The 40860-nt window shown below is 64.0% G+C and carries 35 protein-coding genes and 1 tRNA gene; 19 read left to right on the top strand and 17 right to left on the bottom strand.

The window, feature by feature from the left end; genetic code table 11:
* The coding region (locus GJ695_RS26590) for an MHYT domain-containing protein (RefSeq protein ID WP_154370136.1) at nt 1-3132 on the bottom strand (3132 nt) is incomplete at its 3' end.
* A gap of 49 nt (nt 3133-3181) precedes the next feature.
* The gene (locus tag GJ695_RS26595; protein ID WP_154370137.1) at nt 3182-3877 is read right to left on the bottom strand and encodes a dienelactone hydrolase family protein; all 696 of its coding nucleotides are present in this window, start codon (nt 3875-3877) and stop codon (nt 3182-3184) included.
* Between the two features lie 194 nt (nt 3878-4071).
* Here GJ695_RS26595 and GJ695_RS26600 point away from each other — a divergent pair, with 194 nt between their 5' ends.
* From GJ695_RS26600 to GJ695_RS26610, 3 genes are read left to right on the top strand one after another with little or no spacing between them, the layout of a single operon-like run.
* A complete protein-coding gene (locus tag GJ695_RS26600; RefSeq protein WP_154370138.1) occupies nt 4072-5304 on the top strand; it encodes an efflux RND transporter periplasmic adaptor subunit in 1233 nt (410 codons plus the stop codon).
* Nucleotides 5301-6050, top strand: coding sequence for an ABC transporter ATP-binding protein (locus GJ695_RS26605; RefSeq protein ID WP_371866609.1), 750 nt, complete (start codon nt 5301-5303; stop codon nt 6048-6050). The genes GJ695_RS26600 and GJ695_RS26605 overlap by 4 nt, the downstream gene beginning before the upstream one ends.
* A gap of 53 nt (nt 6051-6103) precedes the next feature.
* Nucleotides 6104-7288: an ABC transporter permease gene (locus GJ695_RS26610; RefSeq protein ID WP_154370139.1), complete on the top strand. Its 1185-nt coding sequence runs from the start codon at nt 6104-6106 to the stop codon at nt 7286-7288.
* Here GJ695_RS26610 and GJ695_RS26615 read toward each other — a convergent pair whose 3' ends face one another.
* A complete protein-coding gene (locus tag GJ695_RS26615) occupies nt 7289-7753 on the bottom strand; it encodes a hypothetical protein (RefSeq protein ID WP_154370140.1) in 465 nt (154 codons plus the stop codon). It lies immediately after the preceding gene.
* 183 nt (nt 7754-7936) lie between these two features.
* Between GJ695_RS26615 and GJ695_RS26620 the strand changes: the two genes are divergently transcribed.
* Nucleotides 7937-9175: a carbohydrate porin gene (locus tag GJ695_RS26620; protein WP_166455132.1), complete on the top strand. Its 1239-nt coding sequence runs from the start codon at nt 7937-7939 to the stop codon at nt 9173-9175.
* Nucleotides 9176-9215: 40 nt separating this feature from the next.
* Nucleotides 9216-10499, top strand: a complete 1284-nt coding sequence (locus tag GJ695_RS26625) for a BNR repeat-containing protein (RefSeq protein WP_154370142.1) — start codon at nt 9216-9218, stop codon at nt 10497-10499.
* A 5-nt stretch (nt 10500-10504) separates the two neighbouring features.
* Here GJ695_RS26625 and GJ695_RS26630 read toward each other — a convergent pair whose 3' ends face one another.
* Complete coding sequence (locus GJ695_RS26630) at nt 10505-10903, bottom strand: hypothetical protein (RefSeq protein ID WP_154370143.1); 399 nt, start codon at nt 10901-10903, stop codon at nt 10505-10507.
* Between the two features lie 335 nt (nt 10904-11238).
* Here GJ695_RS26630 and GJ695_RS26635 point away from each other — a divergent pair, with 335 nt between their 5' ends.
* The 3 genes from GJ695_RS26635 to GJ695_RS26645 all read left to right on the top strand — a co-directional run bounded on the left by GJ695_RS26635 (nt 11239) and on the right by GJ695_RS26645 (nt 17408).
* Nucleotides 11239-14331 (top strand): TonB-dependent receptor, encoded by a 3093-nt coding sequence (locus tag GJ695_RS26635; RefSeq protein WP_154370144.1) that lies wholly within the window; start codon nt 11239-11241, stop codon nt 14329-14331.
* Between the two features lie 71 nt (nt 14332-14402).
* Entirely contained in the window at nt 14403-16028 is a 1626-nt protein-coding gene (locus GJ695_RS26640; protein ID WP_154370145.1) for a GH35 family beta-galactosidase, read from the top strand.
* A 27-nt stretch (nt 16029-16055) separates the two neighbouring features.
* Entirely contained in the window at nt 16056-17408 is a 1353-nt protein-coding gene (locus GJ695_RS26645; RefSeq protein WP_154370146.1) for an enolase C-terminal domain-like protein, read from the top strand.
* Here GJ695_RS26645 and GJ695_RS26650 read toward each other — a convergent pair.
* On the bottom strand, nt 17395-18303 hold the full coding sequence (locus GJ695_RS26650; RefSeq protein WP_154370147.1) for a LysR family transcriptional regulator: 909 nt from the start codon (nt 18301-18303) through the stop codon (nt 17395-17397). The two genes, GJ695_RS26645 and GJ695_RS26650, sit on opposite strands and share 14 nt — an antisense overlap.
* Before the next feature lie 112 nt (nt 18304-18415).
* On the opposite strand from GJ695_RS26650, the gene GJ695_RS26655 reads away from it, so the two are divergent.
* Genes GJ695_RS26655 through GJ695_RS26665 form a run of 3 tightly spaced genes read left to right on the top strand, consistent with a single transcriptional unit; the run spans nt 18416 to nt 20154 of the window.
* A complete protein-coding gene (locus GJ695_RS26655; protein WP_154370148.1) occupies nt 18416-19165 on the top strand; it encodes an SDR family oxidoreductase in 750 nt (249 codons plus the stop codon).
* A gap of 2 nt (nt 19166-19167) precedes the next feature.
* Complete coding sequence (locus GJ695_RS26660) at nt 19168-19587, top strand: nuclear transport factor 2 family protein (protein WP_154360959.1); 420 nt, start codon at nt 19168-19170, stop codon at nt 19585-19587.
* A 12-nt stretch (nt 19588-19599) separates the two neighbouring features.
* Nucleotides 19600-20154: a VOC family protein gene (locus GJ695_RS26665; protein WP_154370149.1), complete on the top strand. Its 555-nt coding sequence runs from the start codon at nt 19600-19602 to the stop codon at nt 20152-20154.
* 32 nt (nt 20155-20186) lie between these two features.
* On the opposite strand, the gene GJ695_RS26670 is transcribed toward GJ695_RS26665, so the two are convergent.
* Nucleotides 20187-20639, bottom strand: coding sequence for a glycine zipper 2TM domain-containing protein (locus GJ695_RS26670; protein ID WP_154370150.1), 453 nt, complete (start codon nt 20637-20639; stop codon nt 20187-20189).
* Between the two features lie 209 nt (nt 20640-20848).
* On the opposite strand from GJ695_RS26670, the gene GJ695_RS26675 reads away from it, so the two are divergent.
* The 4 genes from GJ695_RS26675 (at nt 20849) to GJ695_RS26690 (ending at nt 23353) form a co-directional block, all read left to right on the top strand.
* Nucleotides 20849-21763, top strand: coding sequence for an alpha/beta fold hydrolase (locus GJ695_RS26675; RefSeq protein WP_154370151.1), 915 nt, complete (start codon nt 20849-20851; stop codon nt 21761-21763).
* A gap of 18 nt (nt 21764-21781) precedes the next feature.
* Nucleotides 21782-22195 carry a VOC family protein gene (locus tag GJ695_RS26680; protein ID WP_154370152.1) on the top strand — a complete coding sequence of 138 codons (414 nt, stop codon included), beginning with the start codon at nt 21782-21784 and terminating at the stop codon, nt 22193-22195.
* A gap of 425 nt (nt 22196-22620) precedes the next feature.
* The gene (locus GJ695_RS26685) at nt 22621-22950 is read left to right on the top strand and encodes a hypothetical protein (protein WP_154370153.1); all 330 of its coding nucleotides are present in this window, start codon (nt 22621-22623) and stop codon (nt 22948-22950) included.
* Nucleotides 22951-22963: 13 nt separating this feature from the next.
* Nucleotides 22964-23353, top strand: a complete 390-nt coding sequence (locus tag GJ695_RS26690; protein ID WP_154370154.1) for a hypothetical protein — start codon at nt 22964-22966, stop codon at nt 23351-23353.
* Nucleotides 23354-23709: 356 nt separating this feature from the next.
* On the opposite strand, the gene GJ695_RS26695 is transcribed toward GJ695_RS26690, so the two are convergent.
* The 4 genes from GJ695_RS26695 to GJ695_RS26710 form a co-directional block, all read right to left on the bottom strand.
* Nucleotides 23710-24246, bottom strand: a complete 537-nt coding sequence (locus GJ695_RS26695; RefSeq protein WP_154370155.1) for a hypothetical protein — start codon at nt 24244-24246, stop codon at nt 23710-23712.
* Between the two features lies 1 nt (nt 24247).
* Nucleotides 24248-24634 (bottom strand): hypothetical protein, encoded by a 387-nt coding sequence (locus GJ695_RS26700; protein ID WP_154370156.1) that lies wholly within the window; start codon nt 24632-24634, stop codon nt 24248-24250.
* 339 nt (nt 24635-24973) lie between these two features.
* A tRNA-Leu gene (locus tag GJ695_RS26705) sits at nt 24974-25058 on the bottom strand.
* A gap of 93 nt (nt 25059-25151) precedes the next feature.
* Complete coding sequence (locus GJ695_RS26710; RefSeq protein WP_154370157.1) at nt 25152-27056, bottom strand: AAA family ATPase; 1905 nt, start codon at nt 27054-27056, stop codon at nt 25152-25154.
* A 381-nt stretch (nt 27057-27437) separates the two neighbouring features.
* Between GJ695_RS26710 and GJ695_RS26715 the strand changes: the two genes are divergently transcribed.
* Nucleotides 27438-27827: a gel scht gene (locus GJ695_RS26715; RefSeq protein WP_154370158.1), complete on the top strand. Its 390-nt coding sequence runs from the start codon at nt 27438-27440 to the stop codon at nt 27825-27827.
* A 2-nt stretch (nt 27828-27829) separates the two neighbouring features.
* Here the strand turns inward: GJ695_RS26715 and GJ695_RS26720 are convergent, their stop codons facing one another.
* The 7 genes from GJ695_RS26720 to hutC form a co-directional block, all read right to left on the bottom strand.
* Nucleotides 27830-28561 (bottom strand): substrate-binding periplasmic protein, encoded by a 732-nt coding sequence (locus tag GJ695_RS26720; RefSeq protein WP_154370159.1) that lies wholly within the window; start codon nt 28559-28561, stop codon nt 27830-27832.
* A gap of 86 nt (nt 28562-28647) precedes the next feature.
* Entirely contained in the window at nt 28648-30372 is a 1725-nt protein-coding gene (locus tag GJ695_RS26725) for an ArnT family glycosyltransferase (RefSeq protein ID WP_154370160.1), read from the bottom strand.
* A 92-nt stretch (nt 30373-30464) separates the two neighbouring features.
* Nucleotides 30465-30734, bottom strand: coding sequence for a type B 50S ribosomal protein L31 (locus GJ695_RS26730; protein ID WP_154360970.1), 270 nt, complete (start codon nt 30732-30734; stop codon nt 30465-30467).
* 257 nt (nt 30735-30991) lie between these two features.
* Complete coding sequence (gene rho / locus GJ695_RS26735; RefSeq protein WP_110845290.1) at nt 30992-32254, bottom strand: transcription termination factor Rho; 1263 nt, start codon at nt 32252-32254, stop codon at nt 30992-30994.
* A gap of 120 nt (nt 32255-32374) precedes the next feature.
* Complete coding sequence (gene trxA / locus GJ695_RS26740; RefSeq protein ID WP_154360972.1) at nt 32375-32701, bottom strand: thioredoxin TrxA; 327 nt, start codon at nt 32699-32701, stop codon at nt 32375-32377.
* Nucleotides 32702-32902: 201 nt separating this feature from the next.
* Entirely contained in the window at nt 32903-37165 is a 4263-nt protein-coding gene (locus GJ695_RS26745; protein ID WP_229260429.1) for a PAS domain S-box protein, read from the bottom strand.
* 226 nt (nt 37166-37391) lie between these two features.
* Nucleotides 37392-38114, bottom strand: a complete 723-nt coding sequence (gene hutC / locus GJ695_RS26750) for a histidine utilization transcriptional repressor HutC (RefSeq protein WP_154360974.1) — start codon at nt 38112-38114, stop codon at nt 37392-37394.
* Nucleotides 38115-38241: 127 nt separating this feature from the next.
* On the opposite strand from hutC, the gene ada reads away from it, so the two are divergent.
* From ada to GJ695_RS26765, 3 genes are all read left to right on the top strand, one after another.
* Nucleotides 38242-39297 (top strand): bifunctional DNA-binding transcriptional regulator/O6-methylguanine-DNA methyltransferase Ada, encoded by a 1056-nt coding sequence (gene ada / locus GJ695_RS26755; protein ID WP_154370162.1) that lies wholly within the window; start codon nt 38242-38244, stop codon nt 39295-39297.
* 190 nt (nt 39298-39487) lie between these two features.
* A complete protein-coding gene (locus GJ695_RS26760; protein ID WP_371866610.1) occupies nt 39488-40189 on the top strand; it encodes a 2OG-Fe(II) oxygenase in 702 nt (233 codons plus the stop codon).
* A gap of 13 nt (nt 40190-40202) precedes the next feature.
* Nucleotides 40203-40781 (top strand): TetR/AcrR family transcriptional regulator, encoded by a 579-nt coding sequence (locus GJ695_RS26765; protein WP_166455133.1) that lies wholly within the window; start codon nt 40203-40205, stop codon nt 40779-40781.
* Nucleotides 40782-40860: the final 79 nt, after the last annotated feature.

Here is a 40860-nt window from a genome sequence, read left to right on the forward strand (position 1 = left end):
CAAGCGCGCGCCGCGCGGCGGCGCCAGCGCGTGGATGGCGCTCAATGCCGCATCGAGCTGCGCCGCCAGCGTGCGCTGCGCCTGCGCCAGTTCGGTTTGCAGCGCCACCGACAGTTCGCCGGGCGCGCCGTCATCGCGTTGCGGCGAGCCGCACAGCTTCTCGACCTGCGCCAGGGTGGCGGCGATCTGTTCCAGGCCGATGTTGGCGGCCACGCCGCGCACCTTGTGCGCCCAGGCCTGCGCTTCGGCCAATCCCACTTCGCTGGTGTTGGCCAGCAGCTTGACCAGCGTGGCGGCGGCGCTGGCGTGGTCCGCCACGAAACGGTGCAGCGCCTGGTGATAGGCGGCCTCCTCGCCGCCCCAGCGCGCCAGGCCGGCCTTCTGGTTCAGCGAGCGCAGGCGTGGCGCCTCGGACGGCGGCGGCGCCGACGCCAACGGCGGCAGGTTGAGCACCCGCGCGATTTCGTGCGACAGCGTGTGCCAGTCCACCGGTTTCGACGCAAAGCCGTTCATGCCGGCCTTGGCGGCCGCTTCGCGGTGCGCCGCCAGCACGCTGGCGGTCATGGCGACGATCGGCACCGGCGCGTCGCCGTTGTGCTGTTCGCGCGCGCGGATGGTGCGGGTGGCGGCCAGGCCGTCGAGCATCGGCATCTGCATGTCCATCAGGATCACGTCGTGCAGGCGGTCGGCCGATCGCTGCACCGCCATGTAGCCGTCGGCGGCGGTGTCGAGCGTGTGGCCGCGCTTGGCCAGCAGCAGCGACAGCAGCTCCAGGTTCTGCGGCACGTCGTCGGCCGCCAGGATGTGCAGCGGAGGCAGCGGATAGTCGCTCACTTCGCTGTGCTGGCCCTCGCCGTTGTGCGCCGGCTCCAGCGGCAGCAGCACGTGGAAGGTGGTGCCCTTGCCGGGCGTGCTCTCGGCCCAGATTTTGCCGCCCATCAGGTCCACCAGCTGGCGGCTGATGGTGGTGCCCAGGCCGGTGCCGCCGAAGCGCCGCGTCATCGAGGCGTCGGCCTGGGTGAACGGATCGAAGATGGCGTTGATGCGTTCCGGCGCGATGCCGATGCCGGTGTCCTGCACGGCGATGTGCAGCTGCCCCTGGCGCACACCGGCGCGCAGGCACACCTTGCCCACGGCGGTGAACTTGATGGCGTTGTCGAGCAGGTTGCCGAGAATCTGGCGCATGCGCAGTTCGTCGCCGTGCAGCCAGGCCGGCAGCGTGCCGTCGTAGGCGATGTCGATTTCCAGTCCCTTGCTGCGGGCGTTGCTGCCGAAGGTGGACGCCAGCTCGTCGATCAGGCCGAGCAGGCTGTAATCGTCCGGCTCCAGTTCCACCGCGCCCTTGTCCAGCTTGGCGGTGTCGAGGATTTCGTTCAGCAGCCGCAGCAGCGAGCGGCCTTCCTTGCGCACGGTGTTCAGGTGGCGCTGCTGCTCTTCGCTCAACTCGGTATCGAGCAGCACGTCGGTGAAACCGAGGATGGCGTTCATCGGCGTGCGGATTTCGTGGCTCATGTTGGCGACAAAACTGGCGCGCGCGGCGGCCGCCTGTTCCGCCGTCTCCTTGGCCTTGCGCAGTTCCAGTTCCATCTCGCGGCGTTCGCTGATGTCGAGGATCACGCCGTCGATCCAGCGGATCTCCGGATTGCTCTCGTCCTGCGTCACCGCGCCGTGCTCCCACATGAAGCGCCGGCTGCCGTCGGCGTGGATCAGGCACCACTCGACCTGGTAGGCCGCCAGCGCGGCGATGCTGCGCGAAATTTCGGCGGCCACGCGCTCGCGGTCCTCCTCGCAGATCAGCGAGCCGAAGGTGCGGATGCGCCGGGCGCCGACGAAGTCGCTGGCCGGATAGCCGGCCAGGCGTTCGATGCCGTCGCTGACGAACACCGGCGGCGCGTCGAAGGCCATGCTGCTGCGGAAGGAGATGCCGGGGATGTTGCCGATCAGCGAACGGAATTGCTGCTCGTTGTCGCGCAGCGCCTGCATGATGGCGCGGCGCTCGCTGATGTCGGTAATGAACAGCACGAACAGGTCGCGCTGCGCCAGGCGCGCGTGGCCCAGCGCGCGGCGGATCGGCACCTGGCTGCCGTCCTTGCGCACGGCGATCACTTCGCTGCCCTTGCCGGGCACGGTGCCATCCTCGGTGCGCAGGTAGTTCAGCAGGCCGTCCTGCTCCGAGCGCTCGGCATCGGCCATCAGCAGGCGCACGTTGCGGCCGATGATCTCGCCGCGCGCCCAGCCGAAGATGCGCTCGGCCGAGGCGTTGAATTCCTGGATCACGCCGTCGCGGTCGACGGTGATGACGCCGTCGACGGTGGTGGTCAGCAGCGCGCGCATCCAGGCCTCGCTCTCGGTCTGGAGGCGATACAGTTCGCGGTAGCGCAGCATGCCGTTGGCGGCCATGGCGAACACCGTCACCGCCACGGTGATCAGCGACAGCGCCAGCGCCAGGAAGGTGGAGTTCTGTTGCGGCGAGGCGTCGAGCGGCAGCACGCCGGTGAAGCGCGCCGCCGCCATGCCGGTGTAGTGCATGCCGGCGATGGCGCAGCCCATGACGGCGGCGCTGAACGCCGCCACCAGCGCCGGCGGCAGGCGCAGCGTGCGCAGGCCGAAGCGTATCCACAGGGCCAGCGTGGCCAGCACCACCGCCACCACGATCGACAGGCCGAACATGAAGGGATCGTAGCGCAGCTGCAGCGCGGTCTGCATCGCCGCCATGCCGGTGTAGTGCATGGCGCCGATGCCGGCGCCGACCAGCACGCCGCCGCTGATGAGCGAGATGGCGCTCAGGCGCTGCATGCTGATGATGTACAGCGCCACCGCCGAGGCCGCCAGGCTGGGCAGCACCGAGATCAGCGTCAGCGCGTGGTCGTAGTCGACGTCGGTGCACAGGTTGAACGCCAGCATGCCGATGAAGTGCATCGACCACACGCCGCAGCCCAGCGCCAGGCTGCCGGTGGCCAGCATGGCGGCGCGCAGCGGACGCGTGCCGGCCAGGCGCGCCTGCGCGGCGACTTGCAATCCCATCCACGATGAGAATATGGCAACCAGGATCGAGAGTAAAACCAGCCACGGCGAATAAGTGCCGTAGTGGAGCAGGGACGGATTGTCCGGCGATATGAAGAGTTCCATCATGATGATGGGACCATATCACAGAAGAAACCGCCCGCAGGCGGTTTTTTGACTACAGGTTGTGCTTGAAGAAGGCGTCGGTGCGGGCGTTGGCCAGCGTCGCGGCGGCGCTGTCGTAGTGGTTGCCGCCGGGGCGCGCGAACGCGTGGTTGCAGCCGGGGTAGTCGTGCAGCTCGATGTGCGGGTTGGCGGCGAAGGCGGCGTGGATGGCGGCCTGCGCTTCCTTGCCGATGTATTCGTCCTCTTCGGCCAGGTGGTACAGCAGCGGCCTGGCGACGTTGCCGGCTTCGCCGATGTACTTCTCGGTGCTGCCGCCGTAGTAGGCGACAAAGGCGTCGGCCTCGGCGCGGGCGGCGGTCAGGTAGGTCAGCAGGCCGCCCAGGCAGTAGCCGGTGACGCCGACCTTGCCCGAGGCGCCGGGCAGCGTGCGCGCGGCCGCCACCACGGCGGCGATGTCATCGACGCCGCCGTCGAGGTTGTAGGCGCTGTACAGCGCGAAGCCGCGCGCCCAGTCGCCGGGACTGTCTTCCGACATGTCGAGGCCGGGTTCGGCGCGCCAGAACAGGTCCGGCGCCACGGCGATGTAGCCCTTGGCGGCGTAGGCGTCGGCGATGCTGCGGATGCCGGCGTTGACGCCGAAGATCTCCTGCAGCACGACGATGACGGGGGCGCTGGCGGCTTGGGCTGGACGCGCCACGTAGCAGGTGAAGCTGCCGTCGGCGACGGCGATGGTGAGCGTTTCTGGCATGGGATTCTCCGGTGGTTGAGAGCTCAATCTTAGGCAGGAAAACCGCGCTTGAGAACCGGCATTCGTGCAAAACCGCCGTGCAGGATTGCAAACGCCGTCCATCACTGAATTGTTGCTTTTAAGATAAATCTGTTTGATACTTGCTCGGCTGATCCGCATGTCGCCGGATCTCACTATGGGACACACTGAAAACAATGGCTTTCCTGACCAAGAAAAAGATTGTGCTGGCCGTCGCCCTGCTGCTCATCGGCGGTGGCGCCACCGCCTACTATTCCAAAAGCAAGACCCCTGTGGTGGAGCCGCCACGTTTCCGCACGGCAGCCGTCGACAGCGGCAACATCACGCAGACGGTGACCGCCACCGGCACCATCAATCCGGTGGCGCTGATCAATATCGGCTCGCAGGTGTCGGGCACAGTCAGCGAGCTCAAAGCCGACTTCAACGACCACGTGAGCAAGGGCCAGGTGCTGCTGAAACTCGATCCGACCATCTTCAACGCGCAGATCCGCCAGGCCGACGCGCAGCTGGCGTCGGCGCGCGCCTCGCTCAAGCTGGCGCAGGCCACGCACCAGCGCAATCAGTCGCTGCTGTCGCAGAACTACATCTCGCCGCTGGCGCTGGACCAGTCCAAGCGCGAGGTCGACGTGGCGCAGGCGAATATCCAGCTGGCCTCGGCGCAGCTGGCGCGCGCGCAGGCGGACTTCGACAACAGCGTGATCCGCTCGCCGATCGACGGCGTCATCATCAAGCGCACCGTCGACCTGGGCCAGACGGTGGCGGCGTCGTTCACCACGCCGCAGCTGTTCCAGATCGCGCGCGACCTGACCAAGATGCAGATCGACACCAGCGTCTCGGAAGCCGACGTCGGTTCGCTGAAGGAAGGGCAGGAAGCCCGCTTCGTGGTGGACGCCTATCCGGACAAGGAATTCAATGCGCGCATGCGCCAGTTCCGCCTGGCCGCCAACGTGGTGAACAGCGTGGTGACGTATAACGTGGTGCTGGACGTCGACAACCAGGACGAGCTGCTCAAGCCGGGCATGACGGCGCAGGTGCGGCTGCTGGTGGGCAACCGCCAGAACGTGCTGCGCGTGCCGACCGCCGCGCTGCGCTTCCGTCTCAGCGACGAGGAAATCGAGAAGCAGAAGAAGCTGGCCGACGCGGCCAGACCGGCCTCCGCCTCGGCCAGCGCCTCTGCGGTCGCCGCCGCCGACGCGCCGCAGGACGACGACGCTTCGTTCCGCACCAAGGCCGACCTGGCGCGCTCGTTCCGCATCTACACGCTGGACGCGAAGAACCAGCCTAAGGCCACCGACGTGAAAATCGGCCTGTCCAACTTCCGCTACACCGAAGTGGTGGGCGGCGAATTGAAGAAGGGCGACAAGGTCATCACGCGCGCGATCGGCAACGAGAATGCGGGTGGCATGTGAGTGGGCCGGTCAATGAACTGCTGATTGATATCCGCCGGGTCACCAAGAGCTACTTCTCCGGCAGCATCGAAACGCAGGTGCTGCACGGGATCGACCTGGCCGTGCCGCGCGGCGACTTCCTGGCGGTGATGGGGCAGTCCGGTTCCGGCAAGTCGACGCTGATGAACATCTTCGGCTGCCTGGACCAGGCCACCGGCGGCAGCTACTTTCTCAACGGCGTCGACACCTTGACGCTGTCGCGCAATGAGCTGGCGACCATCCGCAACCGCACCATCGGCTTCGTGTTCCAGAGCTTCAACCTGATCAAGCGCATGAGCGTGGCGGAGAACGTGGCGTTGCCGCTGATCTACGCCGGCGTGTCGCGCGCCAGGGCGCATGCCAAGGCCCTGCTGGAACTGGAGCGCGTCGGGCTGAAGGAGATGGCCAGGCGCACGCCGAACCAGCTGTCGGGCGGCCAGCAGCAGCGGGTGGCGATCGCCCGCGCGCTGGTGGGCGACCCGCCGCTGATCCTGGCCGATGAGCCGACCGGCAACCTCGATACCCAGACCAGCGTCGAGATCATGCGCTCGTTCCAGCAGTTGAACGAGGAGCGCGGCATCACCATCCTGCTAGTGACGCACGAGCCGGACATCGCCGCCTACAGCAAGCGCCTGATGCGCCTCAAGGACGGCCACGTGCTGTACGACGGCCCCTCGGCCGAAGGCCTGCGCCAGATGCTGCTGAGTCACGAAAACTTAACCGTATAAACCGTATAAACCATATGAACCTTTTGCAGATCGTGGTAGAGGCGTTTCGCTCGATGCTGGCGAACCGCCTGCGCACGCTGTTGACCATGCTGGGCATCATCATCGGCATCACGTCCGTGGTGCTGCTGCTGGCGGTGGGCGACAGCATGAAGCGCTTCATCGCCAAGGAGCTGGAACAGCTGGGCACCAATATGCTGTTCATCTCCCCCGGCGGCGACCGCGCGCAACAGCAGCGCATGCGCAGCGGCGCACAGCCGGCGATGACCATCGCCGACGCGGCCTCGCTGAACGAACTGCCGTCGCTGGCCGGCGCCGCGCCGGTGCTGCAGGGCGGCTTCAATCTCGCGGTCGGCAACGAAAACGCCTCCAAGACCGTGCACGGCGTCACGCCGGCCATGTTCAAGATCCGCGGCTGGAAGGTCGACAAGGGCAGCGCCTTCAGCGACGCCGACGTGCGCGCCGCCTCGCGCATGGTGGTCATCGGCCGCAAGATCGCCGACCAGTTCTTCTACAAGCAGGACCCGCTGGGCAAATACATCCGCATCGAGAACGTCTCGTTCCAGGTGGTGGGCGTGCTGTACGGCGAGGGCAAGCAGGTGGACGGCGGCGACCTGAGCGAATACGTCATCGTGCCGATCACGGCGGCCGCCGCCAACCTGGTGAAGATGCCGTTCCCCGGCAATGTGCACTACGTGGTGGCGCAGGGTAAATCCGGCGGCAACCTGCAGGATGCGATCCAGGACATCGGCGAGACGCTGCGCGACCGTCACCACATCAAGATCGACCAGCCGGACGACTTCCGCATCGATAACCTGGCATCGTTCGCCGAGACCGCGCAGAAGATCAGCGCCGGCCTGGCCGCGCTGCTGGGGCTGATCGGCGCGATCTCGCTGATCGTCGGCGGCATCGGCATCATGAACATCATGCTGGTGTCGGTGACCGAGCGCACGCGCGAAATCGGCATCCGCATGGCGATCGGCGCCAAGCCGCGCGACGTGCTGCTGCAGTTCCTGACGGAGGCGGTGGTGATCTGCCTGGTGGGCGGCATCTTCGGCATCGTGCTGGCCACCGGCGCGGCGGCCGGCATCACCGCCACCGGCAAGTTCGACGTCTTCATCACCTTGCAGGCGGTGGTCGTGGCGTGCGGCTTTTCCAGCCTGGTGGGCGTGTTCTTCGGCTTCTATCCGGCGCGGCGCGCCTCCAAGCTGCTGCCGGTGGACTGCCTGCGCTACGAGTGATCAGTAGTCGAACTTCTTGCTGCCGCCGCTGGACGCCTTGAAGTAGATCGAGTTTTCCTCGCGCTCCTTGCGGACCACTTCGCGGCGTTCGCGGTTGGCCTGGCGGCGCTCCTCGACGCGTGCGTTGTGCGCGTCGATGCGGCGCTGCGTCTGCAGGCCCTTCTTGCTGTTCTCCAGCAGGCCGAACTTGTGCCGCATGGCGAACGCCCACAGCAGGAATACCACCAGCAGCGACAGCAGGTAGGCGCTTTGCCACAGGCCGTAGTTCTGGCTGATGAAGGGGAAGATGGGCGCGGCTTTTTCCAGCCAGCCCTGGCCCAGCACGCCGAGGCCGGCCGCCAGCACGCCCAGACAGAAAGTCTTGGCGATCATCCAGCGGCTGGCCCTGATCCGCGATTCCCAGAAGGTTTGCGGATCGTCGGTCAGTTGGTCGAGATAGGGAGTGTGGTCGTGTTGCGTAGTCATAGCGACAATTTTTTAGGGCGCCAATATTGCGTTGGGGATTATCGCACATTTTCCGTGTGGAAATATCAGCTGTGTTGATCTGGATCTAATTCCGGAAGGAGGCTGTGGGGCTGTCTAAAGGGGAGTGTTGCCGGCGGACGCGCTGCCGCATACTGGATGGACCGATTTCACCGCAGGTGCACCATGCGCAACCGCGTCGCAGGATTCAGCTGTCTCGCTCTGATCGCCGCCGGCGCCGCCGCGCAGGACGACGTCGCCCCCGTCAGCAGCAGCGTGATCTATGACGCCAATGTGCTGGCCAACGTGCGCGGCGGCGCGCGTCGCGGCAGCGGCTATCAGGGCATGCTGCGCTGGCAGACCAGCGTCGATGGCGAACGCGCCTTCGGCTGGCCGGACAGCAGCGGCTTTGTCAACGTGATGGCCGCCCACCATGCCGGGCCGGCCATCCTGACGGGCGACGCCCAGGGCGTCAGCAATATGACGGCGCCGCCCGGCGTGCGTTTGGAGGAAGCCTGGATGCAGCAGAATTTCCTCAATGACCGGCTGTCGGTGCTGGCCGGTCGCTACGATCTGAACAGCGAGTTTTACCATCTCAACGCCGCGACGCTGTTTTTCAACAGCTCGTTTGGGATCGGCGCCGAGTTCGGCCAGAGCGGGCCGGGCGGGCCGTCGATTTTTCCGGCCACCGCCATCGGCGTGCGCATCGCCGTTAAGCCGGCGCCGGACGTGGTGTTGCGCGCCGCCGTGCTCGACGGCGTGCCGGTGGACCGCGCCGGCGGCCGCCGCGCGGCCTTCCGTGGCGGCGATGGATTGTTGCTGGTGTATGAAATGGCATGGCTGCACCGGCCGGAAAGCGCCGATGCGCCGCCGGATCACCATCTGCGCATCGGCCGCAATGCCGGCCTGGCTACGGACCAGGGCAAGCTGGCCGTCGGTGGCTGGTATTACACCGCGCGCTTTGCCGACCTTGGCGCGCTCGACGCCGCCGGGCAGCCGCGCCAGCAACGCGGTTCCGGCGGCGCCTACCTGGTGGCCGAACGCGCCCTGTATCAGTCCGGCGCCGGGACGCAACAGGCCGTCACGGGATTTGTGCAGTCCGGCGTGGCGGACAGCCGCGTCAACCGCTTCAACGCCTACCTCGGGGCGGGCGTGACGGCGACCGGCTTCGTGCCGGGGCGCGCCGCCGACACACTGGGGCTGGCGCTGGCCATCGCCCGCAACGGCGATGCCTACCTGCGCGGCCAGGACGCGGCCGGCCTGGTCAACCGGCGCGCCGAGTCCACCGTCGAGCTGACCTATCTCCGCCAGGTCAACCCGCACCTGTCCCTGCAATCCAGCGTGCAGTACGTGATCCATCCGAACACGCTGGCAGGGACTGCCAACGCACTGACGCTGCAACTGCGCGCCGAGGTGGCGTTTTAGACCGCTGGACGCGGTGGCCGCCTTTGCGTAGCATGGGGGCATGATCAAACGTTTACTCTCGGCGGCCTTGCTGGCTGCATCCTTGCAGGCGGCGGCTGCGCCGCTGCTGTCGGTGGTGGGCGACGGCTGGGCCAACAACTCGGTCAATGCCGTGGTGTTCCGCAAGAATTCGCTGGTGACGCAGGGCGACACGCAGTACGTGGCGTACTACGATGCGCAGCGCTACCTGGTGCTGGGCAAGCGCAAGCTGGGCGGCACGCGCTGGACGGTGCGGCGCAGCGCCTGGCAGGGCAATGCGGCCGATGCGCACAACGCCATCAGCATCATGGTCGATGGCGCCGGCTACCTGCACGTGTCGTGGGACCATCACAACAATCCGCTGCGCTATGCGCGCGGCGTGGCGCCGGGATCGCTGGAACTGGGACCCAAGCTGGCCATGGTCGGCGCCGAGGAAGAGGAGGTGTCCTATCCCGAGTTTCACCGGCTGCCGGACGGGAACCTGCTGTTCTTCTACCGGCTGGGCGGCTCGGGGCGCGGCGATCTGATCATCAACCGCTACGACGTCGCCACGCAGCGCTGGACCCGGCTGCATACCAACCTGATCACCGGCGAGGGCAAGCGCAACGCCTACTGGCAGGCCTTCCTCGATCAGCGCGGCACGCTGCATCTGTCGTGGGTGTGGCGCGAGTCGCCGGACGTGGCCAGCAACCATGACATGGCGTATGCGCGTTCGCGCGACGGCGGCGTGACGTGGGAGCGCTCGGACGGCACGCCGTACACGCTGCCGATCAGCGCCGCCAGCGCCGACTATGCGCTGCGCATTCCCCAGAACAGCGAGCTGATCAACCAGACCTCGATGGCGGCCGACCAGCAGGGCCGTCCCTACATCGCCAGCTACTGGCGCGACGCCGGCTCGGCGGCGCCGCAGTATCACGTGATCTTCCACGACGGCGCGGCGTGGCAGGTGCGGTCGCTGGACTTCCGCAAGACGCCGTTCTCGCTGGGCGGGCAGGGCACCAAGCGCATTCCGATCGCGCGGCCGCAGATCATGGTCAACGCGGCCGGCGCGCTGCTGGTGTTCCGCGACGAGGAGCGCGGCAGCAAGGTGTCGGTGGCCAGCGCCGCCGATGTCCTGCACGGCCCATGGCAGGTGCGGGATCTGACCTCGTTCGCCGTCGGCGCCTGGGAGCCCAGCTACGACACCGAACTGTGGCGCCGCAACGGCACCCTGAGCCTGTTCGTGCAGAACGTCCAGCAGGTCGACGGCGAAGGCCAGGCCAGCGTGCCGCCGCAGCCGGTGCAAGTTCTGGACTGGCAGCCGTAGTGGTGTTATCCCGGAATCATCTTGAGCAGCAGGGCTGAAAGCAGCGACGATTGCAGTATGCCGACGCCGACCACCCAGCGTATCAACTCGGCTCTGCTCTCCGCAATTTTTGTTTCCAGTCGTGCTTCGACCTGATCGATTCGGCCATTCAGCCGTATGTCGACCCGGTCGATTTTTGCATCCAGTTTGAATTCCACCTGATCGATTTTCGCGTCGAGCGTGAACTCGACCTGATCAAATTTAGTGTTGGTGTCCGTGGCGTACTTATCGAGCTTGGTGTTGAGAGCATCAAGCGCATTCATGAGTTCGCCAGTTGTCTCGGCCTGAATGTCGGCGAGCGCTGGCGGCATGCCTGCTTCCTGCAGCCGCTTGGCATATTGGTGATTGTCGAAAAGAATGGTCATGGCGGTCTCCGGGTCTGGGTGAGCACCTATCTTAAAAATACGGCCTGAACGGCGTTTGATATATCGCAAATGTCTACCGTCGCTTTGCATGGCCGGCCGCCGTGTCTATCTCGCCACAGTGCCATTTTATGCCGGTTTTGCCCGCGCCCCTCTGTACATGCCATGCCAGTGATTGCTTTTTGGTATTAAATGGTAGCGTATAACATTTCAAACATTATTTTTGTTGACAATAACTTTTCAACGCTTTTACACTCAAATGATCGCGCAACCATTTAAGCTGTAAGTTGTTCGGTTTATAACAATAACCACGGTGATCTACCGAAGGAGACTGTAAAATGCTAGTGAATCACAAAAAATCCCGGCCAGCTGGCCGGCAGATGGCGTTCGGCCTGACTGTCATGGCTGGATTGATTGCGCAATCATACGCGCAGGAAGCCCCAACGCCGGCAGCCCCGGCCACGCCGGCGGCAGCCCAGGCCGATGCGGCGCCGATGACGGTGGTGCAGGTCAACGGCTACCGCAACTCGCTGCTGTCGTCCGCCAAGGACAAGAAGGAAGCCGTCGGCTTCCAGGACTCGATCAACGCCGAAGACTTCGGCAAATTCCCGGACAAGAACATCGCCGAATCGCTGAGCCGCATTCCCGGCGTCGGCGTCTCGCGCGACATCACCGGCGAAGGCTCCACCATCCAGATCCGCGGCCTCGGTTCGAGCTTCACCAAGATCCTGCTGAACGGCGCGCCGATCGCGGTGGCCTCGTCCGGCCCGATCGACGGCGCCAACACCAACCGCGAGGTCGACCTCGACCTGCTGCCCACCGACCTGTTCACCAAGCTGACCGTCAGCAAGAGCCCGACCGCCGAGATGATCGAAGGCGGCGCGGCCGGCGTGGTCAACCTGCGCAGCGCCCGTCCGTTCGACAAGGAAGGCCGCACCATCGCCGCCAGCATCACCGCCACCAAGCAGCAGATCGCCGACAAGACCGGCGGCCGCGGCTCCTTCCTGGCCAGCCAGACCTTCGGCGACTGGGGCATCCTGGGCGGCGTCACGCTGTCGCGCCAGCAGATCCACACCACCGGCTGGGAAACCGTCGGCTACACCAACGCCAACCTGTCGGCCGCGCAGAACCCTGCGTCCAGCCGCAACAACACCGGCGGCGGCAACTTCACCATTCCGGCCACGGTGCCGGTCGGCGCCGGCAACGGCCTGGTGACCGGCCAGGTCATCGACCAGGCCTGGCTGCTGGCGCACAATCCGGGCCTGACCATCCAGCAGATCGACAACGCCATCCTGCCGCGCCTGGGCCGCACCATGGACTACTTCGGCACCAAGGACAAGGGTTCGGCCATCTTCGCCGCCGAATACCGCCCGACCGAGAACCTGCACTTCTACCTGGACACCATGTACAGCAAGCGCGACGACAAGATGACGCGCATGGACTACGACTGGTCGGTCCGTAACGGCGGCATGATCCCGCTCAACATGACGGTCGACAAGAGCGATTGCAGCAACGGTTGCACGGTCACCGGCGGCACCTTCGCCAACACCCAGAACTTCTTCGAGCACGGCTACCGCCGCGACCAGGTCAGCCTGCTGGGCCTGAACCCCGGCATGGAGTGGAAGATCACGCCAAGCCTGAAGCTGGACGCGCAGGTCAACTACACCCGCAGCAACTTCAGCCACGAAGCGCCGACCGTGTACCTGATCACCGCGCCGAACAGCGGCAACACGGTGACCTACAACAATAACAACGGCGGCATCCCGTCGGTGGTCGCCAGCACCGACCTGAACAATCCAAACAGCTATGTGTGGAACACCGGCCGCGTCAACGTGCAGAACGAGTTCCGCAAGACCGAGACCAAGGGCTTCCATAGCGACCTGAGCTGGGGCGACGAGAAGTTCAACATCAAGGGCGGCATCGCCTACGACGACATTACCCGCCGCATCAACGCCACCGACAACTCGGCGGCATGGCAGGCGGCGGTGTGCGGCAACAATCCTAGCGTGTTCCTGCAAGGCCCGAACGGTGCGCCGACCTGCGACGGCGCCTCGACCCCGGGCGCCAGCGCCGCCGCGCTGTACCCAGGCTACGGCACCGGCTACACCGCCGGCGCCACCGCGCCGCTGACCTATGGCGGTTCGCTGATTCCGCAAAGCGCGCTGGGCAGCTACATCATCCCTGGCCCGTATGGCCGTCCGATCGTCGACTGGAACCGCTTCGCCAAGGATTCGAACTACCAGCAGTACTACAACACCGCGCCATCGAGCGGTGCTTCGTCGACCGGCGCCAGCTCGGGCTTCATCGGCGAGAAAACCACCGGCTTCTACGTCGAAGCGAATGGCCAGTTCGACCTGGCCGGCTTCCCGGCGCGCTACAACGGTGGTGTGCGGTACGTTCGCACCAAGCAGTCGGTCGGCTCGCTGAACTCGATCACCGATCCGCGCAACGCCGCACTGACGCAGAACGGCAGCAAGTATCCGAACATCGACCAGTGGGTCTACCAGGATACGACCTATAACAACACGCTGCCGTCGGGCACCCTGGCGGTGAACCTGCGCAGCGACGTGATCGCCCGCGCAGCGCTGTCGCGCAGCATGACCCGCGCCGATCCGAACGCGCTGCGTCCTGGCGTGAACTTCTCGTCGGTCTCGGCGGACGTCGGCACCATCGGCAATCCGGCGCTCAAGCCCTACCTGTCGGATAACATCGACCTGGGCATCGACTGGTACACCGGCCGCGAAGGTTATGTCAGCCTGACCGTGTTCCAGAAGAAGGTGGATGGCTTCACCATCAACCAGAACATCACGCTGCCATTCAGCGCGCTGGCCGCCTACGGCATCAACTACAACACGCTGATTCCGGCGCAGCAGGTGGCGATCGATTCGCGCGGCGGTCCTAACGCGGCCACCGTGGTGATGACCCAGGCCCGCAACGCGTCGGGCGAGCTGAAGATCCGCGGTCTGGAAATCGGCTGGGTGCAGCCGCTTGACAAGATCCTGCCGATCCGCGGCTTCGGCATCAACGAAACGGCAACCTTCATCACCCAGCGTGGCGATGGTGAAGGCGGCGCCGGCTTCGTGGCCCTGGGCGTACCGAACCGTACCAACAACTTCTCGGTCTACTACGACAACCACGGCTACACCGCGCGTCTGTCGCACACCTTCTCGAAGGGCAGCCAGACCGCGACCGCGAACCAGAACGGCATCACCGACGCCGCGCTGTTCTCGGACAACTACAAGCAGCTGGACTTCTCGTCGAGCATCGACCTGGGTGAAGTGTTCGACAAGGAAAACTGGCCGACGCTGAGCTTCGACATCGTCAACCTGAACAACGACTCGCGTCGTGGCTACTTCCAGTTCAGCAACGCCAACTTCACGCAGTACTCGCCAGGCCGTACTTACTCGCTGGGCCTGCGCGCCAAGTTTTAATCGTCTGGCCCCGTCTCCTTGCGGGGCCTTTTATCCGCCCCTTCGGGGGCGGTTTTTTTTAAAGGAAAGCCATGGATGGATCGACACGCCGCATCCGCGCCGTCTGCCTGCTGGCCGCCATGCTGCTGGGCTGGACGTCGGTGCAGGCCGCCGCGCCGCCGCACCTGCGCAAGCAGGGCTGCGCGACGCAGCTGATCGTCGACGATCAACCGTTCCTGCTGCTGGGCGGGGAACTGCATAACTCGTCCGCCTCCAGCCTGGCGTATCTGGACAAGCTGTGGCCGACGCTGAAGGCGGCCGAAGTCAACACCGTGCTGGCGCCGGTCGAGTGGGACCAGATCGAGCCGGTGGAAGGACGCTTCGATTTCACCGTGCTGGATGGCGTGCTGAAACAGGCGCGCGCGCACAACACGCGGCTGGTGCTGCTGTGGTTTGGTGCGTGGAAGAATTCCATGTCGACCTACGCGCCGGCATGGGTGAAAAAAGACACGCAGCGCTTCCCGCGCGCGCAGACGCGCGCCGGCGTGCCGCAGGAGATCCTGACGCCGTTCGCACCGGCCACGCTGGCCGCCGACAGCGCCGCCTACCGCGCGCTGCTGGCGCACCTGAAGCAGGTCGACACGCAGCACACGGTGCTGATGATCCAGGTCGAGAATGAAATCGGCATGCTGCCGGAAGTGCGCGACTATAGCGCCGCCGCCAATGCCGCCTGGCGCGCGCCGGTGCCGGCCGCGCTGACCGCCTATCTGGCCGCGCACCAGCAGACCTTGCAGCCGGCGCTGAAAGCCGCGTGGCAGACGCGCGGCGCGCGCACCAGCGGCACGTGGGCCGAAGTATTCGGCGACACCATCGAGACCGAGGAGATGTTCCAGGCCTGGCACTACGCACAGTTTGTCGAGGCGCTGACGGCGGCCGGCAAGGCGGTCTATCCGCTGCCGATGTATGTGAACGTGGCGCTGAACCGGCCGGGCAAGCGTCCCGGCGAATACCCGAGCGCCGGCCCGCTGCCGCACTTGTTCGATGTGTGGAAGCCGGGCGCGCCGTCGGTGGACGTGCTGGCCATCGACACCTATTTCCCCAACTTCATCCACTGGGCCAGGCAATTCAAGCGCCCGGACAATCCGCTGTTCATCCCCGAGGCCAATCACGCCGAGCGACCCGACGCCGGCGCCGACGCCTTCTATGCGATCGGCGAGCATGACGCCTTCGGCTTCTCGCCGTTTGCGATCGACGACATCAAGGACGGCAACTCCTCGCTGCCGCAGGCATACCGCGTGCTCAAGCAGCTGGCGCCGCTGATCAACCGCTATCAGGGCAGCGGCAAGGTGCGCGGCTTCAAGGCGCCGGTGTCGTTCGACGGCGAAGTGGACACCGCGCCGCAGCAGGTGCGCATGGGCGGCTACACGCTGCAGGTGAGCTTCAACGCGCCGTGGGAGAAGCTGGCGCCGGCCGAGGTGCAGACGCGCGGCGGCCTGGTCATACAATCCGGCGAAGATGAATTCCTGGTCGCGGGCAAAGGCCTGACCATCGTCTTCGGCAGCGCCGACGGCGCCATGGTCGGCATCGAGCACGCCATCGAAGGCCTGGACGACAAGGGCCGCTGGCTGAACGGAGACGAAACACACCAGGGCCGCCACATCGGCCTGCCGGGCGACGCGTACACCATCCAGCGCGTCAAGCTGTACCGCTATCGCTGAACCGAACTTATTTGGAGTAAAGAACACATGAACCAATCAAGCAGTCCAGTCATCACCTCGATGCAGGTGATTCCAGTGGCAGGCTACGACAGCATGCTGCTGAACCTGTGCGGCGCGCATGCGCCGTTCTTCACGCGTAACCTGGTGCTGCTGACCGACAGTGCCGGTAACACCGGCATCGGCGAGGTGCCGGGCGGCGCCGGCATCCTGGCGGCGCTGGAGCGCTCGGTGCCGCTGGTGGTGGGCACGCAGATCGGCCGCTACAACCGCACGCTGAACGCGATCCGCGCTTCCATCGGCGGGCAGCACCAGGTGACTTCCGCCGCCGAAGCCGAGGTGCTCAAGCAGCCGCACGAAATCAATCTGCGCCTGGACAATGTGGTGACGGCGGTGGAAGCGGCGCTGCTCGATTTGCTGGGCCAACACCTGGGCGTGCCGGTGTGCGAGCTGCTGGGGTCCGGCCAGCAGCGTGACAGCGTGCCGATGCTGGCCTACCTGTTCTACATCGGCGACCGTGGCCGCACCGATCTGCCGTACCTGACCGGCGACGGCGCCAGCGGCTGGTATGCGCGCCGCCATCAGGAAGCGATGACGCCGGCGCAGATCGTCGAACTGGCCGAAGCCACCGTGGACAAATACGGCTTCAAGGACTTCAAGCTGAAGGGCGGCGTGATGCGCGGCGCGGAGGAAATGGAAGCCGTCACCGCGATCAAGAAGCGCTATCCGGATGCGCGCGTGACGCTCGATCCGAACGGCGCCTGGTCGCTGAAGGAGGCGATTGAACTGTGCCGTGGCCAGGGTCACATCCTGGCGTATGCGGAAGATCCGTGCGGACCGGAGAACGGTTATTCGGGGCGCGAGATCATGGCCGAATTCCGCCGTGCGACCGGCATTCCGACCGCCACCAACATGGTCGCCACCGACTGGCGCCAGATGGCGCATTCGCACCTGCTGGGCGCGGTGGATATTCCGCTGGCCGATCCGCATTTCTGGACCATGCAGGGATCGGTGCGCCTGGCGCAGCTGTGCGAGCAGTGGGGGCTGACGTGGGGATCGCACTCCAACAACCACTTCGACGTCTCGCTGGCGATGTTCACGCACGCCGCCGCTGCGGCGCCGGGCAACATCACCGCCATCGACACGCACTGGATCTGGCAGGAAGGCCAGGAGCGCCTGACGAGCGAGCCGCTGCAGATCGTCGGCGGCGCGGTGCAGGTGCCGCAGAAGCCGGGCCTGGGCATCGAGCCGGACATGGACCGCATCCAGGCCGCGCACGCGCTGTACAAAAAAGTCGCCACCACCGCCCGCGACGACGCCATGGCCATGCGCTACCTGGTCCCCGGCTGGACCTACTCGCCGAACCGTCCTAGCCTGGGTTGAGGCGCTGCGGGAAGGTCTCCACCAGCCAGTCGATGAAGACGCGCAGGCGTTGGGGGACGTGGCGGTTCTGTGGGTAGACCACGTGGAACGGGTAGGGCGCCGGCCGCCAGGGTTGCAGGATCTCCACCAGCGCGCCGTCCTTGATGGCGGCGCCGGCGGCGTAGGCGAAGGTCTGGATGATGCCCAGCCCTGCCAGCCCGGCCGCCATGTGGCCATTGCTCTCGTTGACGCCGATGCGGTGCTCGATCTTGATTTCGGTCTTCTCGCCATCGCGCAGGAAGCGGAACGGTATCGCCCGTCCGCTCTGCGCCAGCATGTAGGCCACCAGCCGGTGGCCGTTCTTCAGTTCCTCCGGATACGCCGGCACGCCATACTGCTTCAGGTATTCCGGCGTGGCGCAGGTGACCATCGTCGCCTCGCCGATGAGACGCGCCACCAGCGATGAGTTGTCCAGCGGACCGCCGCGTATCACGCAATCCACGTTATCGCTGACCATGTCCACCGAACGGTCCGACACGCCCAGGTCGATGCGGATGTCCGGATAGCGCGCCAGGAAATCGGGCAGGGCGGGAATCAGCACCTCGCTGGCCGTCGAGCCGCCGGTATCGACGCGCAGCTGCCCGCGCGGCTTGCTGCGGGCGATGTTGAACGAGGTGTCGACATCCTCCAGATTGCGCAGGATCAGCGCCGTCTTTTCATAGTAGTCCTGACCGTCCGGCGTGACGGTGACGCGGCGCGTGGTCCGCTGCAGCAGGCGCACGCCCAGATGCGACTCCAGTTCCTGCACCAGCTTGCTCAATGAAGCATTCGGCATATCCAGCGAATCGGCCGCCTTGGTAAAACTGCCGGCCTCCACCACCCGGGCAAAGGCCCGTATCGCCAATAACTGATTCATGCGGATTATCCATGTGTGTAGATAGTTATTTCAATTTTACCCGCTTTTTCAAATAATCTCCCAGCAGTAAAGTTCTCCCATGCACTTCGCATCCAACTTCAAGGAGAACATCATGAGCAAGCAACTGAATGGCAAAATCGCACTGGTTACCGGCGGCAGCACCGGCATCGGCCTGGCCACCGCGCAGGAACTGGCGGCGCAAGGCGCACGCGTTTTCATCACCGGCCGCCGCCAGGCTGAACTCGACGCCGCCGTCGCCGCGATTGGCGCCGGCGCCACCGGCATCCGCGCCGACGCTTCCGTGTTGAGCGATCTGGACGCGGTCTACGCCCAGATCGCCAAGAGCGCCGGCAAGCTGGACATCCTGTTCGCCAACGCCGGCGGCGGCGACATGATGCCGCTGGGCGCCATCACCGAAGAACACTTCGACCGCATCTTCGGCACCAATGTGCGCGGCGTGACCTTCACCGTGCAGAAAGCGCTGCCGCTGCTGGTGGACGGCGCCTCGGTGATCCTGACCGGTTCCACCACCTCGATCCAGGGCACCGCCGCTTTCAGCATCTACAGCGCCAGCAAGGCCGCCGTGCGCAACCTGGCCCGCTCGTGGGTGCTGGATCTGAAAGAGCGCGGCATCCGCGTCAACGTCGTCAGCCCTGGCCCGATCCGCACGCCTGGCCTGGGCGGCCTGGTGCCGGATGAAGCACGCCAGGGCCTGTTCGACTTCCTGGCCTCGCAAGTACCGCTGGGCCGCCTGGGCGAAGCGGCGGAAATCGGCAAGACCGTGGCCTTCCTGGCCAGCGACGCGGCCAGCTTCATCAACGGCACCGAGTTGTTCGTCGACGGCGGCATGGCACAGGTGTGATCATGAAAAAGTTCATCGCTATCGGGGCCATGCTGATCGCATCGCTGGCCCAGGCCCAGGCGACGGACGAGGTGGCGGTTGCGCAGCAGGCAATCAACCGTCACTTCGACATCTGGAACGACCGCAACGCCGCGCATTGGGACGCCAAGCTGCCGCAGGTCTACACGGCCGACGTGCTGGTGGCGGACTACGGCGGCCTGGCCACCGGCTACGCCGACATCCGCCGGCTGCTGGAGCGGGTGCAGGCCGACCATCCCGGCTTCGTCTTCACGCCGGCGCCGGTCGCCTGGAACCATGGCCTGGGACGGGTTACCTGGGGCTATGGGCCGAAGGACAATCCCAACCAGGTCCACGGTGAAGACATCTTCACCATCAAGGACGGCAAGCTTGCGAGCCTGCGCGTCTTCATCGACAAACAATAAAGGAAGCGCATCATGAAAATCTTCGCTGCGGTATTTGCCGCCATCGTACTGAACCTGGGCGGCGCCGCCCAAGCCGCCGGCATCAAGTCGGCCGGCATCGACCACGTTGGCGTCAACGTGCCGGACCTGAAGCAGGCCGAAGCCTTCTTCGCCAACACCTTCGGCTGCGAGCCGGTCACGCAAATCGGCCCGTTCCCGATGACGCCGCGCGCCGAAAGCGTGACGCTGGCGATGATCCGCTGCGGCACCGGCGCCAACATCGAACTGTTCGAATACAAGAACTCGACCGGCAGCAGCGTGATGCCGAAGAATGAAGACATCGGCGCCTCGCACATCGCCTTCTACACCGACGACGTGAAAGCCGGCGTGGCTTATCTGAAATCGCAAGGCATCACCGTGCTGGGCGAACCGATGACCATGACCAGCGGCGATACCGAAGGCGAAACCTGGGTGCACTTCCTGTCGCCATGGGGATCGGAGCTGGAACTGGTGGGCTACCCGAACGGCAAAGGCTACGAGAAGACTTCCAAGCTGAAGCTGTGGAATCCTAAACACCCAGCCAAGTAACACGATGGCCCGGTTCGCACCGGGCCATTTTTTTATTGCTGCTGCTGATTGCGCTTGGCGATTTCATTACCGGCATAACCGCCGCCAATCGCGCCGGCGATGGTCGCCAGCTTGCGGCCGTTACCGCTGCCCACCTGATTGCCCAGCAGACCGCCGACGACAGCACCGAGACCCATGCCCACCACGCTGTTCTGTACGACCGGCGCAGGAGCAGGCGCAACCGGCTGCGGCGCATAAGTGTGATGCACGATGGTCTTGTGCTCCACCACCCGGCGTGGCTCAGGCTGCGGCGCGACGGCTTGCACCGGAGCAGGTGCGGGAGCGACGGCGGCGATTGGAACCGGCGCATCGTTTGGCGCATTGCTGGCATGCGAATTCGGCAGAAGTCCTGCGATCGAAGCAGCGCCAACCAGGCTGACCAAGGCCACCGAGCCGGCAGCGAAAGCCATCATCGGATGAATGCGGGTGCGTGGGGTATGTTCCATTTTGTCTCTCCTGAAGATCGCCATCAGTGGCGCTTGTTCGTATAACGGGCAGGAGAAGGGGATAGCTGACGTGGAAAGTGTTTCCAGCGTAAGCAGATGTTACCTGATTTGATTCCATTGGTTGAAACTGATGGTGATGATTATTGGCTACCGGAGATGTAATCGCAAGACCATACTGTGTTCATCAACCCTTACTTCAGGAGCACATCATGAACAAAGCAATCCAAGGTTTCCGTCATCTGTTGTTGGCTGCCGCGCTGGCTGGCTCGACGCTGGCACAAGCAGCCGCACCGACCGGCTATACCGACAAAGTGGCGCAAGTGAATGGCACGCAGATCCATTACCAGATCGGCGGCAAAGGCACGCCAGTGGTCCTGTTGCACGGCTACACCCAGACCGGCTACATGTGGCGTCCCGTCATGGCCGAACTGGCCAAGACCCACACCGTGATCGTGCCCGACCTGCGCGGCGCCGGCGCCTCGGCCAAGGCTGCGGACGGCTACGACAAGGCCAACATGGCCAAGGACATCCATGAACTGGTCAAAACCGTGAGCGGCGAACCAGCCACCGTGGTCGGCCACGACATCGGCATGATGGTGGCGTATGCCTACGCCGTCCAGTATCCGCAGGACACGCAGAAAGTCGCGCTAATGGATGCCTTCCTGCCTGGCATCGGCAACTGGAAAGACATGTTCCTGCTGCGCGACCTGTGGCACTTCCACTTCTACGGAGAAACGCCGGAACAACTGGTGAAAGGCCGCGAGCGTACCTACTTCGAACACTTCTGGAACGACTTCGCAGCCGACCGCAAGCACTCGATTCCTGAAGCGGACCGCAAACTGTATGCAGCAGCCTATGCACAGCCTGGCGCCATCCACGCCGGCTTCGAATACTTCAAAGCCTTCCCAGCGGACGCCGAACGCTTCGCCGAACTGGGCAAAACCAAGCTGACCATGCCCGTGCTGGTGATCGCCGGTGAAAAATCGGGCGGCGATTTCCTGGTCAACCAGGTCAAGCTGGTGGCTGACGACGTGGACGGCAAAGTCATCCAGGGCTCGGGCCACTGGCTGATGGAAGAAGCACCGCAACAGACTATTCCAGTGCTGCTGCAATTCATTAAATAATCACTGAGGAGCGAAGAAATGAACGGACTAACACTGAACAACGTCGCCATCGCAGTCGGCGATCTGCCAAAGATGATTGCATGGTACGAGCGCGTGTTAGGCCTGACGGCCGCCGAGCGTGGCCGGTTCGGCGCGGTCGGCGCGGATTACGCGATGATGGAAGGTGCCGGCACGCGCATCGAGCTGGTCACGCTGGGCGGCACGAGCACTACGCCGGTGGACCGCACAGCGCCGCCCTCGCACCTGAGCGTGCTGGGATACAAGGCGCTGGTGTTCGATACGCAGGATCTCACAGCAGTCACCGCCGCACTGAAAGACCACGAGGTGGAATTTGTCTGGGCTGACCAGCAACTCACGCCGCAGCGCCGCTCCACCATGATCCGCGATCCGGAAGGGAACATGATTCATTTCTTCGGACCACTTCAGAAGTAATCCCCAGGCCCGGTTCGCACCGGGCCTTTGTTTGTCGCGCTTCAATATGCCCCTATAACCGTTCGATAGCATAAGTCGCCGTGATGCCCCTTTCTATCAATAGAGTTTAGATGTGATGAATTATTAATAGGCTCCTGGGGAGAGTGACCGCTTTGATAGATTTTTGAGGAGAGGGTGGACAGAATCACTTGACCCTGGCCCAGTGAGACGATGATAAGATGGACTATGGAAGAGTTCGGTGCATTCCTGACCACAAAGGAGCTTTTGCCTTGCCCTTTCAAAATATCTCTGAGATGTAGGAAAATAATGCTACCAGTGCTCGCCATAATTTCAGCGTTACCTATCTGGTTTTTTGCTGGACTGTTGCTGTCGAGCTTCCTGAGCGAACAAATGGGCGTTAGCGAGAAGCCCGCAAGGATCATAGGTTGGATCGCGCCAATGGTGATATTTTTTGCCTGGGTAGTCGCCGGACGCTGATCGAGGAAATTAACCAGGCGTTACTTAGCACCCCGATGCGGCCGGTAGCCGACGACGAGAACATGATGGCTCTTACTACAACGAAAGCACAACTTCTGGCATTACTGCAGAATTTCCCTAATGATGCAGAGATCTATTTGATGGCAACCAAGGTGAGCGTGCAAAAGGCCGTCAAAGCTGCAGGACCAAGGGCGGACGACGACGTATATATGCGGATTGCCTCGACCAATGTTCTTCGCGAGACCAAGGGCGTGAGCTTAATTGCGTTTGTCGAGTGATCGGAAACCTACAGTGACTGAAAAATTGGATCGTCTTCATTCTGTCGCCGCTGACTATTTGGCCTTGCATATCAAACACGCTGGCGACGGGCGTAGTCATTTTCGAGCAACGTTTTCGATGATTATTGAGAAACAGGTGTACCCCGTGCTAATGCTGGGTACTGCCGATGGCAGGGTTCAAGACGGGGATGCGGTAGCTATCTTGAACCCTGACGTGGAGTTGCTGGAGACGTTAGGTCCAATCATCAACCAGTCGTCCATTACAGAATCGGTCACTGGCAAATGCGACGGCATGGCCCACGTTCACTATGAGGCATACATCAAGCGCCCCGGCAATGGGACACGCATCGGCAAGTATGCACCCCGAGCTGAATTAACGTCACCAAAGTTCGATATCACTTGAGACGAGCCCGCGTGCTTAGTATCTGACAACTTAGGTCAAATCCAGAGTCCCGGTGAAATCAGCCTCTGTTACATGGGCGCGAGCCTCGATCTTTGCGAAACTGAATCGACACGGCATGAATCATAGACCAATGGAGAAATGAGAAGACGACATTCCCATGGCCGCACCGCTGCGTGCGCTCAAATATGCGGAACAGATTCTTCCGCCCTTAATTCGCATAGCTGATACAGCGGCGGACTGGGTAATCTACCTTGACTCGCCTCTGTATTCACACGCGGCCGCACCGACGTACGGACCGATTGAAATGAAGAGGGATATCGCAGACTTTAAAAAAGCGCGAGGCAAAGTCAACTGACTTAGGCCATTGCTCTGACTTCCATAAAAGAACGAGCTTTCACTGCTGGCTTTGTTACAAAGATCGCCCTTCTAGGGATGTGACGAGCAATAGTTATGAAAAGATAAAAATTCGCTATTACTATGCTGATGGGTGACGAGTCGACCATATGAGTAAGCATGGCTACCGAGCTCTTAAAACGGATTTCATCTACGAATTTCTGCAAGTCTGGATCATCTACTTTGAATTGTTCATTGATCTCAGCAATTCGTTGTTCAGCTAACGCTGGATGTTTCTGGATATGCGTTTGCATATAGGCACACTGCGAGAGCGACAGCGAGGTGGTATTCCGCAAGTGACCATTAAGCAATCCTCTTAGCGCGATGTACACTGGATGCTCAAGGCCGATCTTTTTAGATAAAAAGTATCGACGTAATTGCCTATCTCTGAGATCAAAGAGTGTGTCTCTGGTGCTATCCAACACCGTAGGTAGCCAAATAAATTTCCAAGTTGCCATTATGGAAATAATTCCAATTCCGGTCAAAAATAACTCAGCCATATCACTCCTCCTCAGGATCGTCGCCACTCTCGTTCAAGCCACTACTTGATCGATTCTTGTCGCCGCCCTCAACCATCTTTTGATAACGACTTTTCTCTCGAATAGCACGTTTCTTACTTAAGCGCTCTTTGCGCCAAGCTATCGCCGCCCCTGCCCCAAAAATGTAGCCGAGGATTGATCCTATATGAACTGCTTCAATGACTTTTGCAAGGGCACTTATGCCATCAGCATCTTGCCTAGCAACAATTTTAGCCAATCCTTCGAAAATCAGCCATAACGCACCCAACCCAGTTGCGCAAGCTATAACATATTTAGCTAAATCCACTTTTTGGCGGAACCTGTCTCCCCCGTCCCGGATCTTAGCAATTTCAAGTTCGCTACTTTTCAAAGACTTCCTTTTTATTATGATAGTCCGATTCTTCTCGATGCGCTTCGAACTATGTCAACTGAACCGACGAGCTGCCAACGTAGACAACAAGAGCAATTTAATTGATTATAAGCATTCTTTCGTAACTAAAACTCTCAAAATCTCACTATTGCTTAGCAATTACTTTAGAAATATCAATTTAGCCTAAAGTAGACGGCGCGGGACAATTGACTAATTCATATGATGAATAAATGGCAATAAATGAACTGGGCATATTTGCATCCTGCACAAAAAAACCCGTAACACACGAATTGTGTACGGGTTTTGAATTGAACTGAAACTTGATAATGCCAGATGTTCTGGTGCCCCGGGCCGGAATCGAACCGGCACGCCTTGCGGCGGCGGATTTTGAGTCCGCTGCGTCTACCAATTCCACCACCGAGGCAGGTGTGTAGCAATGCGACCCGCATTATCACTCATTTGACACCCTGCCGCAACCCTGCCCCCGGATTTTTATCTTTTAACAAGCAAGCTTGCCTTATGCCGCTTTTTTAAGCTGCGCCTGTTGCTGTTGCTCCAGCAGCGCGAAAATCGCATCCTTCGACAACACGTACTGGTCCATCAGCACGCCCTTCAGCTCGCTGATCTGGTCGTGGTAGTCGGCGATGGCGGTCAGGGTGTAGCTGTAGAGTTCGTCGGCCTTGGCTTCCACCTGGCCCAGATCGGCCTCCTGGTCCTTGAACTGGCTGTGGTCGATCTTCGAGCGCGAGTACATCGACAGTTTGTTGACCATCAGGTCCAGCATCGAGGTGGCTTTTTCGATGTCGTTCTGGCTGCCGACGGAGATACCGCGCGGGCCGTAGAACAGTTCTTCCGCCGCCACGCCGCCATACAGCTGGATGACGTCGCGTTCCAGCTCTTCCAGCGTGCGCAAGGCCACGTCGTCCGAGGCCGACAGCACATAGCCCAGCGCGTTCAGCTTGGACACCGACTCGGTCGAGATCTTCAGCATCGGCGAGCGTTCCTTCACTTCGGCCAGCGGCAGGCCTGCGCGCAGCCACGGGTCGATCTGCATGAAGAAGTGGCCGAGTTCGTGCAGCGCGACGCGTTCGCGCTGGCGGGTCTTTTCGGCGGTGGTGGCGCGGTCGGTCAGGCCGATGGTGGCGCGCTCGAAGGCGCGGAACATCAGGTCGGTGTTGATGACCTGATGTTCCTGGATCGACAGCATGCTGGCGCGCTCGACCACCGTTTGCAGGACCGCCGGGCTGAGGTTGGCGGTGATTTCCGCCACGTGGTCGAGATTCAGATCCTGCCAGTCGACGCAGCCGTCGGCCTTGCGCGACAGGAAGGAGCGCAGCAGTTCGCGGCGCTCGGTCTTGTTCGGCAGGCGGAAGTTGATCTTGACCGAGAAGCGGCGCAGCATGGCTTCGTCCATGCGCGTCGAGGCGTCGTCGAAGTTGGAGGCGACCACCCAGATGACGCCGGCGCCCTTGTCGCTGCGCACGCCGTCAAGCAGGCCCAGCAGGGTGTTGGCGGTGTCGTCTTCCCATTTCTTTTCGCCGCGGCCGCGCGGCATGAACAGGCCCTGGGCTTCGTCGAGGAAGATGATGCAGCTGCCGCGCGCGCAGGCTTTCTTGTGCAGCGCGTGCAGCGCCTTGGAGCCGCCGCCGATGTAGCCCGACTCCAGCGCCGAGGCCGAGGCGGTGATCAGCGGCACGTCGAGGCGCTTGGCCAGGTAGCCGGCCAGCTTGGTCTTGCCGGTGCCGGCCGGGCCCGTCAGCATGACGTTGAACGGCTTGTCGATGTCGTGTTCCTTGTACAGCGCGCGGTTGCGGATCATGTCTTCCAGGTGCAGCACTTCCTGCTTGATGTCTTCCATGCCGATCAGGTCGTCCATGCTGCCGCCCAGCTGGTCCGGCGTCAGCACGGTGGCGCTCACGCCCATGCCGGGCAGGCCGTTGCGCAGCACGAACAGCACCAGGCCCACCAGCAGGATGTCGACCGCGTGGCGCACCAGGAAGGCGGCGACGCGCGCCAGCGTGCTCACTTCGTCGTCCTGCATCACCGCCTTGTGCGAGGCCAGGTAGTCGTCGCGGGCGATGGCATACGGGATATTGTTGCGCAGCAGGACTTCACGCTCCAGGCTCAGGTGGGTGGTGCCGGGCACCTTGACCACGTACAGCCGGGCGTCGTCCTTGAGCTTGAAGATGTAGCGCGGCGCCTCCGACTGCGGCGCGGCGATCAGCAGGTAGTCCAGCTGCGCGCGCTTGGCCGGCAGCGCCGTGATCTGGGCGATGTCCTGCGTGCGCAGGATCGGGCTGGCGTCCTGCGGCACCTCGGCGCGCAAGCCCAGCAGGATGGCCAGCGAGAGCGTCAGCACCAGCAGGGCGGCACGGACAGTGGTTTTACGCAGCGCGGTTTGAAGTTTGTAAAGAGTGAACATAATGCATCATCACGATCATGATGCCGGGGCTGGGCGCGAGGATGGGGCGCAGCAGCCGGGGCCGCCAAGGCCGGTGCGCAGACTGGAGGCGCAGCCGGTGGAGTTGTCAATTTGCTGCCGTAGGGCAACTCATTCAATGCGCAACTATAGCCCTGTTGGGGCCGTTTGTATCATGGCGGCGCATAAAAAGTTGCGGCGCGCAACAGTGCCGCCCGGCCTGCGGTTTATCCCCGATTTTTGACGTTTGAGGCGCGCGCTTTTGCCGCCCGTCGCATACGCCGGATGTTTGCCGCATGGTTTGTTAATCTGCTCATGTCCCCGCTGAAAATACAAAGTGCAGCGGTGGCTCCCCGCAGTTCCTACAACCTGATGGAGTACACCATGAAAACGATCCTGCTTGGCGTTGTGGCCGCGCTTGCCCTGACTTCCCTGCCTGCCGTGCATGCCCAAGATGCGAGCGTCAGCGTCAACGCCGCGCGCGCCCCCCAGTACCAGATGCAGCCTGACGAATTCAGCCCGTATCGCAATACCTACAAGCTGGAGAACGGCCAGAAAATCTCCTTCGACAATGAGCAGAACCGGCTGTATGCGAAGCTGGACGCGGGCCGTCCGGTGCGCATCTACGCCACCTCGAAAACCAGCTTCGTCACCGAGGACGGCACGCGTTTCGATTTCCATGAGGATGGCGAAGGCCTGGCCATCAGCGACTTCCAGAAGATGCGCTGGGCCAGCACCACGCCGGCCAGCAAAGTCATGATGGCGCGCCGCTAGGCCTAGGGGCTTTTGCCCCAGTGCTCGTATTTGCGGTCGATCTTCGCCAGGGTGCCGTCGCGCCGCATGTCGGCCAGGGCGGCGTTCAGCATGTCGATCAGGTCGTTCGGCACGGCCAGGTTGCACGCCAGGTACACTTTCACGCGATGGAACACCATCAGCGGCACCACCTTGTCCGACCAGTCATACGGTCCCGGACCGGTTCCGCCATTGCGCACCGCCACCGCCCATAAGTCGATGCGGTTGAGCAGCAGCTTTTGCGGATTGATCAGGTCGTTGCTGACGGCGTCGACGTTGAAGCCGCGGCTGCGCAGGTAGTCGTCGCGGGCGTCGCCGATGGCGGTGCCGATGCGCAGCTTGCGCGCATCGTCGATCGTGTTGAGCGGGAAGCTGTGGTCGGCGCGGCCCCAGAACTGCCATTCGGCTTCGTCGGTGGGGCCGACCCATTTGAACAGCGGTTCGCGCTCCGGCGTGCGCGAGGTCGAGTACACGCAGGTCTGTTCCTGCGTCTGCGCCGTCATGTAGGCGCGTTTCCACGGCAGTTGATCGATGCGGTAGTCGGTGCCGCTGCGCGCCATGATTTCGCGCACCTTGTCGGTGGCGCGGCCGATGATGACGCCGTCGGCGTCGCGCATGCTGGACGGCGGCGAATGCTCGGTGGTGATCAGCAGTGGCGCCGCGCACGCGGCGCCACCAGTCGCCAGCAGAAATAATGTCAGGATAGTCAATCGCATGGGCTGGCCGCTTTCTGCCAAAAAGCATAGCAGCATGCAAGCCGGGCGGCAATACAGGTTTGTATCGGCCGCCCTCCGGCCCCGGCTTAGTTGGCGCGGCGGTACAGGCGGAAGCGTTCGTCGCGGTCGGCCGCGCGGCGGCCTTCCCACAGCAGCACCCACTGCTTGCCGCGGTACTGCGGCACGATTTCGCGGTCGTCGCGCAGCTTGGTGCTATCTTGCAACAGCAGCAGGTCGCAGCGGTCGGTTTCCACGCCGGCGAACGGCAGGCGCGCGTAATACGCGAACGAGGCGCGCTGGGCCGCGCCGATATTCGATTCGATGCAGTGCGTGCCCGGCGGCAGCTTGGCGGCGATCTGCTGCGCGACGCTGGCGTAGCTCTTGCCGTAGTTGAAGTCCGGCAGGAACAGGGTCATCAGCAGGATCCAGATCAGGATCAGGCCGCCCGAGGACAGCACCACGGCGCGCCACAGCACGGCCGGCTGGCGCGAGATGCGCCAGTACACCAGCACAAACCAGCCCAGCGTGGCGGCCAGCGCCACGATGAAGGCGATCCAGCCCAGTTCCGGCGTGAAGCCCGGCACCAGCTTGAGGGCGTTGCGCGCGGCCTTTTCCGGCCAGCCGGTCAGCGTGGCGATCCAGAACAGCCAGATGACGGCGGCGCACATGGTCAGCGCCATCACCGAGAACCAGTCGATGGCGTTGATGGCGCCGCGCTTGACGGTCAGCAGGCCGAAGGCGGCCATCACCGCCAGCGGCGGCAGCAGCACCAGCAGCTGGCCTTGTTCAGGCTGCGGATGGCACAGCGTCAGCAGCAGGCCGACCACGACAAAGGCCAGCGGCACCACGATGTGCAGCACGCCGCGCTGGCGGCGCCAGGCCCACACCGCCCAGGCGGCGAACGGCCAGGCCGGCCAGAAGAACCAGAGGCCGACGCGGAAGAAGAATTTGACCGAGGCCCAGCTTGGCCAGTCCAGCTGCAGCCAGTTCCAGCCCATCCAGGCGTTCAGCGGCTGCTGGTGGTAGGGTTCCAGCAGCTGCGCCGGCAGCAGCCACAGCGCGACGACCGCGCCGCCGACCGCCAGGGTGGCGCCGAGGTCGCGCACGGCGCGGATGGCCGGCTGCGCCAGGAAGCGGGTGCAGGCAAACAGCGACAGCATCAGGCACACCGGCGTCAGCCAGCCGCGCGTCAGCGTCAGCAGGCCGACCGCCAGGCCGCTCAGGGCGGCGTTGCGCAGCGATGGTTTTTCCACGTAGCGCACGGTGCGGTACAGCAGCAGCGCGGTCAGCGACACCTGCAGCGCTTCCGGCGTGGTTTCGTGGCTGTGCAGCAGCAGGCCCAGGCAGCCAAGGTAGATCAGCAGGGCGGCGTCGGCCAGCGTGCGGCCGAAGTCGTCCGGTTCGGGCTGGCCGCCAAAGGCCAGGCGCAGCGGCTGCGCGTCCTGGCGGCGGCCCAGGTTGAAGGTGGCGTACCACAGCGACAGCGCGCCCAGCAGGAACGCCAGCACGGTGCCGACGCGGGCGCCCAGCACGTCGCCCAGCAGCCAGCCGGTCAGCTTGATGCCCAGCGCGCCGAGCCAGAAGGCCAGCGGGCCTTCGTCCGGCCACGACAGGCCGGAAATGTTCGGCCACAGCCAGTCCTGCCAGGTGCCGTGCGCCATGGTCCACATGATGCCGAAGCTGGCGGCGTCGTCGTTCTTCCACGGGTCGCGGCCGATCAGGCCAGGCAGGATGTACAGCAGGCCGAGGGCGAACAGCGCCCAGCGCGGCAATGCCAAAGTAGCGGCGGCGGGAAGACGGACTGGCTTCATCGATCAGTGTGTTTTAAGAGTAGAACCGGAGTATGACGGTATCAAACAAAAAAAGCAGCCAGAGGCTGCTTTTTTTATCGAAGTGGCAAAGATTAGCCAGCTGCGACAGCGGTTTTCGAACCGACCGAACCGAACTTCTGGCGGAATTTCTCAACGCGGCCAGCGGTGTCGACGATTTTGTGTTTGCCGGTGTAGAACGGGTGCGATTCAGCCGACACCTCGATCTTGACCAACGGGTATTCTTTACCGTTGAACTCGATTTTTTCGCGGGTGCCGATGGTCGAACGGGTGATGAATTTGAAATCGCACGACAGGTCGTGGAAGACAACTTCACGGTAATCTGGATGGGTATCTGCTTTCATGTGTAGCCTCAGTAAGTTTGGTAGCCAAACAGCACTTCGTCGGTCTGTCATGCCTCGTGACCCGATTGCCGCTCACTTGCCTGGTTGAATAATGCGATCGGGGATTATACCGGCGTAAACGAAAACAGGCAACCGAAGTTGCCTGTTTGTTATGATGCGCCCGCCGCGGCGGCGGAGCAGGGATTTCGTGCGGCACCGCCGCGCGCCTGCGGAGCGGCTTGGCCCTGCAGGGCCAAGCTCCCCAGAGGCATGCGGCTTTAGCCGCCTCGCCTCATCATGTCGAAGAACTCGGTGTTGTTCTTCGTGGCGCGCATCTTGTCGAGGATGAACTCCATCGCCTCGATCTCGTCCATCGAGTACAGCAGCTTGCGCAGAATCCAGATCTTCTGCAGCTGGTCCGGCTTGATCAGCAGTTCCTCGCGGCGGGTGCCCGATTTGTTCAGGTTGATCGACGGGTAGACGCGTTTCTCGGCCAGGCGGCGCTCCAGGTGCACCTCCATATTGCCGGTACCCTTGAATTCCTCGTAGATCACGTCGTCCATGCGCGAACCGGTTTCGATCAGCGCGGTGGCGATGATGGTCAGCGAGCCGCCTTCCTCGATGTTACGGGCGGCGCCGAAGAAGCGTTTCGGACGTTGCAGCGCGTTGGCGTCGACACCGCCGGTCAGCACCTTGCCGGAGGCCGGGATCACGGTGTTGTAGGCGCGCGCCAGGCGGGTGATCGAATCCAGCAGGATGACCACGTCTTTTTTCATTTCGACCAGGCGCTTGGCTTTTTCCAGCACCATCTCGGCGACCTGCACGTGGCGGGTGGCCGGTTCGTCGAAGGTCGAGGCGACCACTTCGCCGCGCACCGAGCGTTGCATCTCGGTCACTTCCTCTGGACGTTCGTCGATCAGCAGCACGATCAGGGTGACGTCCGGGTGGTTCGAGGTGATCGCGTGGGCGATGTGTTGCAGCATGACCGATTTGCCGGACTTCGGCGACGCCACCAGCAGGCCGCGCTGGCCTTTGCCGATCGGCGCGATCAGGTCGATGATGCGGCCGGTGATGTTTTCCGTGCCATTGATGTCGCGTTCCAGGCGCAGCGGCTCGTTTGGATGCAGCGGCGTCAGATTCTCAAACAATATGCGGTGTTTCGAGGCTTCCGGCGATTCGCCGTTGACCTTGTCGACCTTGACCAGCGCGAAATAGCGTTCGCCGTCTTTCGGGGTGCGCACTTCGCCTTCGATCGAGTCGCCGGTGTGCAGGTTGAAGCGGCGGATCTGCGACGGCGAGATGTAGATGTCGTCGGTGGACGCCATGTAGCTGGCGTCCGGCGAGCGCAGGAAGCCGAAGCCGTCCGGCAGCACTTCCAGGGCGCCATCGCCGAAGATCTGCTCGCCCGATTTGGCGCGTTTTTTCAGGATGGCGAACATCAACTCTTGCTTGCGCAGACGCGCCGCATTGTCGATATCCAGTCCGATGGCCATTTCCAACAACGCCGAAACGTGTAAGGCCTTCAATTCAGATAGATGCATATGGTTTGAGTATCCCGTGACGGGAAAGTAAAGGTAGGGGAGGGGACTACGTGGGTGTCTCGTATTATTCAGCGGCGGCCGCGGGCGCGGCGCCGCTGGTGCAACGTAACGATATCTTACTTAGATATTGCTGTCGATGAAAGAGGTCAGCTGGCCTTTTGCCATTGCGCCAACCTTTTGAGCGGCGGCGACGCCGTTCTTGAACAGGATCAGGGTCGGAATGCCACGGATGCCGAATTTGGCTGGAACAGCCTGGTTCGAATCGACGTCCAGCTTGGCGATCTGAATCTTGCCTTCGTATTCTTTGGCGACTTCTTCCAGGATCGGGGCGATGCTCTTGCATGGGCCGCACCATTCGGCCCAGAAGTCGACCAGTACAGGGCGGTCGGACTTGAGCACGTCGGCTTCAAAGGATGCATCGGTAATGTGTTTGATATTTTCGCTCATAATTTCCTCAATCGAGGTAGATGTAAGTAATAACGCCTGGGGACGGGCCTCAAACGCTGCCATGGGCAGCAGTTGGGTGCCATTCGCGCGATTTCAATGTCTCGGAGGGGATAGCAACAAGGTCGGCAGGCAGGGATGGCGTAAATAATAACCCATTTTTCAAAAATGTGCGGTTGTTTGTCAAAAGCCGCGCAATTCTGTTCAGTTGTCGTCGGCGAAGGTGGTGTTGGTCATGATCTGCTCGGTGATCTGTTCCAGCAGCGGCCACAGTTTTTGCAGCAGCTGGCGGGCGTGCTGCTGGTTGTCGGCGTCGCTGGCGTCGGCCGGCAGTTGTTCCAGTTCCAGCATCATGTCGCCCATGCCCAGCGCGCCGACGGTGCGCGCCGGCGATTTGAGCTTGTGACCGAGGTCGCGCAGCGCGGTCAGGTCGCCGCGCCGCAGCGCCGCCTCCATCTGGGTCAGGCCGTCCTGGGCATTCTGCAGGAACTTGAAGGCGAATTTGCGCACCTTGTGCGGATGGTAGCCGAGCAGCTTGGCCAGGATCGACAGGTCGATCACGGCCGGGTCGCCGCCCAAGGTCGGTTTGAAGGCGGGACGCGGCGGCCAGGCCGGCGGCGCCGCCGGCGCGGCGCCGTCCTCGCGTTCGGGCAGCCAGTTGGCGATGGTCTGGTACATCAGCGCCGGCTGGATCGGCTTGGAGATGAAGTCGTCCATGCCGGCCTCGATGCAGCGCACCCGGTCCTCGCTGGTGGCGGTGGCGGTCATCGCCAGCACCCGCAGTTCGGCCAGGCGCGGGTCGGCGCGGATGCGGCGCGTCGCTTCCAGGCCGTCCATCAGCGGCATCTGCACGTCCATCAGCACGCAGTCGAAGGCGGTCTGGCGCAGCAGCTCCAGCGCCTCCATGCCGTTGGCGGCCAGGCACACCGACGATCCCACTTCCTCCAGCATCTCCAGCGCGATCTGCTGGTTGAAGGTGTTGTCCTCCACCAGCAGGATGCGGGCGTTCTTCAGCGCCGCCATGACGGCGGCGCTGCGCGAGGACGCCAGCAGCTCGGCGGCGGCGTCCTTGACGCGGTCGATCAGCGCCGGCACCGAGGCGTCGCTGATGCCCAGGCGCGCGGTGAACCAGAAGGTGCTGCCGTGGCCGGGGCGGCTGCGCACGCCGACCTCGCCGCCCATCAGCTGCGCCAGCTGCTTGCAGATCGCCAGACCCAGGCCGGTGCCGCCATACTCGCGCGTGGTGGAGGTGTCGGCCTGCTGGAATTGCTGGAACAGCTTGTCGATTTCGCCTTCCGACAGGCCGATGCCGCAGTCGCTCACCTCGAAGCGCAGCAGGCAGCCGTGGGCGTCGCCGACCACCTGGCGCACCCGCACCTCGATGCGGCCCTTCTCGCTGAACTTGATGGCGTTGTTGGCGTAGTTGATCAGCACCTGGCCGAGCCGCAGCGGATCGCCGCGCAGCACCTTGGGCAGGGTGGGATCGAGGTCGTACACCAGTTCCAGTTCGCGGCTGGCGGCCTTCGGCGCCACCACCGTGTTCAGCGTTTGTATGACGTGGTCGAGCGCGAAGTCGACCTGCTCGATTTCCAGCTTGCCCGCTTCGATCTTGGAGATGTCGAGGATGTCGTCGATGATGCCCAGCAGGTGCTCGCCGGCGAAGCGGATCTTTTCCAGGTAGTCGCGCTGGCGCGGATCGAGTTCGGTCTTCAGCGCCAGGTAGGCCATGCCGATCACGCCGTTCATCGGCGTGCGGATCTCGTGGCTCATATTGGCCAGGAACTGGCCCTTGGTCTGGCTGGCTTCCTCGGCCACGCGGCGCGCGTGATCGAGCTCGCCGGTGCGGATCGCCACCCGTTCCTCCAGGTGTTCGTTCAGTTCGCGCAGCGCATCCTCGCCGCGCTTGCGGTCGGTGATCTCGGTCAGGCTGGCCACCACCAGGTGGATGGCGCCGCTGTCGTCGGGAATCGGCTCGGCGTTGACCGACAGCCAGCAGCGCGCGCCGTCCGGCTGCGCCAGGCCCATCACCACGTCGCGCACCGACATGCCCAGCGCCAGCGCCTGCCGCACCGGATGGCTGCCGGCGTCGAACGGCGAGCCGTCCTCGCGCACGCCGGCCCACAGGCCGCCGACGCTCAGTTCCGCCGTGTGCGCCAGCATGCGCGCGGCGGCGGCGTTGCGTTCGATGACGACGCCTTGGCCATCCACCATTACCAGGCCGTTGGTGACGGCGTTGAAGATCGAGGCCAGGCGCTGGCTGGAGTCGTGCAGCGCTTCCTCGGCCTGGCGGCGCGCGGTGATATCGGTCAGCATCGCCAGCGTGCCGGCGTAGTGGCCGGAGTCGGCGTTCATCACGGTAGTCGACAGCAGGCACCAGACGGTGCTGCCGTCGCTGCGCAGGAAGCAGACGTCGCCCTGGGAAGCTTCGCCCGACAGACGCTGCTGCAGGTGCTGCTTGAGCAGCGCGCGGCCGGTGTCGTCCATGAAGTCGGTCATGGCGCGGCCCATCATGTGTTCGGCGTCGTAGTCCAGCATCTGCGCCAGCGTCGGATTGACGAAGGTGGTGCGGTCGTCGGCGTTGGTCATCCAGATGCCTTCGGCGGCGGTCTGCACGATCTGGCGGTAGCGCGCCGAGCTGGCCTGCAACGCTTCCTCGGCGCGCTGGCGCTGGGTCATGTCGCGCAGCGCCATGATGACCAGCTGCTGGCCGGCCATCTCCACCGGCGTCATGTGCACCATGGCCGGGAAGCTGCTGCCGTCGGCGCGCAGCGCGCACAGCACGCGGCCCGGCAGGTTGGGCCGCACGAACAGTTCGCGCACGCGGCCGTTGGCGCGCATCGCTTCCGGCGCCAGCTGTTCCACCTGCCGCCCGGCCATATTGCCTTCGTAGCCGAAGCTGTGGGCGCAGGCCGGATTGGCGTGGCGCACCTGGCCGCCCTTGTCGGCCACCAGCAGCGCGCCCGGCGTGGCGTCCACCACCGCCCACATGCGCGCCTCCTCGGCCAGCGCCCGTTCGCCGATGTCGACCATGGTGCCGGCGGCGCGCAGCGGCCGGCCGTGGGCGTCGCGCTGCAGGATGGCGCCGCGCGCCAGCACCCATTTCCAGCCGCCGTCGCGGGTGCGCAGGCGGTGCTCGCTGCGGATATGGCCGGTGGCCTCGGTGGTGCTGGCCAGGTGCAGCGCGATGCCGTGCTCGATGTTGCGGCGGTCGTCCGGGTGCACATAGTCGAGCCACTGGTCCAGCGTCGGATGGAATTCCTCGGGGCGGTAACCCAGCATGCGGCAGTAGCTGGGCGAGAACGCCAGCGTGCCGCTGTCGAGCCGCCATTCCCAGGTGCCTTCGCCCGAACCTTCCAGCGCGAAGCTGGCCATGCGTTCGGCGCTGCCCAGTTCGGCGCGCGCCAGGCGCAGCGCGCGGGCCTGCAGGCGCAGGCGCCACGCCAGCCATATCGACGTCAGCAACAGCAGCGCGCCGAGGATGGCGCCGCCGTAGCGCAGCAGCGGATTGCCGTCCGGCGGCTGGTACAGGAAGCCGTCGATGCTGAAGTTGGCCGGCAGCATGCCCTGCGCGCTGTAGGCGCGGGCGATGGCGCGCCAGCGCTCCGGGTTGTTGTAGCCGAGTTCCACCAGCGGCTGCTCCAGCAGCGTGGCGATGGCCTGCGCCTCGAACATCAGGTGTTCGCGGCTGTGGCGCTCGGGATAGCGGGCGCGTATCAGGTCGGCGATCTGGGCCGGATGCTGCATGGCGTAGCGCCAGCCGCGCAGCGTGGCCTCGCGCAGCGCCTGCGCGCGCGCCGGGTGCTCGCGCAATTCGCTTTCCGTGGTGTACAGCACATCGCCGTAGAAATCCAGGCCGTGGGCGCCGGGCGACAGCAGCTCGTAGCGCAGGTTGAGCCGGTCCAGCACATAGGGCGCTTCGGTGACGTAGACCGACATGGCGTCGACCCGGCCTTCGGCCAGGTCATCGTAGTTGTAGCTGTGCGGCACCTGGTACAGCTGGTTCATGTGCACGCCCTGTTTTTTCAGGAACACCGTCAGTTCTTCGTTGTTGGGCGCGATCATCAGGCGCGCGCCTTGCCACGGGCGCGGCTGGCCGTCGGCCTCGACGCGGCGCAGCAGGGCGGCGCCGGAATGCTGGAAGATCGAGGCCAGCACCACCACCGGCTGGCCGATGCCGCGCGCCAGCAGCAGCGAGGTGTTGCCAACGCCGTACTGGGCGTGGCCCTGGGTGACGGTTTGCAGCGGATCGTGGCCGGTGCGCGCCTCCAGCAGCGTGACATCGAGGCCGGCGTCGCGGTAATAGCCCTGGTCCTGGGCCGCGTAGTAGCCGGCGAACTGGAACTGGTGCAGCCACTTGAGCTGGATGGCGACTTTTTCCGCCGCCGTCGCCGCCGGCGCGAACGCGCATGCCGTCAGCGCGCCCGTCGCTATCCAGTGCGACAGACGGAGCCAGCGTGGCTGGCGCAAGCGCGGACGGCTGTGAAACAAGTGATCCCTTTCGGTGGACGCGGCGTGCTGTACCTGTGGAAACTATAGCATCGAAGCCCGGGCCGTAGACCACGCCGTGGTAAGAAAACGATTGCGTCGTCCCGGGGCTGGAAAACGGCCCAAATTTAACACTTTTGCGCGATTTTCGTGACAATCGGTGAGAAAGCGCGGTGCCGCCTGGCTTTTAACTTGCCAGCCAGTGCTTCTACTGGTTGAAGCTGCCGGCGAACTGGTAGCGGTGGCCCGGATGCCACATCGTCACCAGCGAGGCGATCATGCCGCCGGAATGGGTCTGGCGCTTGAGCACCAGGCAGGCCTGGCGGGTGTCGATGGCCAGCATGTCGGCGACGTCGCGCGGCGCCGCCAGCGCCTCGATGCTGTAGGTGGCGCCTTGCAGCGGCGCCGCCTGCATCAGGTATTCGTTGGGCGTGATGTGGGCGAAGTCCTGCTCCATGTAGTCGGGCGCGCATTGCGGGTTGACCCAGCGGTCCTCGACCTGGATCGGCACGCCGTTTTCAAAGTGCACGATCACCGAGTGGAACAGCTGGTGGCCGGGCGGCAGGTCGAACTGCTTGGCCATCAGGTCGTTGGCGCGCACCCGCTCCAGCTGCTGCAGGCTGCTGCGGTGGGCGTGGCCGCGCGCGCGCACCTCGTCGGCGATGGATTTGATCTCCAGCAGCGTGGCCTGGTACTTTTGCTGGGCCACATAGGTGCCGGACCCCTGGCGGCGCGTGAGCACCTGCTCGGCGGTGAGTTCGCGCACGGCGCGGTTGACGGTCATGCGCGAGACGCCGAACTGCTTGACCAGCGCCTGCTCGGACGGGATCACGTCGCCTTCCTTCCAGGTGCCGGCGGCGATTTCGGCCAGCAGATAGTCCTTGATGCGCTGGAAAATAGGCGTGCTGTCTTGCGTAACTTGATCGTCCAAACGGCTGTCTCCTGGTGAGGTGTCATTCTAGCATCGCATCCTTGTACAATTCAAAAGCAAGAGGCGGAGTGCCGCGGTTTTTTGTGCTGGGTAGGATGGCGTCATTCCACCAATTACGGAGTCAGAAATGGACAATTACGGTAGCGATGCAGCGCGCTGGAACGCTGTACAGCAGCGCGATGCCGGCGCCGACGGCGCATTCTGGTACTCGGTCAGCAGCACCGGTGTGTATTGCCGGCCATCGTGCGCGGCGCGTCCTGCGTTGCGCAAGAACGTGGCCTTCCACGACAGCCGCGAGGCGGCCGAGCGGGCCGGCTTCCGTCCCTGCCTGCGCTGCAAGCCGGACCAGCCGCCGCTGGCCGAGCGCCAGGCCGCCATCGTCGCCCAGGCCTGCCGCCTGATCGACGAGGCGGAGGAGGCGCCGGATCTGGACCAACTGGCGGCGGCGGTCGGCGTCAGCCGCTTCTACTTCCACCGCATGTTCAAGGCGGTGACCGGGATTACGCCGAAGGCTTACGCCAACGCGGCGCGGGCGCGGCGGGTGCAGGCCGGCCTGGCCGGGCAGGCCAGCGTGACCGAGGCGATGTATGCGGCCGGCTTCAATTCCAGCGGGCGGTTTTATGCGCAGTCGCCGGCGGTGCTGGGCATGAAGCCGTCGACCTTCCGCGCCGGCGGCAGCGGGGAGCAGATCCGCTTCGCGATCGCCGAATGTTCGCTGGGGCCGATCCTGGTGGCCAGCACGGCGCAGGGCATCTGCGCTATCCTGATCGACGACGATCCGGATTTCCTGGTGCGCGATCTGCAGGACCGCTTCCCCAAGGCGGAGCTGATCGGCGCCGAGCCGGAATACGAGCAGGTGGTGTCGCGCGTGGTGGGCATGGTCGAGCAGCCGTCGGCGGGACTGGATCTGCCGCTCGATGTGCGCGGCACGGCGTTCCAGCAGCGCGTGTGGCAGGTACTGCGGGCGATCCCGCCTGGGCGCCGGGTCAGCTATGCCGAGCTGGCGGAGCTGGCCGGCGTGCCGCGCGGCGCGCGTGCCGTGGCCAGCGCGTGCGCCGCCAACGCCATCGCGGTGGCGATACCGTGTCACCGCGTGGTGCGCAACGACGGTTCGATCTCCGGCTACCGCTGGGGCGTGGACCGCAAGGCGGAATTATTGAACAGAGAGGCGGTCAGTGAGTAACGGAGAACTGGATTTCGGCGACGCCGCCGCGGAACGCAAGCCGCGCAAGGCACCGCCGGTGGCGACGCCGCGTGCCACTCCTTCCGCTGGTGTCGAGGCGGCTGACAAGCCGCCCGCCGCCGCCAGCCTGACCGCTCCCGACGCGCAAGCGCAGGCGGCCGCGCGGCGGGCCGTGGGGGCGGCGGCGGGCATCGCCGTGCACGTGGCAGGACTGGACTGGCAGGCCATCGGCGACGAACTGAATGCGCACGGCTACGCCATCTTGCCCGGCATGCTGACGGCCGAGGAGTGCGCCGCCATGGCCGCGCAATACGCGCAGCCGCAGCTGTTCCGCAGCCGCGTGGTGATGTCGCAGCACGGCTTCGGCAGCGGCGAATACCAGTATTTCCGCTATCCGCTGCCATCGACCATCTCGGCGCTGCGCAACGCGCTGTATGGCCCGCTGGCGCACATCGCCAACCGCTGGCACGAGCTGATGGACCTGCCGGACCGCTTCCCGGCCGAGCACACCGACTTCCTGGCCCGCTGCCACGCCGCCGGCCAGCAGCGTCCGACGCCGCTGCTGCTGCAATACGCGCAAGGCGACTACAACTGCCTGCACCAGGATCTCTACGGCGAACACGTGTTCCCGTTGCAGGCCGCGGTGCTGCTCAGCCAACCGGGCAAGGACTTCGACGGCGGCGAATTCGTGCTGACCGAGCAGCGCCCACGCATGCAGTCGCGCGTCGAAGTCGTACCGCTGAAACGCGGCGACATGGTAATCTTCGCCGTCAACCACCGTCCCGTGCAGGGCACGCGTGGCATCTACCGCGTCAACCTGCGGCATGGCGTGAGCCGGCTGCGGAAAGGGAAGCGCCATACGCTGGGCATCATCTTCCACGACGCGAACTAACCAAGGAACAGCAGTGGCAAGGCAAAGAGAATTCGACCGCGTCGACGCATTGAACAAGGCACAGGAAGTGTTCTGGCAAAAAGGCTACGCCGCCACCTCCACCAGCGACCTGCTGGAAGCGATGCAGATCGGCCGCCAAAGCCTGTACGACACCTTCGGCGACAAGCGCACGCTGTACCTGGAAGCGCTGGCGCAGTACAGCCAGGACAGCGTGACCGACCTGCTGCGCAATTTGAAAGGCGACACCGCCCTCGGCGCCATCGACAATATGCTGCAAGCCTTCGCCGGTCGTCCCAAGCGCGACAACGCCAAGGGCTGCATGGGCGTCAACGCCATTTCCGAATTCGGCACCGGCGACGCGGAAGTCAACGCGCTGCGCGACGCCAGCGGCAAGCGGCTCAATCAGGCGGTGGAAGCGCTGCTGCGCGAAGCCGCCGCCAAGGGCGAAATTGCGGCCGATACCGACATCGCCCAGGCCACCGCGTTTGTCGCCGCCACGCTGTCGGGCATGAAGATCAGCGCCAAGGCCGGCGCCAGCATCGCCACCCTGCGCGCCATCGCCAGCTTCGCAGTCCAGGGACTGCGCGGCTAGCAAAAAACCGGGGTCAGTGCCGACATTCGGACACGGCCTCAGCCGCGCGCGGCTGAGGCCGTGTCCGAATGTCGGCACT

Source organism: Duganella alba (assembly GCF_009674495.1).
Lineage (GTDB): Bacteria > Pseudomonadota > Gammaproteobacteria > Burkholderiales > Burkholderiaceae_D > Rugamonas > Rugamonas alba.

Excerpts from the sequence above, each read along its gene's own strand:
- GJ695_RS26630 (WP_154370143.1), bottom strand. The coding sequence starts at position 10,903 with ATGACCATTCTTTTCGACAATCACCAATATGCCAAGCGGCTGCAGGAA.
- GJ695_RS26640 (WP_154370145.1), top strand. The coding sequence starts at position 14,403 with ATGGATGGATCGACACGCCGCATCCGCGCCGTCTGCCTGCTGGCCGCC.
- trxA (WP_154360972.1), bottom strand. The coding sequence starts at position 32,701 with ATGAGCGAAAATATCAAACACATTACCGATGCATCCTTTGAAGCCGAC.
- GJ695_RS26680 (WP_154370152.1), top strand. The coding sequence starts at position 21,782 with ATGAACGGACTAACACTGAACAACGTCGCCATCGCAGTCGGCGATCTG.
- GJ695_RS26645 (WP_154370146.1), top strand. The coding sequence starts at position 16,056 with ATGAACCAATCAAGCAGTCCAGTCATCACCTCGATGCAGGTGATTCCA.
- GJ695_RS26730 (WP_154360970.1), bottom strand. The coding sequence starts at position 30,734 with ATGAAAGCAGATACCCATCCAGATTACCGTGAAGTTGTCTTCCACGAC.
- GJ695_RS26660 (WP_154360959.1), top strand. The coding sequence starts at position 19,168 with ATGAAAAAGTTCATCGCTATCGGGGCCATGCTGATCGCATCGCTGGCC.
- GJ695_RS26610 (WP_154370139.1), top strand. The coding sequence starts at position 6,104 with ATGCTGGCGAACCGCCTGCGCACGCTGTTGACCATGCTGGGCATCATC.
- rho (WP_110845290.1), bottom strand. The coding sequence starts at position 32,254 with ATGCATCTATCTGAATTGAAGGCCTTACACGTTTCGGCGTTGTTGGAA.
- GJ695_RS26725 (WP_154370160.1), bottom strand. The coding sequence starts at position 30,372 with ATGAAGCCAGTCCGTCTTCCCGCCGCCGCTACTTTGGCATTGCCGCGC.
- GJ695_RS26635 (WP_154370144.1), top strand. The coding sequence starts at position 11,239 with ATGCTAGTGAATCACAAAAAATCCCGGCCAGCTGGCCGGCAGATGGCG.
- GJ695_RS26710 (WP_154370157.1), bottom strand. The coding sequence starts at position 27,056 with ATGTTCACTCTTTACAAACTTCAAACCGCGCTGCGTAAAACCACTGTC.
- GJ695_RS26595 (WP_154370137.1), bottom strand. The coding sequence starts at position 3,877 with ATGCCAGAAACGCTCACCATCGCCGTCGCCGACGGCAGCTTCACCTGC.
- GJ695_RS26655 (WP_154370148.1), top strand. The coding sequence starts at position 18,416 with ATGAGCAAGCAACTGAATGGCAAAATCGCACTGGTTACCGGCGGCAGC.
- GJ695_RS26600 (WP_154370138.1), top strand. The coding sequence starts at position 4,072 with ATGGCTTTCCTGACCAAGAAAAAGATTGTGCTGGCCGTCGCCCTGCTG.
- GJ695_RS26665 (WP_154370149.1), top strand. The coding sequence starts at position 19,600 with ATGAAAATCTTCGCTGCGGTATTTGCCGCCATCGTACTGAACCTGGGC.
- GJ695_RS26620 (WP_166455132.1), top strand. The coding sequence starts at position 7,937 with ATGCGCAACCGCGTCGCAGGATTCAGCTGTCTCGCTCTGATCGCCGCC.
- GJ695_RS26715 (WP_154370158.1), top strand. The coding sequence starts at position 27,438 with ATGAAAACGATCCTGCTTGGCGTTGTGGCCGCGCTTGCCCTGACTTCC.
- GJ695_RS26615 (WP_154370140.1), bottom strand. The coding sequence starts at position 7,753 with ATGACTACGCAACACGACCACACTCCCTATCTCGACCAACTGACCGAC.
- GJ695_RS26720 (WP_154370159.1), bottom strand. The coding sequence starts at position 28,561 with ATGCGATTGACTATCCTGACATTATTTCTGCTGGCGACTGGTGGCGCC.
- ada (WP_154370162.1), top strand. The coding sequence starts at position 38,242 with ATGGACAATTACGGTAGCGATGCAGCGCGCTGGAACGCTGTACAGCAG.
- GJ695_RS26675 (WP_154370151.1), top strand. The coding sequence starts at position 20,849 with ATGAACAAAGCAATCCAAGGTTTCCGTCATCTGTTGTTGGCTGCCGCG.
- GJ695_RS26670 (WP_154370150.1), bottom strand. The coding sequence starts at position 20,639 with ATGGAACATACCCCACGCACCCGCATTCATCCGATGATGGCTTTCGCT.
- GJ695_RS26650 (WP_154370147.1), bottom strand. The coding sequence starts at position 18,303 with ATGAATCAGTTATTGGCGATACGGGCCTTTGCCCGGGTGGTGGAGGCC.
- GJ695_RS26625 (WP_154370142.1), top strand. The coding sequence starts at position 9,216 with ATGATCAAACGTTTACTCTCGGCGGCCTTGCTGGCTGCATCCTTGCAG.
- GJ695_RS26695 (WP_154370155.1), bottom strand. The coding sequence starts at position 24,246 with ATGGCTGAGTTATTTTTGACCGGAATTGGAATTATTTCCATAATGGCA.